General features: G+C 67.8%; 60 protein-coding genes (1 of these 60 running past the window's edge). 27 read left to right on the forward strand and 33 right to left on the reverse strand.

Annotation, left to right across the window (positions count from 1 at the left end):
- The 3 genes from FXN61_RS12015 to FXN61_RS12025 form a co-directional block, all read right to left on the reverse strand.
- Window positions 1–408 (reverse strand): protein kinase domain-containing protein (locus tag FXN61_RS12015; protein WP_376770634.1); only part of this gene is annotated, 408 nt, incomplete at its 3' end.
- A gap of 79 nt (window positions 409–487) precedes the next feature.
- Complete coding sequence (locus FXN61_RS12020; protein WP_167973257.1) at window positions 488–652, reverse strand: hypothetical protein; 165 nt, start codon at window positions 650–652, stop codon at window positions 488–490.
- A 309-nt stretch (window positions 653–961) separates the two neighbouring features.
- Window positions 962–2,035: a serine/threonine-protein kinase gene (locus tag FXN61_RS12025; RefSeq protein ID WP_312877679.1), complete on the reverse strand. Its 1,074-nt coding sequence runs from the start codon at window positions 2,033–2,035 to the stop codon at window positions 962–964.
- 241 nt (window positions 2,036–2,276) lie between these two features.
- Between FXN61_RS12025 and FXN61_RS12030 the strand changes: the two genes are divergently transcribed.
- The 3 genes from FXN61_RS12030 to FXN61_RS12040 are packed head-to-tail and all read left to right on the forward strand — an operon-like array spanning window position 2,277 to window position 7,412.
- A complete protein-coding gene (locus FXN61_RS12030) occupies window positions 2,277–4,253 on the forward strand; it encodes a maltotransferase domain-containing protein (RefSeq protein ID WP_167973259.1) in 1,977 nt (658 codons plus the stop codon).
- A 32-nt stretch (window positions 4,254–4,285) separates the two neighbouring features.
- Window positions 4,286–6,094 carry a maltose alpha-D-glucosyltransferase gene (gene treS / locus FXN61_RS12035; protein WP_167973261.1) on the forward strand — a complete coding sequence of 603 codons (1,809 nt, stop codon included), beginning with the start codon at window positions 4,286–4,288 and terminating at the stop codon, window positions 6,092–6,094.
- 7 nt (window positions 6,095–6,101) lie between these two features.
- A complete protein-coding gene (locus FXN61_RS12040) occupies window positions 6,102–7,412 on the forward strand; it encodes a maltokinase N-terminal cap-like domain-containing protein (protein ID WP_167973263.1) in 1,311 nt (436 codons plus the stop codon).
- Window positions 7,413–7,465: 53 nt separating this feature from the next.
- Here FXN61_RS12040 and FXN61_RS12045 read toward each other — a convergent pair whose 3' ends face one another.
- A complete protein-coding gene (locus FXN61_RS12045; protein WP_167973265.1) occupies window positions 7,466–8,671 on the reverse strand; it encodes an RNA-guided endonuclease InsQ/TnpB family protein in 1,206 nt (401 codons plus the stop codon).
- A gap of 56 nt (window positions 8,672–8,727) precedes the next feature.
- Here FXN61_RS12045 and glgB point away from each other — a divergent pair, with 56 nt between their 5' ends.
- From glgB to FXN61_RS51930, 3 genes are all read left to right on the forward strand, one after another.
- The gene (glgB, locus tag FXN61_RS12050; protein ID WP_167973267.1) at window positions 8,728–10,884 is read left to right on the forward strand and encodes a 1,4-alpha-glucan branching protein GlgB; all 2,157 of its coding nucleotides are present in this window, start codon (window positions 8,728–8,730) and stop codon (window positions 10,882–10,884) included.
- Window positions 10,885–11,004: 120 nt separating this feature from the next.
- Window positions 11,005–11,766, forward strand: coding sequence for a neutral zinc metallopeptidase (locus tag FXN61_RS51925; protein ID WP_246291330.1), 762 nt, complete (start codon window positions 11,005–11,007; stop codon window positions 11,764–11,766).
- A complete protein-coding gene (locus FXN61_RS51930) occupies window positions 11,763–12,521 on the forward strand; it encodes a hypothetical protein (protein ID WP_246291332.1) in 759 nt (252 codons plus the stop codon). The genes FXN61_RS51925 and FXN61_RS51930 overlap by 4 nt, the downstream gene beginning before the upstream one ends.
- Here the strand turns inward: FXN61_RS51930 and FXN61_RS12060 are convergent.
- The 3 genes from FXN61_RS12060 to FXN61_RS12070 are packed head-to-tail and all read right to left on the reverse strand — an operon-like array spanning window position 12,424 to window position 14,155.
- Complete coding sequence (locus FXN61_RS12060; RefSeq protein WP_167973269.1) at window positions 12,424–13,125, reverse strand: hypothetical protein; 702 nt, start codon at window positions 13,123–13,125, stop codon at window positions 12,424–12,426. The genes FXN61_RS51930 and FXN61_RS12060 overlap by 98 nt on opposite strands.
- A complete protein-coding gene (locus FXN61_RS12065) occupies window positions 13,122–13,574 on the reverse strand; it encodes a DUF6114 domain-containing protein (RefSeq protein WP_167973271.1) in 453 nt (150 codons plus the stop codon). Before FXN61_RS12065 ends, FXN61_RS12060 begins: the two co-directional genes overlap by 4 nt.
- Window positions 13,565–14,155: a DUF6230 family protein gene (locus FXN61_RS12070; protein WP_167973273.1), complete on the reverse strand. Its 591-nt coding sequence runs from the start codon at window positions 14,153–14,155 to the stop codon at window positions 13,565–13,567. The genes FXN61_RS12065 and FXN61_RS12070 overlap by 10 nt, the downstream gene beginning before the upstream one ends.
- 181 nt (window positions 14,156–14,336) lie before the next feature.
- On the opposite strand from FXN61_RS12070, the gene FXN61_RS12075 reads away from it, so the two are divergent.
- Complete coding sequence (locus tag FXN61_RS12075) at window positions 14,337–15,779, forward strand: neutral zinc metallopeptidase (protein ID WP_167973275.1); 1,443 nt, start codon at window positions 14,337–14,339, stop codon at window positions 15,777–15,779.
- A gap of 32 nt (window positions 15,780–15,811) precedes the next feature.
- On the forward strand, window positions 15,812–16,606 hold the full coding sequence (locus FXN61_RS12080) for a helix-turn-helix domain-containing GNAT family N-acetyltransferase (protein WP_167973277.1): 795 nt from the start codon (window positions 15,812–15,814) through the stop codon (window positions 16,604–16,606).
- 45 nt (window positions 16,607–16,651) lie between these two features.
- Here FXN61_RS12080 and FXN61_RS12085 read toward each other — a convergent pair whose 3' ends face one another.
- The gene (locus FXN61_RS12085; RefSeq protein WP_167973279.1) at window positions 16,652–17,440 is read right to left on the reverse strand and encodes an SDR family oxidoreductase; all 789 of its coding nucleotides are present in this window, start codon (window positions 17,438–17,440) and stop codon (window positions 16,652–16,654) included.
- Between the two features lie 113 nt (window positions 17,441–17,553).
- Here FXN61_RS12085 and FXN61_RS12090 point away from each other — a divergent pair, with 113 nt between their 5' ends.
- Entirely contained in the window at window positions 17,554–18,192 is a 639-nt protein-coding gene (locus FXN61_RS12090) for a TetR/AcrR family transcriptional regulator (protein WP_167973281.1), read from the forward strand.
- 132 nt (window positions 18,193–18,324) lie between these two features.
- On the opposite strand, the gene FXN61_RS12095 is transcribed toward FXN61_RS12090, so the two are convergent.
- The 7 genes from FXN61_RS12095 to FXN61_RS54230 form a co-directional block, all read right to left on the reverse strand.
- Window positions 18,325–18,726 carry a hypothetical protein gene (locus FXN61_RS12095; protein ID WP_167973283.1) on the reverse strand — a complete coding sequence of 134 codons (402 nt, stop codon included), beginning with the start codon at window positions 18,724–18,726 and terminating at the stop codon, window positions 18,325–18,327.
- 3 nt (window positions 18,727–18,729) lie between these two features.
- On the reverse strand, window positions 18,730–19,365 hold the full coding sequence (locus FXN61_RS12100) for a class I SAM-dependent methyltransferase (protein WP_167973285.1): 636 nt from the start codon (window positions 19,363–19,365) through the stop codon (window positions 18,730–18,732).
- 89 nt (window positions 19,366–19,454) lie between these two features.
- Entirely contained in the window at window positions 19,455–19,898 is a 444-nt protein-coding gene (locus FXN61_RS12105) for a glycine-rich domain-containing protein (RefSeq protein WP_167973287.1), read from the reverse strand.
- Between the two features lie 142 nt (window positions 19,899–20,040).
- A complete protein-coding gene (locus FXN61_RS12110; RefSeq protein ID WP_167973289.1) occupies window positions 20,041–20,298 on the reverse strand; it encodes a hypothetical protein in 258 nt (85 codons plus the stop codon).
- 26 nt (window positions 20,299–20,324) lie between these two features.
- Window positions 20,325–20,627, reverse strand: coding sequence for a hypothetical protein (locus tag FXN61_RS12115; protein WP_167973291.1), 303 nt, complete (start codon window positions 20,625–20,627; stop codon window positions 20,325–20,327).
- A gap of 33 nt (window positions 20,628–20,660) precedes the next feature.
- Window positions 20,661–20,909, reverse strand: coding sequence for a hypothetical protein (locus FXN61_RS12120; protein ID WP_167973293.1), 249 nt, complete (start codon window positions 20,907–20,909; stop codon window positions 20,661–20,663).
- Between the two features lie 11 nt (window positions 20,910–20,920).
- Window positions 20,921–21,049: a hypothetical protein gene (locus FXN61_RS54230; protein ID WP_281360422.1), complete on the reverse strand. Its 129-nt coding sequence runs from the start codon at window positions 21,047–21,049 to the stop codon at window positions 20,921–20,923.
- Window positions 21,050–21,095: 46 nt separating this feature from the next.
- Between FXN61_RS54230 and FXN61_RS57100 the strand changes: the two genes are divergently transcribed.
- From FXN61_RS57100 to FXN61_RS12140, 4 genes are all read left to right on the forward strand, one after another.
- Window positions 21,096–21,572 (forward strand): hypothetical protein, encoded by a 477-nt coding sequence (locus FXN61_RS57100; RefSeq protein WP_167973295.1) that lies wholly within the window; start codon window positions 21,096–21,098, stop codon window positions 21,570–21,572.
- A 120-nt stretch (window positions 21,573–21,692) separates the two neighbouring features.
- On the forward strand, window positions 21,693–22,940 hold the full coding sequence (locus tag FXN61_RS51935; RefSeq protein WP_312877680.1) for a helix-turn-helix transcriptional regulator: 1,248 nt from the start codon (window positions 21,693–21,695) through the stop codon (window positions 22,938–22,940).
- Window positions 22,937–23,074 (forward strand): hypothetical protein, encoded by a 138-nt coding sequence (locus FXN61_RS51940; protein ID WP_246291335.1) that lies wholly within the window; start codon window positions 22,937–22,939, stop codon window positions 23,072–23,074. Before FXN61_RS51935 ends, FXN61_RS51940 begins: the two co-directional genes overlap by 4 nt.
- Window positions 23,075–23,088: 14 nt before the next feature.
- Entirely contained in the window at window positions 23,089–23,451 is a 363-nt protein-coding gene (locus tag FXN61_RS12140) for a hypothetical protein (RefSeq protein WP_167973297.1), read from the forward strand.
- Window positions 23,452–24,020: 569 nt separating this feature from the next.
- On the opposite strand, the gene FXN61_RS12145 is transcribed toward FXN61_RS12140, so the two are convergent.
- From FXN61_RS12145 to FXN61_RS12160, 4 genes are read right to left on the reverse strand one after another with little or no spacing between them, the layout of a single operon-like run.
- On the reverse strand, window positions 24,021–24,986 hold the full coding sequence (locus FXN61_RS12145) for a tetratricopeptide repeat protein (RefSeq protein WP_376770633.1): 966 nt from the start codon (window positions 24,984–24,986) through the stop codon (window positions 24,021–24,023).
- On the reverse strand, window positions 24,983–25,804 hold the full coding sequence (locus FXN61_RS12150; protein ID WP_167973301.1) for an SCO6745 family protein: 822 nt from the start codon (window positions 25,802–25,804) through the stop codon (window positions 24,983–24,985). Before FXN61_RS12150 ends, FXN61_RS12145 begins: the two co-directional genes overlap by 4 nt.
- A 10-nt stretch (window positions 25,805–25,814) precedes the next feature.
- Entirely contained in the window at window positions 25,815–27,608 is a 1,794-nt protein-coding gene (locus FXN61_RS12155; RefSeq protein WP_223165405.1) for a sialidase family protein, read from the reverse strand.
- A gap of 55 nt (window positions 27,609–27,663) precedes the next feature.
- Entirely contained in the window at window positions 27,664–27,969 is a 306-nt protein-coding gene (locus tag FXN61_RS12160; protein ID WP_167973304.1) for an MTH1187 family thiamine-binding protein, read from the reverse strand.
- A 51-nt stretch (window positions 27,970–28,020) separates the two neighbouring features.
- Here FXN61_RS12160 and FXN61_RS12165 point away from each other — a divergent pair, with 51 nt between their 5' ends.
- Together FXN61_RS12165 and FXN61_RS55245 are read left to right on the forward strand one after the other, a co-directional pair.
- Complete coding sequence (locus FXN61_RS12165) at window positions 28,021–28,518, forward strand: MarR family winged helix-turn-helix transcriptional regulator (RefSeq protein WP_167973306.1); 498 nt, start codon at window positions 28,021–28,023, stop codon at window positions 28,516–28,518.
- A 40-nt stretch (window positions 28,519–28,558) separates the two neighbouring features.
- Window positions 28,559–29,602: a phosphotransferase family protein gene (locus FXN61_RS55245; protein ID WP_167973308.1), complete on the forward strand. Its 1,044-nt coding sequence runs from the start codon at window positions 28,559–28,561 to the stop codon at window positions 29,600–29,602.
- Here FXN61_RS55245 and FXN61_RS12175 read toward each other — a convergent pair.
- The 7 genes from FXN61_RS12175 to FXN61_RS12205 all read right to left on the reverse strand — a co-directional run bounded on the left by FXN61_RS12175 (window position 29,574) and on the right by FXN61_RS12205 (window position 38,881).
- A complete protein-coding gene (locus FXN61_RS12175; RefSeq protein WP_167973310.1) occupies window positions 29,574–29,897 on the reverse strand; it encodes a DUF3817 domain-containing protein in 324 nt (107 codons plus the stop codon). The genes FXN61_RS55245 and FXN61_RS12175 overlap by 29 nt on opposite strands.
- 50 nt (window positions 29,898–29,947) lie before the next feature.
- Complete coding sequence (locus FXN61_RS12180) at window positions 29,948–30,991, reverse strand: ABC transporter permease (RefSeq protein WP_167973312.1); 1,044 nt, start codon at window positions 30,989–30,991, stop codon at window positions 29,948–29,950.
- Window positions 30,988–31,899, reverse strand: coding sequence for an ABC transporter ATP-binding protein (locus tag FXN61_RS12185; protein ID WP_167973314.1), 912 nt, complete (start codon window positions 31,897–31,899; stop codon window positions 30,988–30,990). The genes FXN61_RS12180 and FXN61_RS12185 overlap by 4 nt, the downstream gene beginning before the upstream one ends.
- Window positions 31,900–31,975: 76 nt before the next feature.
- Window positions 31,976–32,770 carry a 3-methyl-L-tyrosine peroxygenase-related protein gene (locus FXN61_RS12190; RefSeq protein ID WP_167973316.1) on the reverse strand — a complete coding sequence of 265 codons (795 nt, stop codon included), beginning with the start codon at window positions 32,768–32,770 and terminating at the stop codon, window positions 31,976–31,978.
- Window positions 32,771–32,853: 83 nt separating this feature from the next.
- The gene (locus FXN61_RS12195) at window positions 32,854–35,100 is read right to left on the reverse strand and encodes a helix-turn-helix transcriptional regulator (protein ID WP_167973318.1); all 2,247 of its coding nucleotides are present in this window, start codon (window positions 35,098–35,100) and stop codon (window positions 32,854–32,856) included.
- A 28-nt stretch (window positions 35,101–35,128) separates the two neighbouring features.
- Window positions 35,129–37,336, reverse strand: a complete 2,208-nt coding sequence (locus FXN61_RS12200; protein ID WP_312877681.1) for a GH92 family glycosyl hydrolase — start codon at window positions 37,334–37,336, stop codon at window positions 35,129–35,131.
- Between the two features lie 90 nt (window positions 37,337–37,426).
- Window positions 37,427–38,881 (reverse strand): glycoside hydrolase family 47 protein, encoded by a 1,455-nt coding sequence (locus FXN61_RS12205; RefSeq protein ID WP_167973320.1) that lies wholly within the window; start codon window positions 38,879–38,881, stop codon window positions 37,427–37,429.
- A gap of 327 nt (window positions 38,882–39,208) precedes the next feature.
- On the opposite strand from FXN61_RS12205, the gene FXN61_RS12210 reads away from it, so the two are divergent.
- The 9 genes from FXN61_RS12210 (at window position 39,209) to FXN61_RS12245 (ending at window position 47,295) form a co-directional block, all read left to right on the forward strand.
- A complete protein-coding gene (locus FXN61_RS12210; protein WP_167973322.1) occupies window positions 39,209–40,192 on the forward strand; it encodes a LacI family DNA-binding transcriptional regulator in 984 nt (327 codons plus the stop codon).
- Window positions 40,189–41,220, forward strand: coding sequence for a class I mannose-6-phosphate isomerase (locus FXN61_RS12215; protein ID WP_312877682.1), 1,032 nt, complete (start codon window positions 40,189–40,191; stop codon window positions 41,218–41,220). Before FXN61_RS12210 ends, FXN61_RS12215 begins: the two co-directional genes overlap by 4 nt.
- The gene (locus FXN61_RS12220) at window positions 41,217–41,981 is read left to right on the forward strand and encodes an ATP-binding cassette domain-containing protein (protein ID WP_167973324.1); all 765 of its coding nucleotides are present in this window, start codon (window positions 41,217–41,219) and stop codon (window positions 41,979–41,981) included. The genes FXN61_RS12215 and FXN61_RS12220 overlap by 4 nt, the downstream gene beginning before the upstream one ends.
- Window positions 41,981–43,018, forward strand: coding sequence for an ABC transporter permease (locus FXN61_RS12225; protein ID WP_167973326.1), 1,038 nt, complete (start codon window positions 41,981–41,983; stop codon window positions 43,016–43,018). Before FXN61_RS12220 ends, FXN61_RS12225 begins: the two co-directional genes overlap by 1 nt.
- 17 nt (window positions 43,019–43,035) lie before the next feature.
- Complete coding sequence (locus tag FXN61_RS12230; RefSeq protein WP_167973328.1) at window positions 43,036–44,010, forward strand: ABC transporter substrate-binding protein; 975 nt, start codon at window positions 43,036–43,038, stop codon at window positions 44,008–44,010.
- Window positions 44,011–44,209: 199 nt separating this feature from the next.
- Entirely contained in the window at window positions 44,210–44,560 is a 351-nt protein-coding gene (locus FXN61_RS51950; RefSeq protein WP_246291337.1) for a hypothetical protein, read from the forward strand.
- 23 nt (window positions 44,561–44,583) lie between these two features.
- Window positions 44,584–45,744, forward strand: coding sequence for an alpha/beta hydrolase (locus FXN61_RS12235; RefSeq protein ID WP_312877683.1), 1,161 nt, complete (start codon window positions 44,584–44,586; stop codon window positions 45,742–45,744).
- Between the two features lie 14 nt (window positions 45,745–45,758).
- Window positions 45,759–46,862 (forward strand): alpha/beta fold hydrolase, encoded by a 1,104-nt coding sequence (locus tag FXN61_RS12240; RefSeq protein WP_167973330.1) that lies wholly within the window; start codon window positions 45,759–45,761, stop codon window positions 46,860–46,862.
- A gap of 52 nt (window positions 46,863–46,914) precedes the next feature.
- Window positions 46,915–47,295: an alpha/beta hydrolase gene (locus tag FXN61_RS12245; protein ID WP_167973332.1), complete on the forward strand. Its 381-nt coding sequence runs from the start codon at window positions 46,915–46,917 to the stop codon at window positions 47,293–47,295.
- Between the two features lie 55 nt (window positions 47,296–47,350).
- Here the strand turns inward: FXN61_RS12245 and FXN61_RS12250 are convergent, their stop codons facing one another.
- From FXN61_RS12250 to FXN61_RS12270, 5 genes are all read right to left on the reverse strand, one after another.
- A complete protein-coding gene (locus tag FXN61_RS12250) occupies window positions 47,351–48,004 on the reverse strand; it encodes a response regulator (RefSeq protein ID WP_167973334.1) in 654 nt (217 codons plus the stop codon).
- Complete coding sequence (locus FXN61_RS12255) at window positions 47,995–49,503, reverse strand: GAF domain-containing sensor histidine kinase (protein ID WP_167973336.1); 1,509 nt, start codon at window positions 49,501–49,503, stop codon at window positions 47,995–47,997. The genes FXN61_RS12250 and FXN61_RS12255 overlap by 10 nt, the downstream gene beginning before the upstream one ends.
- Before the next feature lie 137 nt (window positions 49,504–49,640).
- The gene (locus FXN61_RS12260; protein WP_167973338.1) at window positions 49,641–50,249 is read right to left on the reverse strand and encodes a hypothetical protein; all 609 of its coding nucleotides are present in this window, start codon (window positions 50,247–50,249) and stop codon (window positions 49,641–49,643) included.
- Window positions 50,246–51,196: a methylmalonyl Co-A mutase-associated GTPase MeaB gene (meaB, locus tag FXN61_RS12265; RefSeq protein WP_167973340.1), complete on the reverse strand. Its 951-nt coding sequence runs from the start codon at window positions 51,194–51,196 to the stop codon at window positions 50,246–50,248. Before meaB ends, FXN61_RS12260 begins: the two co-directional genes overlap by 4 nt.
- Window positions 51,197–51,373: 177 nt before the next feature.
- Entirely contained in the window at window positions 51,374–52,564 is a 1,191-nt protein-coding gene (locus tag FXN61_RS12270) for an acetyl-CoA C-acetyltransferase (protein ID WP_167973342.1), read from the reverse strand.
- 124 nt (window positions 52,565–52,688) lie between these two features.
- Between FXN61_RS12270 and mce the strand changes: the two genes are divergently transcribed.
- Entirely contained in the window at window positions 52,689–53,141 is a 453-nt protein-coding gene (mce, locus tag FXN61_RS12275) for a methylmalonyl-CoA epimerase (protein ID WP_167973344.1), read from the forward strand.
- Here the strand turns inward: mce and FXN61_RS12280 are convergent.
- Entirely contained in the window at window positions 53,098–53,682 is a 585-nt protein-coding gene (locus FXN61_RS12280) for a TetR/AcrR family transcriptional regulator (protein ID WP_167973346.1), read from the reverse strand. The two genes, mce and FXN61_RS12280, sit on opposite strands and share 44 nt — an antisense overlap.
- Before the next feature lie 52 nt (window positions 53,683–53,734).
- Window positions 53,735–54,094 carry an SPW repeat domain-containing protein gene (locus tag FXN61_RS12285; RefSeq protein WP_167973348.1) on the reverse strand — a complete coding sequence of 120 codons (360 nt, stop codon included), beginning with the start codon at window positions 54,092–54,094 and terminating at the stop codon, window positions 53,735–53,737.
- A gap of 163 nt (window positions 54,095–54,257) precedes the next feature.
- On the opposite strand from FXN61_RS12285, the gene ccrA reads away from it, so the two are divergent.
- Both ccrA and FXN61_RS12295 read left to right on the forward strand, forming a co-directional pair.
- A complete protein-coding gene (gene ccrA / locus FXN61_RS12290) occupies window positions 54,258–55,571 on the forward strand; it encodes a crotonyl-CoA carboxylase/reductase (RefSeq protein WP_167973350.1) in 1,314 nt (437 codons plus the stop codon).
- A 36-nt stretch (window positions 55,572–55,607) separates the two neighbouring features.
- A protein-coding gene (locus tag FXN61_RS12295; protein WP_167973352.1) for a coiled-coil domain-containing protein crosses the window boundary here: on the forward strand, window positions 55,608–56,057 show its 5' portion. 732 nt of this gene lie beyond the right edge of the window; only the first 450 of its 1,182 coding nucleotides appear in the window; the start codon lies at window positions 55,608–55,610; its stop codon lies beyond the right edge, outside the window.

Raw genomic sequence — 56,057 nt, forward strand, 5'->3', positions numbered from 1 at the left:
GTGCACGATCCCCGCCGCGTGGGCGGCGGCGAGCGCAGCCGCGACCTGCGCGCCGATCTTCGCGGCCTCCGCGGGCGGCAGCGTGCCGCGTTCGGCGAGCACGGCCGACAGGCTGCGGGACGGCAGGTACTCCATCACCAGGCACGGTTTGCCGTCCTCGATCACGACGTCGTGGACGCCGATCGCGTTCGGGTGGTGCAACCGGGCGGCGATCCTGCCCTCCCGCATCGCCCGCTGGCAGGCCGCGTCGACCTGGCCGGGCCGCAGGTCGGGCAGCAGCAGCTGCTTGATCGCGACCTCGCGGTGCAGCACTTCGTCGCGAGCGCGCCACACGATGCCCATCGCGCCACTGCCGAGCTGGTCGAGCAGGACGTAGCGTTCAGCAATCCGCGTCACGGCGTCGCAGATTACCTGCCGACGAACGTCGCCGGACCGCGTTCGGCCACGTGCTCCCGGCCGGATGCGGGCAACGTCGCGCGGGCGCCGGTCAGCGGTTCTCGGCGATGATCAACAGCTTGTCGCCCTTGCCCGAGATCGTGAGCGTGTGCTCCTCGGTCGTGGTGTTGGTCGTCTCCACCTCGGTCAGCTCCAGCGCCGTCGTGACGGTGAAGCTGTCGCCGTTGGCCTTGACCAGCGGGCTGCCCTTGACCACGACCTTGGAGTAGCCGCCCCAGTACTCCTTCTCGGCCGACGAGCTGGGCGCCTCGTTCGGGTCCCAGTCGTCGCGGGCGCCTCGACGTCCTTCGGCAGCTTCGCGTAGTGCTGCTTCACGAACAGCGTGACCTGGGCGGCCGTGAACTTGCTCGCGGGCGGCTTCGACGAAGGCGGCTGGCTCGGCTTGGTCTGCGTCGGCTTCTGGCTCGTCTGCGTGGGGGTGTTCGCGGTCGGGCTGTCGGCGGTGTTCGGCTTGGTCTGCGACGGCGCGGCCGGGCTCGAACTGCTGGGACCCGCCGCGCTGTTGTCACGGCGGTTGGCCTCGACGATCGCGTACGCGACGCCGGCGACCAGGAGCACCGCGAGGATCGAGGCGGCGATCGCGAGGCCGCGGTTCTTCTTCGGCTCGGGTTCGGGCTCGGGCTCCATCAACGGCACGGGCGGGCGGGTGCGCGGGCCCTGCGGCGGCATCGGGCGCGGACCCTGTGTGCCCGGTCCGTGACGCGGGCATCACGGCGGTGCCGGACGGTGGCGTCATCGGGCGCGGAGGGATCACCCCCGTGACCGGAACGGGCGAGCCGGACGCGATCGCCTTGAGCTCCTCCGCCGCCTGGGCCGCGGTCGGGCGCTGCGCAGGCTCGTTGGCGAGCAGGCGGATCAGCAACGGGGTGAGCGGGCCCGAGCGCATCGGCGGGCGGGTCTCGCCCCTCGCGACCTTGTACAGCAGGCCGAGGTCGTTGGTGCTCTTGCCGAACGGCGGCTCGCCCTCGGTCATCGCGTAGATCGTCGCGCCGAGCGAGAACACGTCCGAGGGCGGCGCGGGCTCGGCGCCGCGGGCCAGTTCCGGCGCGAGATACGCGGGCGTGCCGGCCAGCATGCCGGTCTTGGTGACGGCGACATCGCCCAAAGCACGCGAAATTCCGAAGTCGGTGATCTTGACGGCGCCGTCACGTCCAATGAGGACGTTGCCGGGCTTGATGTCGCGGTGCACGATGCCGGCGCCGTGGGCCGCGGCCAGCGCGGACGCCGCCAGCGAGCCGATCCGCGCGGCCTCCATCGGAGGCATCGGGCCGCGTTCCTCCAGGACCGCGGACAGGTTGCGGGACGGCAGGTACTCCATGACCAGACACGGTTTGCCGTTCTCGACCACGACGTCGTACACGGCGATCGCGTTCGGGTGCTGCAGGCGCGCGGCGATGCGCCCCTCCCGCATCGCGCGCTGGACGGCTTCGTGGAACTCGTTCGACTCGACGTCGTTGAGAAGCAGCTGCTTGACCGCGACGTCACGGTGCAGGAACTCGTCGCGTGCGCGCCACACGACGCCCATCGCACCCGCACCCAACTGGTCGAGCAGGACGTAGCGGTCGCCAAGCTTGTTCACGCGCGGGACGGTACCCGTTGCACCTTTGTAACGACGACGGTATGGGGGCAACGGTCCACTGTCGAGGAGGACGTGAAGTGCCACGTGGCTGCAAGAGACCCTGGACACGCACAGTGTTCAAGGTGTGCGATCGACACCGACGGGGTAGGGATCTAGGTGGGGTAACCCGCTGACAGGCCGCTTGATCGAGCAAGGCAGGATTGCGAGCTACGCGGAGCGACACGGCGGAAAGGCGCTGCCGATGAGTGGACGGCTCGGTATCGACGACGTATCCCCGGTGGTGTCGGCTGGTAGGTATCCAGCCAAAGCCGTTGTGGGAGAACACATTCCGGTCCAGGCGACAGTCTGGCGCGAGGGGCACGACAAGCTCGCGGCGACAGTCTCGTGGCGAGGACCGAACGACCGAGTTGCCCGCCAGACGAGAATGCACGAGGTCGGCATCGGCCTCGATCGCTGGGGCGCCACGATCGTTCCCGACCACCAGGGCGCGTGGACGTTCCGGATCGATGCGTGGAGTGACCCCTGGGGCACCTGGAACCACACCGTTGAGGTGAAGATCGCGGCGGGGCAAGGCCCCGGCGATCTCGCAAACGATCTTGAGATCGGCGCGCAACTACTCGATCGGGTGGCACGTCGCCCTGATCGGAGGCAAGAGCGAGCACTTCTCACGTCTGCGGCGGCAGCACTTCGCGACGAAGATCGGCCGCTCGCCGAACGGGTTGCGCCGGCTTTCGCGGGCGACGTCCAGAAGATCATGTTCGAGCACCCCGTGCGCGAGCTGATCACCAAGGGCAAGACGCACAAGATCTGGTGCGACCGCAAGAAGGCCGCGTACGGCTCCTGGTACGAGTTCTTCCCGCGCAGCACGGGCGGGATCGACGAGACCGGCCAGGCGGTGCACGGCACGTTCGCCACGGCCACCAAGGAGCTCGACCGGGTCGCGGCGATGGGCTTCGACGTCGTCTACTTCCCGCCCATCCACCCGATCGGGCGGGTGAACCGGAAGGGCCCCAACAACACGCTCGTCGCCGGCCCCGAGGACACCGGGTCGCCGTGGGCGATCGGCGCGGACGAGGGCGGGCACGACGCGATCCACCCGCAGCTCGGCACGATCGAGGACTTCGACGCGCTCGTCGAACGGGCGAAGGACCTCGGCCTCGAGGTCGCGCTCGACTTCGCACTGCAGTGCGCACCGGACCACCCGTGGGTGCACAAGCACCCGGAGTGGTTCACCACCCGGCCGGACGGCACGATCGCGTACGCGGAGAACCCGCCCAAGAAGTACCAGGACATCTACCCGGTCAACTTCGACCTCGACCCGCAGGGCCTCTACCACGAGGTGCTGCGCGTGGTCCTGTACTGGGCCGAGCACGGGGTGCGGATCTTCCGGGTCGACAACCCGCACACCAAGCCGCCGGACTTCTGGCAGTGGCTGATCTGGAAGGTCAAGGAGGTCTACCCGGACACGCTGTTCCTGTCCGAGGCCTTCACCCGTCCCGCGCGCCTGTACGGCCTCGCGAAGCTCGGCTTCACCCAGTCCTACACGTACTTCACGTGGCGGACGGGCAAGCAGGAGCTGATCGAGTTCGGCGAGGACCTCCGCGACCACTGGGACGAGGCGCGGCCGAACCTCTTCGTGAACACGCCGGACATCCTGCACGAGTCGCTGCAACACGGTGGTCCTGGAATGTTCGGGCTCCGTGCCGCGCTCGCGGCCACGCTCGCGCCGAGCTGGGGCGTGTACAGCGGCTACGAGCTGTTCGAGCACGAGGCCGTGAAGCCCGGCAGCGAGGAGTACCTCAACTCCGAGAAGTACCAGCTGCGGCCGCGCGACTACGCCCGTGCACTGGCGGACGGGCGATCGCTCGAACCGTGGCTGCGCAAGCTGAACCACATCCGCAAGGCGCACCCCGCACTCCAGCAGATGCGCACGCTGAAGTTCCAGCACATCGACAACGACGCCTTGCTCGCCTTCTCCAAGCGTGACCCGGAAACAGGTGACACGGTCGTGGTCGTCGTCAGCCTCGACCCGCACAACGCGCAGGAGGGGACGCTCTACCTCGACCTTCCCGACCTCGGCTTCGACTGGCACGAGCGCGTCATCGCGCACGACGAGGTCACCGGCGAGACCTGGGACTGGGGACAGGCCAACTACGTCCGCCTCGAACCGTGGCGTGCCACCGCGCACGTCGTGAGCCTGCAGCGCCGCTTCAGCTGACCAACCGCACAACCCCCGACGAGGTGGGAACCATGGTCGACGACTCCCGTCCCGACGCTGCACTCGGGTTGGAAGGAACACCGCACACCGGCGAGGCCCTCACCGACGACGGCTTCCTGATCGAACCGCAGGCGGAGGACTTCAAGTCGGCGAAGCCGGCCTTGGCGAACCCGAGCTGGTTCAAGGGCGCTGTCTTCTACGAGGTGCTCGTCCGGGCGTTCAGCGACTCCAACGGCGACGGGACGGGTGACCTCAGAGGGCTCGCCTCCCGGCTGGACTACCTGGAGTGGCTCGGCGTCGACTGCCTGTGGCTGCCGCCGTTCTACGCCTCTCCCCTGCGCGACGGCGGGTACGACATCAGCGACTTCCGCGCGGTGCTGCCGGAGTTCGGCACCGTCGAGGACTTCGTGTACCTGCTGGAGGAGGCGCACCGGCGCGGGATCCGGGTGATCACCGACCTGGTGCTCAACCACACGTCGGACGCGCACCCGTGGTTCCAGGAGTCACGGCAGAACCCCGACGGCCCGTACGGCGACTACTACGTGTGGAGCGACGACGACTCGCGCTACAGCGACGCGCGGATCATCTTCGTCGACACGGAGTCGTCGAACTGGACGTACGACCCGGTGCGCGGGCAGTTCTTCTGGCACCGCTTCTTCAGCCACCAGCCGGACCTCAACTACGAGAACCCGGAAGTGCAGGAGGCGATGCTCGACGTCCTGCGGTTCTGGCTCGACCTCGGCATCGACGGGTTCCGCCTCGACGCCGTGCCGTACCTCTTCGAAGAGGAGGGCACGAACTGCGAGAACCTGCCGCGCACGCACGAGTTCCTCAAGCGCTGCCGCAAGGTCGTCGACGACGAGTTCCCCGGCAGGGTGCTGCTGGCAGAGGCGAACCAGTGGCCGTCGGACGTGGTCGAGTACTTCGGTGACCCGGTGATCGGCGGCGACGAGTGCCACATGGCGTTCCACTTCCCGCTGATGCCGCGGATCTTCATGGCGGTCCGGCGCGAGTCGCGGTTCCCGATCTCGGAGATCCTGGCGCAGACGCCGGCCATCCCGGAGAACGCCCAGTGGGGCATCTTCCTGCGCAACCACGACGAGCTGACGCTCGAGATGGTGACGGACGAAGAGCGCGACTACATGTACTCCGAGTACGCCAAAGACCCGCGGATGAAGGCGAACATCGGCATCCGCCGCCGCCTGGCGCCGCTGCTGGAGAACGACCGCAACCAGCACGAACTGTTCACCGCGCTGCTGCTCTCGCTGCCCGGCTCGCCCGTCCTCTACTACGGCGACGAGATCGGCATGGGCGACAACATCTGGTTGCAGGACCGCGACGCCGTGCGCACGCCGATGCAGTGGACCCCTGACCGCAACGCGGGCTTTTCGTCGTGCGACCCCGGCCGGATCTACCTGCCGGTGATCATGGACCCGGTCTACGGCTACCAGGGCCTGAACGTCGAGGCGCAGCTCAACAACACGTCGTCGCTGCTCAACTGGACGCGGCGGATGATCGAGGTGCGCAAGCAGCACCACGCGTTCGCCGAGGGCGACTTCAGCGAGCTGGGCGGCTCGAACCCCAGCGTGCTCGCCTTCAAGCGGCTGTGGAAGCGGCCCGACGGGCGTGAGGACATCGTGCTCTGCGTGAACAACCTGTCACGCTTCCCGCAACCCGTCGAGCTGGACCTCTCCGAGCACCGCGACTACACGCCGCTGGAGCTCACCGGAGGTGTCAAATTCCCCTCGATCGGGGAACTCCCTTACCTGCTGACCCTTCCCGGTCACGGTTTCTACTGGTTCCAGCTGGTAGAGGCGGGCGACGACAGCGAGATGAGGTGAATCGCGCATGATCGATCCCGACGAGCTCGCCGACAAGCTGGTCACCACCCTGCCCGACGTTCTGCCCACGCTGCGCTGGTTCGGCGGCAAGGACCGCGCGATCAACGCCGTCCGTCCACTTCGGACGACCCAGCTGTCCGACGACATGGTCCACGTGATCGTCGACGTCGAGCAGCCTGGCCGCACCGAGGAGTACCAGCTGATCATCAGCGAACACTCCGACGGTTACGACGCCACGGCGGACCCCGATCGCAACGGCTTACTGCTGGAGAAGATCGCCGCCGGTGAACGCGTCGACGGCATCACGTTCGCCCACGAGCAGGGTGTCGAGCTGCGAACCTCGTTGCGCGGCAGGCCGATCGGCGTCGAGCAGTCCAACACGTCGCTGATCTACGGCCAGCAGTACATCCTGAAGATCTTCCGCAAGCTCGCGCGCGGCGAGAACCGCGACCTGGTGATGCACAGGGCGTTGCGGTCCGTCGGCTGCGAGCACATCGCGCTGCCGCTCGGGTCGATCTCGACCGAGCTGGACGGCGAACCGGTCACGCTCGCGATGCTGCAGGAGTTCCTGCCGGACGCGGTCGAGGGCTGGGACATGGCCAAGACCTCGGTGCGCGACCTCATGGCAGAGGCCGACCTGCACGCGGACGAGGTAGGCGGCGACTTCGCCGGCGAGGCGCAACGACTCGGGCACGCGGTGGCCAAGGTGCACGCCGACCTCGCCGAGGCGCTCGGGACGCGGATGGCCGACGACGACGCGATCACGCACGCCATCGTGGGCATGCAACAGCGCCTGGACACCGTGCTGGAGGCAGTGCCGGAACTGGGCCGCTACGAGGAGGCGTTGCGCGCCACGTTCGAGGACGCGCGCCGGCACATCGGGGCCATCCCGATCCAGCACATCCACGGCGACCTGCACCTGGGCCAGGTGCTGCGGACAGTGCACGGCTGGTTGCTGATCGACTTCGAGGGTGAGCCTGCGGCCACCGTCAAAGCCCGCAACGCGCTGAAGTCGCCGTTGCGGGACGTGGCGGGGATGCTGAGGTCGTTCGACTACGCGGCACGGCAGCTGCTCATCGGCCAGCCCGACGACGACCAGCTCGCCTACCGCGCGATGGAGTGGACGAAGCGCAACCGGGCGGCGTTCTGCGACGGGTACGCCGAGGTGGCGGCCGATCCGCGGGACAACGCGCATCTGCTGCGCGCGTTCGAGCTGGACAAAGCGGTCTACGAGGTCGCTTACGAGCACGCCAACAGGCCGGAGTGGTTGACGGTTCCGCTGTCGTCGATCGCCCGAATGACCAGCGGAGGAGATTGACTTCTCTCCGTCTGAAGGACGGAGATTCCCACCCGCCTTGCGGCGGGTAACCCTCACGGGCTACGCCTCGCGGCGCGGGATTCCTGTTTCACTGCCGATCGCGGAAGGGAGGGCCCTTGCCGTCTGACATCAGCTCCGCAGGCATCACCCGAGTCACCTCGGGCTACGGCTCGACCAGCCGCAAGGATGTTCTTGGCCGCGTTGAGGTCCCGGTCGTGCCGGGTGCGGCAGTCCGGACACGTCCAGTGCCGGGTGGCGAGCTTCAGCTCGGTGAGTGCGTACCCGCAAGCCGAGCAGGTCTTGCTGGACGGATACCAGCGATCGATCACAACCAGCGTGCGGCCCGCGCGGCGGCACTTGTACTCCAACTGCCGCCGGAACTCACCCCATCCCGCATCGGAGATGGCGCGGGCCAGATAGCGGTTGCGCACCATGTTCTTCACCGACAGATCTTCGATCGCGATGACGTCAGCCGAACGCACCAGCGTCGTGGTGGTGCGGTGCAAGAAGTCACGGCGGGCGTTGCGGACCTTGCGATGGGCGCGAGCAACCTTGATCTTCGCCTTGCTGCGGTTGCTGCTGCCGCGCTGGCAGCGCGCCAGTCTGCGCTGGTAGCGGGCCAGGTTGTGAGCCTTGCGTGCCAGGTTGCGCGGATTCGCGATTCGTTCACCGTCGCTCGTCACCAGGAAATCCGTCAGCCCGAGGTCAACGCCAACAACCTTTCCGATCGGCGCGGTCTGCGCAGGCGCGTCGGTGTCCACCGCGAAGGTCACGTACCAGCGACAGTCCGCCTCGCGGGAGACCACAACCATCGTTGGGTCCACTTCGGTCACATCTATGCCGAACGACCAAACGAAGCGCAGCGGTGCACTGGTTTTGGCCAGCATGAGTGTGCCGTCGCGCATGCGGAACGCCGAGCGGGTGTAGTGCGCACTCTGCCGCCCGGTGCGGGCCTTGAACCTAGGACGGCGAGCTCGTCCCGCGAAGAAGTTCTGAAACGCGGTGTGCTGGTGGCGCAGCGTCTGCTGCAACGGCACAGACGGCACCTCCGAGAGAAACGCGAGTTCCGCAGTGCGTTTCCACGCGGTCAGCGCGGAATCGGTCTGCCGATACGACGTGCGTGTGCCATTGGTGGAGTAGCGGTGGTTCCGCTCGCTCAAGGTCTTGTTCCACACCAGACGCACACACCCGAAGGTGCGGTTCAGCATCGCAGCCTGTTCGGGAGTCGGGTAAGCCCGGCATTTGTACGCCGTTCGCACGACACACAACGTACCGGGAGAAACACGATGAGTAAGACGCGGGACCGGAGGGCGCGATGAAGGCCGACCTGGACCGGCTCCTGTCAGGTGCGCACCACGACCCGCACTCGGTGCTGGGTGTACACACCGTCGGCGACCAGGTGATCGCACGGGCGCTGCGCCCAGGTGCGACATCGGTGGCGGTGTCGTGGGGCGACAAGCAGGTCGAGCTGCCGCGCATCGCCGACGCGCTCTTCGAGGGCGAGCTGCCGGAAGCGCCTGGCGACTACCGGCTCCTGGTGTCCTACGGCGACCACACGGTCGAGGTCGACGACCCGTACCGGTGGCTGCCGACGGTCGGCGAGCTGGACCTGCACCTGATCCGCGAGGGCAGGCACGAACGGCTCTGGGACGTGCTCGGCGCGCACGTCCGTTGCTACGAAACGCTTTCCGGTGACATCACCGGTGTCTCGTTCGCGGTGTGGGCTCCGAACGCGCGCGGTGTGCGCGTGACGGGTGACTTCGACGGCTGGGACGGGCGCGCGAACCCGTTGCGCTCCATGGGTTCCAGCGGTGTGTGGGAAGTGTTCCTGCCGAACGTTCCGGTGGGCTCGCGGTACAAGTTCCGCATTCTCGGCCAGGACGGCGCCTGGCACGAGAAGGCCGACCCGATGGCGTTCGCCACGGAGGTCCCGCCTCAGACGGCGTCGGTCGTCACCCGGTCCGAGTACCAGTGGCAGGACGCGGGGTGGGAGGCCCAGCGCGAGGCCACGCAGTGGGCGAACGTCCCGATGTCGATCTACGAGGTGCATCTCGGCTCGTGGAAGCCGGGTCTCGGGTACCGGGAACTGGCGACCGAGCTCGCGGACTACTGCGAGAACATGGGCTTCACGCACGTCGAGATGCTGCCCGTCGCCGAGCACCCGTTCGGCGGCTCGTGGGGCTACCAGGTCACCTCGTACTACGCGCCGACGTCGCGGTTCGGCTCGCCGGACGACTTCCGGTACTTCGTCGACACTCTGCACCAGCGCGGCATCGGCGTGCTGGTCGACTGGGTGCCGGCGCACTTCCCGAAGGACTCCTGGGCGCTCGCCAAGTTCGACGGAACGGCGCTGTACGAGCACGCCGACCCGAGGCGCGGTGAGCAGCTCGACTGGGGCACGTACGTCTTCGACTTCGGGCGCAACGAGGTCCGCAACTTCCTGGTCGCGAACGCGCTGTACTGGATCGAGGAGTTCCACCTCGACGGACTGCGCGTGGACGCCGTCGCGTCGATGCTCTACCTCGACTACTCCCGGCCGGAGGGCCAGTGGCTGCCGAACGAGTTCGGTGGCCGCGAGAACCTCGACGCGGTGCGGTTCCTGCAGGAGCTCAACGCGACCGTGTACCGGCGGCACCCCGGCGTGGTCATGATCGCCGAGGAGTCGACGGCGTGGCCGGGCGTGACGCGGCCGACGCACCTGGGCGGGCTCGGGTTCGGGTTCAAGTGGAACATGGGCTGGATGCACGACACGCTGCACTACCTGTCGCGTGAGCCGGTGCACCGGTCGTTCCACCACAACGAGATGACGTTCTCGCTGGTCTACGCGTGGAGCGAGAACTTCGTGCTGCCCCTCTCGCACGACGAGGTGGTGCACGGCAAGGGCTCGCTGTGGGGCCGGATGCCGGGCGACGACTGGAACAAGGCCGCCGGCGTGAGGTCGTTGCTGGCCTTCATGTGGGCGCATCCCGGCAAGCAGCTGCTGTTCATGGGCGGCGAGTTCGGGCAGCGGCAGGAGTGGTCGGAGTCGCGGTCGCTGGACTGGCACCTGGTCGAGCAGGAGCCGTTGCACCAGGGCATCCAGTCGTTGATGCGCGATCTGAACTCGGTGTACCGGACGGCAGCCGCGTTGTTCTCGCACGACGTGACGCCGGAAGGGTTTCAGTGGATCGACGCGAACGACTCCGGCGGGAACGTGCTGTCGTTCCTGCGCATCGGTGAGGACGGCTCGACGCTGGCCTGCGTGGCGAACTTCGCCGGGTCGCCGCACCACGACTACCGGGTCGGTCTGCCTTCTTCCGGCCGGTGGAAGGAGCTCGTGAACACCGATGCCTCGCACTACGGCGGTTCCGGGGTGGGCAACCTCGGTGGCGTCGAGGCCGAGGCAAAGCCGTGGCACGGGCGTCCGTACTCCGCTTTGCTGCAGCTACCGCCCTCGGGCGTGCTGTGGCTGGTTCCCGAGGAGAGCGACTGATCTCGATCGGCGGACTCCGGCCGGGTGAACCTGATCAGTCCGCCACACGTTGGCCTCTGTATGCGCCTGAGTTCGACGAGTAGGACGCCCCTGCAGCCGACCGGCAGGCACAATGGGTCCATGCGGCACCGGAGCATCGCGCTGATCGTCGCCATCGCCCTGCTCGCGGTGGGCTGCACCGCCGAGATCCCTGGGCGCCCCCGTGCCGCCAAGGTGGTGAAGAAGGAAGCCTCCACCGAGACCATCCAGGTGCGGGGCTCGGACAACGGTGCGATCGACAAGCTCGCCGCGACGGCTCTCACCGACATCGACGAGTTCTGGACGCAGTCGTTCCAGCAGACCTTCAACAAGCCGTGGAAGAAGCTGAGCGGCGGCTACTACTCGGTCGACACGGCCGACGCCACCGCGAAGCCGCCACCGTGCACCCAGAAGGCCGCGGACGTGGAGGGCAACGCCTTCTACTGCCCCGCCGCCGACGCCATCGCCTGGGACCGCGCGTCCCTGCTGCCGGTGCTGCAGGACCGCTTCGGCGAGGCCGCGGTGGTCGTCGTGCTCGCGCACGAGATCGGTCACGCGGTGCAGAACCGCATGGGCATCACGCCGGAGGCCGAGCGCCGCGAGCCCGAGAAGTACCCGACGATCCTCACCGAGGCCCAGGCCGACTGCTTCGCCGGCGCGTTCGTGCGCAACGTGACCGACGGCAAGTCCCAGCGCCTCGACATCGGCACGGACGCCCTGGACAAGGCCCTGGGCGCGCTGATCACGTTCCGCGACCCGGTGGGCACGTCGCCCGAGGACGAGCAGGCGCACGGCAGCGCGTTCGACCGCGTGGCGGCGTTCCAGGACGGCTACGAGCAGGGCACCAATTCTGCGCCGCGATGAGCGTGCAGAACCGCACCTTCACCCAGCGGGCCTTCACCAACGTCCGCGACCGCGCGACCGGCGGCAACCTGCCGTTCTCCGAGATGCTCGAGTCCGTCACGCCCGACCTCGACGGCTACTTCAAGGGCCTGGCCACGACCGCGGGCAAGACGTGGCCCTCGCCGCGCGCCGAGGCCGCCCAGGCCGAGCCGACCTGCTCCGGTGACCAGGGGCCCGTCGCGTACTGCCCGTCGGACAAGACGATCAAGATCGACACCAAGGACGAGCTGCCGGCCCTGCACAAGGAACTCGGGGACTACGCGACCGGCACGTTGATCGCCACGCGGTACGCGTTGGCCGAACTCGCCGTGCTGGGCAAGCCGACGGAGGGCGAGGGCGCCTCCGCGGCCGCCCTGTGCCTGGCCGGCGCGTACACGGGCTCCGTGTTCCAGCGGCAGGACGGGTTCGGGCTCTCGCCCGGCGACTTCGACGAGGCCGTGACCGTGCTGCTGCGCTTCGACTACGCGGCCCGTGACGCCAAGGGCGAGGACGCCGTGGATCCCGGGTTCCAGCGCGTGGCGCGGTTCCGGGAGGGCGTGTTCGAGGTCCGAAGAAGTGCGGCGTCTAGGCCTGGAGAAAACGGGCTGATGCCCGCACAAGCCTCTGGCTGTGCGGGCGTCAGCGCCTTTCGACCGGTGCCTGGTCCGACACGACCGAGATCCGCGCGCCCGGAATCTTCAGCGTGCCGCCGATCAGGTCCGTGTTCCGCACCGTGACCTCGGTGAAGGTCACGAACGGCACGTTCAGCGGTGGCGGATGAGCAGCCGTGTAGTCCACCGGGATCTTGATCCCGAGCAGGTCCAGGTTGCCCTTGAGCTGGACCGTGAACAGCTCGATCCGCCCTGGCGACACCGTGGACGTGCTCCCCGGCCGTGCCGCTGTGACCAGCTTCATCCCTGGCGCGATCTCCGCGCTCTGCACCAGGTCCTTGATCTTCATGTCGTTCGCCGTGAACTTCAGGACCTTGATGACCTTCCCGTTCAGCAACGCGTCGACGACACCGACGAAGTTGAGGCCGCCGAGGTCGAGCCGGGAGGCGGTCAAGGTCCACTCACGCCCTCCCGCCGCCACCGGGGCAGGGGCCGGTGGCGACGGTGGCGCCGACGTCGGAGGTGGCTCCGTGCTGGGCGGAAGGGTCGGCACGGACGATGACGACGGCGGTGGAGTGGCACTGCTGCTCGACACGGGCGGCGGCTCCGAACTGCTCGTCGGAGCCGGTGAGCTGCTGCTCGAAGGAGGCGGCGGCTCGGTGCTCGACGGCGGTTGCAACGCCAGCACCGCGACCACCGCGACCGCGGCCAGCGGCGGCGTTCGGATCATGTGGGCTGAACCCTCTGGGTCGGCTCCGGCTCGGGCTCGGTCTCCAGCTCGGCGCGGTGCTCGCGCTTCGCCTTCTTCGGCTGCTTGGGCTCGTTCGTCCACGCCACGGCGAGCGCGCCACCGAGCAGGCTGAAGATGGTGCCGAACAGGAAGCCGCCGAGGTTGGTCACGACGAGCGCGACCAGCGACAGCAGCACCGTGACGATGCCCGCCGCCAGCCGGAACTTGGGCTGCAGCCACAACGACACCGCACAGATCGCCAGCAACGCGCTGATCAGCAGCGAGGACACGCCGCCGATCGTCTGGATCGAGATGACCATGTCGCCGAGCTTCCCGCTGAAGAACGGCGGGAACAGGATGATGAGAGCGCCTACGGCCACGAACAGGCCGGCCCAGAAGGGCCGGCCACGTCGCCACGCGGTGAAGCCGCGCCAGACCCTCAGAAGCACTCTTGCTTCCCCTGGCGAATGGTCAGGTTCATGCCCTTGAACCTGATGGTCTGGGCCGTGGTGGACCAGGCGGTCTGCCTGAGCCCGGTGATCTTCGCCGAGTCGGCCTGCAGACCGAACGAGCCCGGCAGACCCCGGAGGTTCTCCGGTCCCTTGGTCACCTTGCTCGCGTCGATGCCGATGTCGGGAGCACCCAGCTCCAGGTCACCGGAGAGGTCGGTGAGGTTGACGACCAGGTTGTCGGCCGACATACCACCCACGCCGTCCGCGGTGATGCGCATCGTCACGTCACCGACGATCGGCATCTTGCCGACGAACACCGACTGGCAGAACTTGTTCAGCGTGGCGGTCTTGAAGCCGCTGACCGCAACGACGTTGACCTTCCCAGCGCCCGCGTCCACCCCACCGAACTGAACGAATCCCTTGCCGTCCAAGTAGTCGGCGGACACCTTGAAATCGTGGCCGGACACCGCGAACGAGGCGGCCAGCGCTCCCTGGGACATGCCCGTGAGGAGGGCACCAACACCCACGGCACCGATACCGAGCACCCCGACGAACCGTGCCCAGCGCGTTCTACCCATACCGCCAAACTCCTTCCACGCCGAAGGTCTGCGAGGGGGACTGTGCGCTCCGAAACATAGGCACGACAACGAAAACGAGTCCGTGCAGTCTTGAATTCACCCCGGAGGGTGAGGACTTTTCACGTTTGGCCCCTGGTGCTTGCGGCACGTGGCTGAACGGCTCTTAGTAGTGTTCGCCCTCATGGGGATCGGACGAATCGCCGTCGCGCTGGTCGCGACCGCTGCCTTGACCGCCTGCGCCTCCGTGGTCGAGGGCGAGCCGAAGGGCGAACGCCCCGACCCCACGAAGGTCGCGGGCCTGGAGATCTCCAACGGACCGTCAGGCCCCAAGCAGGGCGTGCCGGACGCGGACCTCAGCGTGGAGAACGGCGACGGCGGCGAGATGGACCGCCTCGCGATCAACACCCTCGCCGACGTCCAGGAGTTCTGGAAGGCCGAGATCCCCCGCTCGTTCGCCGGGAAGACCTTCGAGCCGGTGAAACGCTTCATCTCCTACGACTCCAACGGCAAGGGCGTCGAGGTCTGCAAGCTCAACACCACGGGAGTCGCGAACGCGTTCTACTGCGCGCTCGACGACAGCATCACGTGGGACCGCGGCGAGCTCCTCCCGATGCTGAAGGACTCCTTCGGCCCGATGGCCGTCGTGACGGTCCTCGCCCACGAGATGGGCCACGCCGTCCAGTACAAGCTCGGCCCGGCGTCCAACATCGGCCCCAACACGCCGTCGATCGTGAAGGAGCAGCAGGCCGACTGCTACACCGGCGTCTTCATGCGCTGGATCGCCGAGAACAAGTCCAAGCACTTCGAGCTCTCCACCGGCGAGGGCCTCAACCAGGTCCTGCAGACGATGTTCTTCATCCGCGACTCCGCCGGCACGTCCTTCGAAAAGCAGGGCGCCCACGGCAGCGCGTTCGACCGGGTCTCGTCCTTCCAGTTCGGCTTCACGCGCGGCGCCTCCAGGTGCGCCGAGATCAACGAGGCCGAGATCAACAAGCGCATCACCGAACGCCCCTTCGACCTGTCCGACAAGGACCAGGGCCAGGGCCGCGGCAACGCCCGCGTCGACCAGGACAAGTACCTCAAAGCCCTGGAAGAGTCGCTCCGCGACGCCTACAAGTCGAGCGGCGCCGCGTTCCCCGCCTTCGACAAGGGCGGCATCAAACCCTGCAACGACGCCCAAACCACGTCCCCCGCCTCCTACTGCCCCGCGGTGAACCAGCTCCAGCTGGACCTCCCGTCCCTGGTCAAGATCGGCACACCCCCGAAGAAGGGCAGCAAGGGCGGCATCGGCGACTTCGCGGCGTTCGCCGTGATCGCGTCACGTTTCAGCCTGTCCATCCAGCACGCCACCGGCTTCAAACTCGACGACGAGGCCGCGGGCCAACGCACCGCCTGCCTGACCGGAGCCTGGGCAGGCCTCACCAACCGCCCCGACGCCGCCGCCGGTCTGCGGTTGTCACCAGGCGACCTCGACGAGGCCGTGGCCGAGCTCCTGGCCGACGACAGCCTCATCGCCGCCGACGTGAACGGCAAAGCCGTCCCCTCCGGCTTCGCCAGGGTCGAAGCCTTCGGCGACGGCTTCTTCCGAGGCCTCTCGTTCTGCGTGAAGAAGTATTCGGTTTGATTCCTCCATCGACACTCGTCGATACTTGACCCGTGCTAACCGATGAAGCCGCGACCTACGCCTCGTGGTTCTCGACCCTGTCCGACCCGACCCGCGTCCGCCTGCTCCACCACGTGGCCTCAGCCCCTGGCGCGGTGACCGTCGGCGAGTTGACCGCACTGCTGGGCGTCAGCCAGTCCACCTGCTCCCACCACGTCCGCAAACTGGCCGAGGTCGGCTTCGTACATGTGCAACGCGAGGGCACAACCACCCTCGTCACCGTCAACCCAGCGTGCTGCACAGGCCTCCCCCACGCCGCCGACGCGGTGATGGGCGCCCTGACCACAGGATCGGTCCGCCCAGTCCCCGGCGTAGCGATGCGTGCGATGACCGCCGCCGACTGGCAGGACGTCCGCCGCATCTACGGCGAAGGCATCGCCTCAGGCAACGCGACCTTCGAAACCGAGGTCCCGTCCCGCCGAACCCTCGAGTCCAAGTGGCTGCCAGACCACCGCTGGATCGCCGTGGTGGACGGCTCCATCGCCGGCTGGGCCGCAGCCACCCCGGTTTCCGCGCGCGAGTGCTACTCCGGCGTCGTCGAGACATCGATCTACGTCGCCGACGCCTTCCAGGGACGCGGCGTGGGCAAAACGCTGCTGCACCACCAGGTCTCAGCCGCTGACGCCGACGGCATGTGGACGCTGCAAGCCGTCATCTTCCCGGAGAACCGGGCCAGCATCGCCCTGCACCACAAAGCAGGCTTCCGAACGGTGGGCGTGCGGGAGCGAATCGCCCAACACCACGGCGAATGGCGCGACACCGTCCTTTTGGAACGCCGCCGCCCGTAGAGATCACAGCGCCCACGACTGCACACTCCGTACTGCAATGTCAGCTCAAGCTGCGATCTCGGCTTCAGGTTGGAGTGCAGGGCCGAGCAGCAAGCCCCCGTCCATGACGAATTCCGAACCCGTGGCGAAAGATGCGTCCCGAGAGGTGATGAAGAGCAACAGTCGGGTGATGTCAGAGGGTTCGGCGACGCGGGGGATCGCAAAGGGGTCGGGCGAATAGAAGTCGGCGATGGCCGGCTGGCCTGCGACGGTGGGTTCGTTGATCAGCGGCGTGGAGACGACACCGGGGTGGATGGAGTTGACCCGGATGTTGTCCCGCCCCAGCTCCAGCGCGGCCGTCCTGGTCAGCCCGCGCACGGCCCACTTGCTGGCGGTGTAGGGGGCGTAAAGGGCCGTGCCGACGTGGGCCATGGTCGAAGCGATGTTGACGATGGTTCCGCCACCGCCCCTGCGCATCGACGGAGCCACGGCCCTGATGCCGAGGAACTGGCCGGTGACGTTGACGCTGAAGGTGTGCTCCCAGATGCGGAGTTCGGTGTGCTCGATGGGTGCCGCCGGGTTCTGGACTCCCGCGTTGTTCACCAGGATGGTGATCGGCCCGAAGTGGCCTTCGACTTCGCGCACCACCGCCGCCCAGTCGTCCTCGCTGGCGACGTCCAGGTGAACGGACAGAGCCCGATGACCGAGCTGAGCAGCGAGATCGCGGCCGGCGTCGTCGTCGCGGCCGGCAATGACGACGTTCGCCCCCTCGGCGTGGTAGCCCCGCACATGACTGCTGCCCATACCCCCGCTGCCGCCCGTGACGATGACGGTCTGGCCCTCAAAGCGTTCCATGATGCATCCTTCACCTTTAGTGGTGAGCCGAGTGACTCACCTCCTCTCTCAAGTATGAGCAGGACTAGAGGTGAGTCAAGTGACTCACCTCGCAGCGAGGCATACTGGGCGGCATGACAGCACAGCCTTCGGCGTACCACCGGCGCGTGGCAACGCAGAAGCGGACGTCGATCATCGAGGCGGCGACGAAGCTGTTCCTCGACTCCGGCTACGACGGCACCTCGCTGGCCCGCATCGCCGAGGCGGCCGGAGTGTCGAGGGCGACGCTGTTCAAGCAGTTCACCACCAAGGCGGCCCTGTTCGAGGCGATCGTCACCGAATACTGGAAGGTCGACGACGAGGAGGCGCCCCTCCCCGAGCCAGGGAACCTCCGCGCAGGGCTTGAGACCATCGGACGCCGATACGTGGCCCTTCTCACCCAACCCGGCATGGCCGCCCTCTTCCGCATCGTCATCGCCGAGGTACCGCGCTTCCCGGAGCTCGGCGAGACCCAGTTCAACCTCGGCAAGATGCCGTACTTCGAATCGGTCCGCCGCTACCTGGCAGCAGAAAACGCCACTGGTACAGCCCTGCTTGACGACGCTGACATGGCGGCGACCCAATTCCTCGGGATGATCTCCAACTACGTGTTCTGGCCGAGGATGCTGCTCGCACACTGGGAGCCCGACGACTCCGCAATCACCAACGCGGTCGACCAAGCGGTGCTGACCATGCTCGCCCGATACGGCGCGCCGGGGACACACGGCGTCTGAGACACCAGCGCCCCTAGAACTTCCACGTGAGGACCTCACGCGCTACCCGCCAACCTTGCAGCCGGTAGTACTGCACGAGTCCGATGTTGTCCCGGCCGATCGTCAACACCCCACGCCGGGTCCACTGCTCGACTACGCGGCCGCGTAGTCGAGCGCCCAGTAAGCGATCAGCATGCCGAGATTGATCCCGGAGAAGCTCGGGTCCGTGACAGTGGACTGCAGGAAGACGGACGGCTCGGCGATCTCGTTCTCGTGCCAGCCCAGATGCGGCAGCTCGAAGGTCGCGGTGGTCATGCCAACGATCTGATCGTCTTTGGTGAGCACGAAGACCGGCCAGTCAGTGTCGCCGATCTGCTCGGCCAGGACGTCAGCGTCCCGATCCCACGAACTCCACCTCATGCCGCGTTCCCGCATCCACGCTGCGCGTGAGCGGATCATCTTCGCGGCTGCGGGACGATCAGCCTCCGTCCCGAACCGCATCTCGAACATGCCCAGGCCCGTTCCGGAGGGGGAGTTCGTTTCCCTGGTGGCCAACACCTATGCGGCGCGCGCGTGTACGAGCACGGTTCCGAGCTTGCCAGGCTCGGGAGCGTCGATGGTCTCCGCCACGACCTCACTGAATCCTGCTGCGAAGAGTTGTTCGGTCCACTGGTGGACAGGAAGGTGTCGCTGCCAGATGACCTGGCCAGCTCTGTCCTCCTGTGGAGCGGCGGGCGTCTGCGAGAAGGCAAAGACACCGCCATCGCTCATCTTCTTGCGCACCAATGGAAAGAGTGCTTCCGGGTCGGTGAACCAGACCGCACCGAAGATCGAGTAGACAACGTCGAACGTCGTGCTCGTGTCGGCGAGAAAGTCGAGCGCGTCGGCGGTGAAGAACTCCAGGCCGCCGAGGTACCCCCAGGTCCGGCGGGCGAGGTCGGCGCGGCTGGGGGCGATGTCGATGCCCGTGCAGACCGCACCCAGGGTGGCGAGGTGGGCCAGGTTGGCCCCGGCGCCAGAGCCGAGTTCCAGCACCCTCTTGCCACGGAGGTCCCCGAGCACGGCCTCGTCGGGGCCGTGGTCGGGGTACTGGGTCCAGTTGAGCCACGTCGTCGTGCCGGCCGCGTTGACTGCGCGACGCGGCGTGTACTTCGCGGCGTACCGTTCCCAGATCTCTGCTCGGGGGCTGCTCACCAGTGATCCCTTCCTGTGGAGAGTCCCTCGTTCCGCGCCCAGGAGACACGGAACGAGGGACGGTATCAGCGGTTGTGCTCGGTGCGGCGTTACTTGCCGGGGCTGTCGTGGCAACCCGAGTAGCACTGGTTGCAGTCGACGGATTGCGCATTCCAGAGCTTGGAGTCGAGCGCGAACCCGGCCGCCCGGATGGCCTGGATCGTGCTGTTCAGCACGAGCGGCCCTTCCTCGCCGTCCTCGGGCAGGTGCGGGATGTGGTGGATGTAGCGGCCAGCGTTCTCCTCGCAGAAGGCGAAGTAGTTGGGCGTGTCGAGGGTGAAGCTGTGGACGCCCTTGTCGACAGCTGGCGTCGGCCCCATCGGGAGGTCCGGGTTCTTGCCCGCGACGACGAGGTAGGCGACGGTCTGGCCGAAGGTGCGCTCGGCCAGGTCACGGTCCATGGCGTGGTCGCGCATGATCAGCCGAACCTCGCGGTCCCACACCTCAGCCGACACACAGGTCCGCGGGTCGCGCAGGGTCACTGCAGTAGACATGCTGTTTCTCCTTATGTGGTGCGGTTTTCTCGGGCCGCGTTCATCCGCGGCTGTTCGATGTGCCGCACGGGGCACACCAGTCAGGGGCGCCACAGCCTCATGCGGAACCGCGGGCTGAAGCGTGAGAGCGGGGGATGGCCTGTCACCGCCGTCGTGCAACCGAGCCCGACGCGGCCAGGGCCCGTTTGGCGAGACACGCGGCGCAGACCTGGAGCGGGTCGAGGGGCTCGCCGGGAAGTTCGAAGTGGGGCTGGAAAGTCTTGTCGCACAAAGCTTCGACGTTGTTTCCCACTGCTGGAGTGGCGAGGTGCGTGTCGTGGTCTGCTGTGGTGGCGAGATACCAGCGCATGCTGATCTCCAGCTGGTCGGTGGCGTCGATGAGGAACCAGGCGGAGGGCACGGCCCAATACGCGCGCCCTCCGCGCTCTAGGGGGCAGCCGACGTCGCGTCCGCGTGGTGGTTGGCGGCGATCAAGTGCTCGTGGGCGACCACCCAGACCGAGCAGGGGAAGAGGCGGCCGCGGCGCCAGCCAGAGCATCGGGTGCACCGGCCTCGCTCATCGGGCTCGTGCAGGGCGAGCAGCGCTCGCCAGGCGATCGAAAGCCTGGCCAGCTCGGTTTCGGCCAGTGCTGCGAGCGACGTGGTGTCGCCGTCGGCGATGAGCATCTCCAGGTAGTCCAGACGCTCATAGATGCCGCAGCGAAGGGCGCCGGCCAGAACCTCGTCCATCGGGCTTCTCCTTGTCATGCCAGGGCGGATTCTTCAGGGGGCGGGCGGCCAGACCTGCGGATGCAGGTCCAGCGGCACGAACGGACCGATAGCGACGCCGCTGTCCTGGACGTGACGTGCCGCCTGGTCAAACGGTGCGCAGGGCCAGGAGCGCGCCGGGCAGAGCGGGCACACCATCGGCCGGTCTGCTGGTGGCAGGTGCGCGGCCAGTGTGTTGAGCGCGTCGACCAGGAGTCCGGCGGGACTTTCCACGGCGACGACTACGGCGACAATGTCCCGCAACGCGCCCATGGCTAGGCGGCGACCACAAGGCCGTTCGCGATGCTGACTCGCGGAAGCCGCCGCCGCCCGCCGAGCAGGTCGGCGACGAGGTCGTCGTAGCCCACGGCCAGTTCGCTGACGTGATGCAGCGCTTCCCGCACCTGTTCTCTTTCCTGCCAAGGGGGTTGCGGTGTCGAGCAGGTGCCAGTGCGTCCAGGCAGCGGCGAGGCGTTTGACCAGCTGGCCAAACGTTTCGGTGTGCACAGCCGCCGCGCGGTTGTCGGCGATGGCGAGCACAGCCCACATGTCGACTCGGTCGACCAGGACTGCGCAGACGGCGTCGGCGGAGTTGACCACCCTGTGTGCTGCGGCCACCTGGTGGTCGTTGGCAAACGGGTCGCATGCGCTGCGGTGCGCCTCTGCGCGCAGCCGGTGCTGCTGAGCGAGCGCGGCGGCTGCGGCGAGTACCGGGTGGATGTGCTCGCTGGTCGGCGTGAACACGCAGGCGCGGGTGACCGCTGCGGCGCGCGGGATGTCGGAAACTACGGAGGGTGTGTCGGCGCCACCGGTCTCGCCGGGCTGATCGTCCTCTGGGGCGATCGTCGGGGTATCCATGCTGGTCATCGCGGCTCCCTCAGCTATTTTGGGATCTGGGTCACGTCGCAACCTGTACACAACCGGTGACCAGATGTGAGAACCACGACAGCGACACGGCAGGATCACGACATCCACACGACACCGTGTGGCCTGGCCAGCGGAAACTCGACCGAATGAAGGTCGGCGCGAACGGCATGGGGAGGCGTAGTGACGGCGAACGAGCAGCACCCCATTGCGGTGCGCCGTCTCCAGCTCGACTTCACTCAAGAGGGTCTGGCTGACGAAGTCGACGTCGACCCCCGCACCGTTCAGCGGTGGGAAGCGGGCGAGTGCAAGCCGCAGCCGTGGACGCGGCCGAAGCTGACAAAGGTGTTGCGGGTCACTAGAGAGCAACTCGACGCGATGGTCGACTGGGCGCCCGGTGGTGCGCGTGCGCTCGATGTCGCGGCAGACTGGGAGACGGCACCCGGAACGAGCGTGGCGTTCAGGGAGCAGGCTCCGAGCGGCCAGCTTGAACCAGCAGGTCGCGGCCGGAGTCTCTATGACCCTGAGCTGGCACCAGGTCCCCGCCGCCGGCCGGATCCCCCGGAGATTGACGACATGCACCGTCGCGAAGCGCTACGCATGGCCAGCATGGTCGCGGCCATGCTCGCTCTGCGCCCCACCTCCGACGACAGCCCCGCCGACGCCGACTTCGACGTCACCGACTACACGCGGTTCAACGCCGCCCTCTGGACGGTCTACGCCAGCGCTGCCTCGAAAGGCGAGGTGCTTCCCCTCGTCCGCACGCAACTCGGCATCCTGACCGCCGAGCTGGAGCGCGGCCACAGCCTCGCCGTCACGCAACAGATCGCCGCGGCAGCCAGCGATCTCTACCAGCTCAAGGGTGAGATCCACTTCGACGGCAACGACTACACCCTCGCCGCAGACAGCTACGACCTCGCCGCGCGGAACGGCGAAGCCGCCGGCGACTTCGACCTGTGGGCCTGCGCGATGATCCGGCACTCGTTCCTGTCGGTCTACGAGCGCCGCTTCGACAACGCGGCACCGATGCTGGAGCTCGCCGCTGGACTCGCCCGCCGCGGCGACAGCGACCTCTCGACTCGGTACTGGGTCGCGGCGGTCCAGGCCGAGGCCTTCGCCGGCCTGGGTGACGTAGCTGCCTGCCAGCGCGCCTTGGACACGGCCGAAGAAGTTCACGACATGACCGGAACTATCCACAATGGAGGGTGGCTTCGATTCGACGGCTCGCGGCTGGCCGAGCAGCGCGGCAGCTGCTACGCCACGCTGGGACAACACCACTTGGCTGAGGCGGAGCTGACGAAAGCGCTGCGGCACAAGCTTCCCTGCGCCGCCGCGCCAGCGTGCACGCCGACCTGGCGATCATCGGCGCTCTCCGACGCGACCGAGATCAAGTCATCGCCCACGCGCACACCGCCATGGCCGACGCCGTGACCACGAGCTCCGACTACATCCGCCGCAAGCTCGGTGGCCTTCAACGTCACCTCGTGCCGCTGCTCGGCGACAAGCAGGTGCAACAGCTCAGCGGCGAGATCAAGGCGCTGGCACCAGCGCCCACCGCTCGATAGGACAGGAGAACCACGTGCAGGACGACCGCGGCCGCGTGTTCCGTGAGGCCTGGATCGCAGGCGTCACCAAGTACCACCCCGGCACGCCCAAGGACAGCTACATCACGCCCTGGGACGCTACGCCGGAGTGGGAGAAGGCCAGCGCGACCGCGGTCTACGACAAGGTGGTGGCCTTCATCGAGGCTGGCGGCGGCACCGCCAACTTGAGCCGCGAGCAGAAGGGCCGGTACGTCGCGGCCTGCTGGATCGTGCAGATCTACCGGACCGTCGCCGACCCCAAGCCCAGTCACGTCCCCGAGTGGAACGACATGCCTGAGTGGTGGCAGCAGACCGACTGCGACATCTTCGAGGCGATCGAACAACACATCGCGCAGTAGTCGCCGAGTCAGCTCCCGGCGACCGTCGCCGGACACGTCTAACGGCACCGTTACGGACTCACGTCGTGGCGTTGGGACGAGGTCGAGCTACCAAGGCTCAACACCTGCCACAGCTGGTCGGCACAGATCAGCGATGCCGAAGGCGAGAAGAAGTCCCACACACAAGGTCCAGGTGGTGGCTCCCCCGTCTAGCGCTCCTGAGCTTTTGCCGCGCACAGGGAGGGGTGTCAAACGGACACGCTTTTCGTCCGTTTGACACCCCTCCCTGTGCGCGGCTGACTCCGGCGCGCTAGACGGGGGAGCCACCACCAACGCAACCAACAAAGCAACAGCACCCCGCCAAAAGCAACCGGCGTGCCATCAACCCGCGAGCGGCGTTGGAGGGCTCTTTTGGGAGTGTCGGGAGTCTGAGGGCAGAGCCCTCAGCCCACGCACGCACCCTCAACAACACGCACGCAGCCCAACCACCTACGAACAACAAACCGCCAGCCGCCACCACCGCAACCGGGGGACGACCTACAAAACCGGCGCGACCTCAGCAGGCGACCTACGCAACCCGCACAAAACCCTCAGTACAACGCAGAAGCCAGGTTCCGCCGAGCCGCAGCAACCCGAGCATCATCGGCCGGGAACAACTCGAACAGCCCCACAAGATGCTGCCGAACCCGATCCCGATCATCCCCGTAAACCCGCCGAACCGTGTCGACCAGCCGCCGGAACGCCTCTTCAACCTGCTGCAACGCCACCTGAGCATCAGCCGCGGCCAACTGGGCGTCGATGTCGTCAGGAGCCTCATCAGCCTTGGAGATCACCGTTGGGTCGACACCCTCGGCCCGCTCAGCGAACCGAGCCTGCGCCAGCCCTTCCTTGGCCAGCTCATTCCCAGGCTCAGCAGCCAGGATCTGCGAGTAGTACCCCTGAGCAGCCGCGTAGTCGCCACGCTCGAACGCCTCCTCGGCGGCGACGATCCGCGGGTCCTCGACGATCTCCTCCTCGACCGGCGCCCCGGCCCGAGCCTCACCGGCGCGAATCCCCGGCAGCCGATCACGCAGGGCGTCCAGCAACCGGGCGATCCACTGCGAAAGCTCGGCATCCTCGATCGGCCCGGCAAAGGCGTCGATCGGCTGACCAGCGGCAACAGCCACGGTGGTCGGCACGGACTGCACGCCGAACGCCTGCCCGATGCGCGGCGCCTGTTCCAGGTCGACCCGCGCCAGGATCCACGAACCGCCGGACGCCGAAGCAAAACGGGTCAGCGACGCGGCGAGTTGCTGCGACTCGGGGCTGTAGGAGGCGCCCAGAAGCACCACCACGGGCACCTGCATGGACTGCTCGACCACAGCCTGGAACGAGGCCTCGGTGACGTCCACGATCCACGGCGCAGAGCCGTTCTCGCCACCACCAGAAGCGGCAGCGGGCGGACCGGCGGCGGACTGACGGGCGGCATCGGCTCGCGCCTTCAGGGCACCGAGATCGACGGCGCCCGAGAGCGCGGCGGACAGTGCGGCGGTCTTGCGAGGATCAGGCCTTGTCACGTGTTCCATCCTGGCACGGCTAGTTCCCGGACCGGGTCCAGGGCCATCGGGTTGACGCGCATCGCCTCGTTGGCCGAAGCGATACGTAGAGCGAGCGGTGTCATCAGCTCGATGAACCGCGACGTACGACCAGCGCCCAACGCCTCCCACGGAGCAATCGCGGCCTGATCGGTCGCGCGTTCCACCGCGGGGAGGTCGCCCGGCAGATCGCAGGCTTCCCACTCCTCGACGGTCCAACCACGCGCGGTTCGCATGTATGCCGGATCGAGCGAATGTTCACGGGCGTAGAGCGCAAGCGCTTGGCACGGGCCCACGCCATGAGCGACCAAGGCCGCCACGTGACCGTCACCTCGGGCCTCGCGCAAGATCGTGCAGGCGTGCCACAGCACCAGGTGTGGCTCGGTGGGCCACGGCAAAGCACGGTTCGCGGCCGCGAGCGGACGTCCGGCCAGGGGAGCCGCCAGAGCCGCGGACCGGGCCAAAGCCGCCGCCTCGGCGATCTCCGGCGTGTCCACCGAGCCCAGCATCCGTCGCAACGCCCCGTCCACGCCTTCCAACCGCACCCGCAGGAACTCGGCAGGCGAGGCGACCGCCCACGCGTCCGGCAGAGCGCGGGAAACCATGCGCGGGGCGAAGTTGTAGAAGACAGCCGTCACCAGCTCCGGTGACGCGGCGCCCAACGGGGCGGCGCGCATGCCGAAGTAGCCCATCCAGCCGCCCTTGCAGCCCAGTGCGTCGGTCGCCGCGCGGGATTCGGGCGTGAAGTACGTGACGTCGTGGTAGGGCTCGAACCTCAACCACAGCTGCCTCGCGTCCACGCCCGACACGCTAACCCAGTGAACGCCGGTGCACGGATCCGCTCACCGTGCCGGCGTAGAGCGTTCGGCCATCCGAGGAGACGAGCAGCGCCTCGACACCACGCTCCACGTCCGGGCCGCCGAACACGGTCCACGAACGGCCGCCGTTCAACGACCGCAGCACGCCCTTGCTGGATCCCTCGAACGCGATCGAGCCCAGGTACAGCACACCGTTGGGCGCGATGGCGATCGTGGACAGCTGCTCGGAAGACACCGCGGGCACCTCGGCGAACGAAACACCGTCGAACGACACGAACACCGAGTTCTGCCCGACCGCCACGACGTGCCTCGGATCGCGCGGATCCACCAGCACGGAGTTCATCCGTCCCGGCAGCACCTGCTTCAGCGAGACACCGGCGTCCGTCGACCGGTAGAGACCGCCGGCGTCCGCGAGCCAGATGCCACCGGGATCAGCGGCGATGGTCTTGATCCCGCGCAACGGAGCGTGCACCCGCTGCACGAACGACAGCCCGCCGTCGAAAGACACGTAAAACGCGTTGATCAGGTACGCGCCCATGTAGACCCGGCCAGGCACGAGAGGGTCGAACACCAGGGAACGCGTGTTGCCCGGCATGTCCGACGTCGTCACCCACGTCCGGCCGCCGTCGAGCGACCGCTCCACGAAGATCGCGTCCTGTGACCCGCGATAGGCGTTCCTGCCCCGCAGCACGACCCCGTCACGCGCGGCCAGCGCCCCGATCCGGTTGCCGATCGCGGGCGGCGCGGTCCCGTCGAAGTCCCACTCCTGCGAGGCCACCGGCAGATCGGTCCGGAAGGACCCCTGCATCGTCCCGGCGATGATCGACCGCCCCGACACGGCCAAGGACAGCACGTGCGCCCCTGGCACCCCGACCCGCTTGAAGTGCTCGTGATCAGCCGTCGCGTAGACGCCGCCGGACGCGTAGACCCACTGCCAGTCCGGCAGGTCGGAGAAGCTGCCGATCTCGGTGTAGACGTCGACCTTCTCCACCGCGTCGGTCCGCTTCCACGTAGCACCCATGTCTGCGCTGATGAAGTGGCCGTCGAGCGTCTGCACCTGGATCCAGCCGTTGGCCGTGATCGCGCCGTACAAGATCCACGACGACGTCCACGGGCCCGTCACCGCACGCCAGGTAGCGCCGCGGTCGGCAGACAGGTGCACCCCACCGCTGAACTTCCGCGCCACCACGACGTCACCACGCGAGGTGATCTTGTCGGCAGGCACCTCGAACGCCGACCACTTCCCCGCTCGCAGCACGTGCACGACCCCGCCGGCCGCGACGACGAGATCCGAGCCCACGACGTGCACGTCCTCGGCACCAGCGGGCGAGCCGGGCAGCAACGACCACTCCAGCCCGCCGACGCCGCGATACACCCCCTCGGACGAAGCCGCGTAGGAGAAGCCACCCCCGAACGCGACGTCCTGCACCTCGGACGGCGTCCGCAAAGCGACGGAGAAGGACATTCCGCCGTCAACGGACCGCAGCACAGTGCCGGCGCCTCCACCGCCCTCGTAGCCGGCCACGAGCACGGTGTCCGGCCGCGACGGATCGGCGGCCAGGCCGTTCCCCCGCATCTCCGGGAACAACCGCCCCTGCCGCCAGCTGCGGCCGCGGTCGTCGGACCGGAACACCTGCTGCCCCGCGCCCGGCAGCACGTAGGCGGTGTTCTTGGCGAACGCCAGGTACCCGCCCGCACCGTTCGGGCCGATGTTCTCCCACCTGGTGGACGGCCCTGCATGCGCTGACGGCACGACCGCCAGCAGCGCGGCCAGCAGGGTGATCACGACTCTCACGAGATGCGCCTCCGCTCGACTCCACACGGTCAGCGGCGGAGCTCGATCATGGCGTGTCGGAGAGGTGCTCCTCAACCCTTCGCACCTTGGTGCGCAGCTGCTCGGTGTGGCCGGGCCGGATGTCTGCCTTGAGCACGAGCGAGACGCGCGGAGCGCTGGCCTGCACCGCCTCCGTCGCGCGCTTGACCACGTCCATCACCTCGTCCCATTCTCCCTCGATCAAGGTGAACATCGCGTTCGTCTCATTGGGCAGGCCCGACTCCCGCACGATCCGCACGGCCTCGGCAACGGCCTTGGCGACGCTTCCCGACGAGTCCGATGCGGACGGAGCAACGCTGAACGCGACAAGCACACGTGCCTCCTGATGATCCAACGGTTGTACTGGCTGGTAGCTTCGGTGCCCATGACACCGCTGCCGTTCGATCCGATCGCCCGCGCGGCCGAGCTGTGGGACGACCGGGTGGGTCCGTCCGCGTCGATGGCCGCCGTTACGAGCGTCATGCGTGTCCAGCAAATCATCCAGTCCGCCGTGGACGCAGCCCTCAAGCCGCACGGACTCACGTTCGCGCGCTACGAGGCTTTGGTGCTCCTGTACTTCTCCCGCAAGGGCGCGCTGCCGATGCGGGTGATGGGCGAGCGCCTGCAGCTGCACCCCACGAGCGTGACCAACATCGTCGACCGGCTGGAGAGCGACGGCCTGGTCCGCCGCACCCCGCACCCGACCGACCGCCGCACGACCCTGGTGGAGATCACCGACACGGGCCTGAAGCGCCGTGAGGACGCGACCGCGGCGGTCGTCGCCGTCAACCTGGGCTTGAAGGGCCTCACGGACCGGCAGACCGAGCAGCTCACCGACCTGCTCGCCAAGGTCCGCAGGGCGAGCGGCGACTTCGAAGATTAATTCGTTTGGCGCGGACGCACGTCTGTGGCGTCATGGGCACGTGACGGAACGGTCGATCATCGCGTTGGTCAGCACCCCCAGCGGGTTCGCGGGCCGCACGAACGCGCTCCCGATGCCCTCGTCGGACTGGTACCACGTCGAGCCCGTCAACGAGGCGCTCGAAGCACTGCTCGGCGTGCCCACGAGCGTGCTGAGGCTGATCTCCGTCGAGAACGGCCAGTCACCCAGCGGCGGCCTGGTCACCTATCACGTCGAGGCGTACGGCGAGCCTGACCGCACCAAGCTCCACCCGGCGGAAGAACCCGAACCGGACGCCCCGCTGAGGCTTCCGTACGCGCGCATGGGCGGACCGGCCGAGCTGATCGCGTGGGCCGACACCGAGATCGAACGCACGGGCCCTGCCGTTCAGGTCCGCACGTGGAACCTCTCGACCGTGCACCGGCTGCCCACCAGCGACGGACCGGTGTGGCTGAAGGCCATCCCGCCGTTCTTCGCCGACGAGGGCTCGGTGATCGAGATGGTCGCCGCGCACGATCCCACGCTGGTTCCGGAAGTCATCGCCTCAGCGCCGCAGCGAGTCCTGCTCGGCGACGCACCGGGCGACAAGTGCTGGCCGATCACGCCCGAGCACGTCGACCTGATCCTGCCGCGCTGGGTGGCCGTGCAGAACGCGCTGGCCGGCGCGCCGCAGATCCGGGCGACCACTGTTCCGATGCCGTCGTTCGGACTGCCGGACACGCTCACGCACGGCGACTTCCACCCCGGCAACTGGCGGGCCGGCGGCAAGATCATCGACTGGTCGGACGCCGTGTGGGGGCACGCGGCGCTCGACGCGTGCCGGCTGCTGGAGTACAGCCCGCCCGAGATCCGCGACCACGTTCGCGAGGTGTGGTGCGAGGCGTGGCTCAGCCTCCGCCCGGACAGCCGTCCACTCGAAGCGCTCGACGTCGCCCGCCGCGCGTCACGCCTGCACAACGCGGTGAAGTACCAGGAGTTCCTGGACAACATCGAGCAGTCAGAGCGGATCTACCACGAGGGCGATCCGCAGGGCGAGCTCAGAGCTGTTCGGGAGCTGGTTCGCTGAGACGGCCGGTCTTCGCGGCCCAGCGCTCGAAGATCACCGTGCCGAACGGCGGGATGCTCGACAGCAGGCCGAGCACCAGCGTGCGGGCGTCCCACTTCAGCGGCTCCTTCGCCATCAGCGTGACGAGGATGAAGCCGACGAAGATGACGCCGTGGATCGGGCCGAAGATCTTGACGCCGATCTCGTTCTGCACGACGACGTACTTGAAGAACATCCCGAGCAGGAGGCCCGCCCAGGAGATCGCCTCGGCGAGGGCGAAGATGCGGAACCGTCCAACCACGCTGGAGAACGTCATGGCTCCCCATCATGAACCGTGACGGGGAGCACAACGCACCTGGGGGTGTCCTATTCCTCCCATTTGAAGACGCGGGAGGCGATGAACCCGACCACGAGGGCGAACCCGACCAGGATGGCCGACGGCATCAGCAGCGCCTCGATCCCCTTGCCCCGCACCAGTACGTCGAGCATGCCGTCGTTCATGTGCCGCAACGGGAAGATCTTCGACACGGTCTGCAGCCACGCCGGCGCCTGATCGACGGGGAAGAACGTGCCGGACAGGAACGCCATCGGCAGCACGACGATGTTCGCCGCCGCTGAAGCGGCCTCCTCCGTCTTGGCGAACGCGCCGACCAGCATGCCGAGTGCGAAGAACGCGATGGTTCCCAGCAGCAGCAACGGAATCGCGAGCCACCACGACCCTGACAGCTTCAGCCCGAACAGCGGCAGCATCGCGATGCCGACGAAGGTCGCGCCCTGCACCAGCGCGACTCCCGCGCTGACCAGCAACCGCGACGACAGCACGGAAGTCGCCGAGACCGGTGCGAGCCGGATGCGCCGCAGCACCTGCTTGCGCCGCCACGACACCAGCGTCAGCGCGGCACCGAACACCGCGGACACCGCCACGCCCCAGGACAGGATGCCGGGCGTCAGGTACTGGATCGGCTTGAGGGAGGCGTCCTCGACCTTCTCCGAGGCGAACGTGAACCGAGGCGGCTGACCGGTCGCGGCGAGGTTCGCCTTGTCCACGAACCCGTTCACGATCCCGAGCACGGTCGCCGACTTGACCTGATCGCTCTGCGCGAAGCGCACGTCGAGCTGCTGCCCGCGGATGATCAGGGCAGCGGGCAGGTCGCCGTCCTTGACCTTCTGCACCGCGGCGTTCTCGTCGCTGTACGACTCCAGCTCCAGCGCACCGCTCTCCCGCAGAGCGCTGACGATCGGACCGTCACCGACGACCGCGATCCTGGTCTTGTCGGCGCCGACGTCGCGCAGGATCAGGCCGAATATGACGAGGAACATCAACGGGAACAGGAAGGTGAAGAACAGCGTCACCTTGTCCCGGATGAACCCCTTGAACATCGCGAGCGAGAGCGTCTTGAACGCGGTCATGCGCGGTACTCCCGACCGGTCAGGTTGAGGAACACGTCTTCGAGGGTGGCCGTGCGGACCTGAAGGCCGTCCAGCGCGCCACGTTCGGCCAGCGCGGACAGCACGGGGGCGGGGCGGCGCGTGGAGAGCGTCAGCGACACCTCGTTCTCGTGGGCTTCCTCGACACCGTCCAGTGCGGAGGCGTCCACGATGGACAGCACGCCCTTCTGCAACGTCACGTGGGTAGGCGCGTCCAGTCCGCGCACCAGCACCGCGGGTGTGTCGAGTGCGAGGATCCTGCCCTCGTCCATGATGGCAACGCGGTCGCAGAGGATCTCGGCCTCGTCGATGTAGTGCGTGGTGTAGACGATGGTCTTGCCGCGCTCCTGGATCGCACGCAGCACGTCCCAGAGGTTGCGGCGCGCCTGCGGGTCGAGCGCCGCGGTCGGTTCGTCCAGGAACACGATGTCCGGGTCGTGCACGAGCGCGCACGCGATCGAGAGCCGTTGCCGCTGACCGCCGGAGAGCTTGTTCTCCTGCTCGTTCGCCTTGTCCGCCAGCCCGACGAGTTCGAGCATGTCCGCGGCCGTTCCCTTGCTCACGCCGTAAAGCGCGCCGAACGTCTGCAGCTGCTCCTTCGCGGTCAGCTTCTCGAAGAACGACGACGCCTGCAGCTGCACGCCGATGCGCGGCAGCAGCTTCACGTTGCGCGGCCACGGACTCTCGCCGAGCAGCCGCACCTCGCCGCTGTCGGGCTTGCGCAGCCCCTCGATGATCTCGAGCGTGGTCGTCTTCCCGGCGCCGTTGGGCCCGAGGATGCCGAAGAACTCACCTTCGGCCACGGTGAACGAGACCCCGTCCACCGCCTTCAGCTCGCCGTAGCTCTTGCGGACGTCCCGCACCACGACCGCCGACCGTTCCTCTGTCATGGCCGAACGTTAAGTCAGCGCGTCTCAAATCGTGGGCTGGAACGACGAAAGTCGGCGCCAAGTCGAGACGAAGGAGCTAGCCGCCGGAGACCAGCAGCGGACACGCCGTGTAGACGTCGTTGAGCCGCCTCAGGGCTGCGGCGAACTGCTCGAACCTGGCGCGCGGCACGGCCGCGCGCACCTCGCTGATCACCTGCCAGAGATACCGGTGCTCGGAGGTCTCCATGATCGGTGACGGCGGGTCGGCCCTGACGTCGCAGGCGAACGCGAGCGCCACCGCCGCGGCACGCAGGCACGCGGTCGCGAGCGTCACGCAGTCCTCGACCAGGGTGCGGTCGTCCTCGGCGCGCACCACTCCGCTGACCGCGAACCGGACGGCCTGCATCAGCGCGAAGTACAGGCGCTGGCCGGCCTGGGTCCGTTCGTGCGGCAGGTGCTCGGTACCGGGGCCGGGGGTCACGACCGTCATGCCGACCTGAGGGCGGCGCAGCACGTGGTCGAACAGTGCGGTCGGCGCCCAGAGCAGCGTGCGCCACGAGTCCTCGGTGATCGAGGTGCCCGTCCTGGCCGCGTTCTCCAGCACGTCGAGGTAGGCGATCAGGATGCTGGACAGGAACACACCACCGCGGTCGCCGCCGACCCGCACGATGCCGAAGCGCTCGTCGTGACCGGCGTCGTGGACGCCGTGGCCCGGCTTCCACTCGATCACGTCGCTGCTCGCGAGCACCACGCGGGCGAGCCGCTGGTGCACGGGCGGCGCGGAGAGCACCGTGTCGTCCAGCCCCATCTGGACGAGCATGGACGCGGCGTGCTGGAGCGACTCGCGCCGCTGCGGCACGAGGTCGGGGTGCAGCAGCCGGAACGGTTCCACGTCGCCCCCTCCCCTCGGTTGGTTGTACTCACAATGAACTGCGGGGAGCGTGAAGTCATCCGGATGGACCGCAGCGTTACGTCTCAGTTGGACTGGGCCCAGGCCACCAGTTGGGCGCGAGACGAGAGATTCAACACCGCTTTCACGTTGTGCACGTGGGATTCCACGGTGCGGTGGGAGATCCCGAGCTTCGCCGCCACCTGAACGTTCGTCATGCCCTGCGCCACCAGCTCGACGACCATGCGCTGCCGGTCGCTGAGCACCTCGTCCTGCACGATCTCCTTGTCCAGCGCGGTTTCCAGGGCGTGACGAACGTCCATCGCCCGGCCGGCGTTCAGGGCCCTGGCGAAAGCCGCGCGGGGCAAGGCTTCCCGTGCGAGGTCCAGTGCGGCGGCCATCTTCCCCTGCCACCACGGTTCCGGCGGAACAACCCAGCTCGTGCGCATCTGCTGACACGCGGCCAGAAGACGCACGCCGAGCTCGTGCCGCCCGGACAACATGGCGACCAGACCCCTGCCCTCGACCGACTCCAGCACAGCGCGCGGCAGGGTCGCCGACAGCCGCGCGCTCTCAGCGAACCGCGCGCCGGCCGTAGTCAAATCCTCTCGTTCCAACGCGATGCAACCCGACGTGTGCACTGCAGCGGCCACAACGTCCTGCCGCGCATGCACTCTCAGCACCGGCAACGCGCCTTCCACCAGGACGGCGGCCGCGTCGGCGTCGCCCTGGGCGAGCAGCCTCCAGCCGAGGTTCTGGCTCGACACAGCGACACTCACGTCGTTGCCGTTGCGTACGCCGTGCTGGATCGATTGGCGCAGCGCCCATGCGGTGTTCGGCACATCGCCCGCTCCTTCGTGAGCGCTCGCCAACGTGCGGAACAGCCGGCACATGATCAGTTCCTGCCCGCCGATCTCCGCGGTCTCGATCGCCTCCATCGCGTACTTCACCGCTTCGTCGTGCCGTTCTTCTTGACCCGCCAGAAGTGACGCGTACTCCAGCGCGAGGATGCGGTAGCGGGCGTCGGCGGACGACTGGTGCAGCACCTGCATCAGCACAGCGCCCGCCTCGGTGAAGTAGCCGCGGTCGAAGCACACCCTCAGCAACATCGTGGCGAGCATCAGCCGGCGTTCGTCCTGCGACACCACCAGATGGGCGAACGCGTACGCCACGTTGTCGTACTCCTGATGCAGCGCCTTCACCTGCTCCGTCGCGAGGATCGACGACGTGACGCCGGGTTCGCCCTTTTCGCACAGCCACTCGATGATGCGTTCGGCCATCACCTCGTACTCGCCCTGCTCCCGCAGGCGTTCCTCTGCGTAGAGACGGATCGACTCGAGCATCCGGAAGCGGCCGTCGTTCCCCCGCACCACCAACGACTTCGCCTGCAACGCCGTGAGCAGGCCGATCACCGCTCCGCCGTGCAGCACCTGGACGATCTCCAGCCCGAACCCGCCCGGTAGCAGCGCGAGCCGGCGGAACAGCTCCTTCTCGCACGTGGTCAGCAAGTCGTGGCTCCACGCGATGGCCGCGCGCAGGCTCTGGTGCCGCGCCTGCTCGCCGGCGTCGCTGAGCAGGTCGAGCCGGTGGTCGAGGCGGTTCGCGAGCTCGTGCAGCGGCACCGATCCGGAGAGCTTCGCGGCCAGTTCCACCGCGAGCGGCACACCGTCCAGCCGCGTGCAGATCGCCGCGATCGCGTCCTGGTCGCCCGGCGCTCCGGCACGTTCGGCGAAGAGCCGGACAGCGTCGTCCTCCATGCCGTGCAGCGGGAAGACGGCCTCACCGACGGCTCTCAGCGCCTCGCGGCTGGTCGCGAGGACCTGCAGGTTCGGACAGCGCGACAGGACCGCGTCCACGACGTCGCAACATTCCTCGACCAGATGCTCGCAGTTGTCGACGAGCAGCAAGATTCGACGATTGCTCAGCTCAGCGAGCAACGTAGTCCGCAACGCGACACCCGCGTGCTGGTACACCCCAACGGCTTCGGCGAACGCCTGCACCACCTGGTCGGACCGGCTCAGCTTGCCCAGCTCGACGGTGCGCACCTCGACCCGTTTGGTGCGCCTGGCCAGTTCTACCGCGAGCCGCGTCTTCCCGACCCCTGCCGACCCCACGAGCGTGAGCATCCTGTGCTTGCGCAGCAACGAAAGCAGCTCCGCCAGCTCGCTCTCCCTGCCGACGAACGCGTCGTCGTAACCGGGCAGCTCGGTGACCACAGTGGACGTACCGGCGGAACGCCGGCGGTAGGCACGCTGACGGCACGCGTTGGAGCAGTATCGCGCCCGCGACGGCATGGGCGCGAACTCCGTGCCACAGTTCGCGCAGGTGCCCATCGCACGAGCCTACGACCGTTTTGGCGTCTCAATTGGAAAGTGTGTGGAGGTCAACCTCCAGCGTGGTCCCCGAACGCAGCTGCGCGAGCTCGATCCGATCCTTGGTCCTGGCGAGCCAGCCGCTCCGAGTTCGCTGCACCACCTGCGTCTTCGTGACGTCGGCGTCCTCCGCCTTGATCACGATGTCCTTGCCGTTCTCCAGGTGGACCACGGCACGCCGGAATCGGGGAGCGTGCGGCACGAACTCGCCGGTTCCCGGCACCACCGGGTACATCCCGAGCGCGCTGAACACGTACCAGGCCGACATCGTGCCGAGGTCGTCGTTGCCCGTGACACCGGCCGGCCCGTTGACGAACAGCGTCTGCGCGGCTCTCACGACCACCGACGTCTTCTCCGGCTTGCCGATGAGCGCGTACATCCACGGCGCGTGCAGGTCTGGCTCGTTGTTCGGGTTGTACCTGAACTGGTTGTAGTAGTCGTACGGCCCGACGACCCACTTCTCGCGGACTGCTCTCGCCGGATCGATGAGGAGGTCGGGGTAGGCGAAGAAGTCGTCGAGCCGCGCCTCTGCCGCCGCCTTGCCGCCCAGCGCCGTGATCAGACCGGGCACGTCCTGCTGCACGAGCCACTGGTACTGCCAGGCCGTGCCCTCGTGGAACCCTTCCGGCCCCTGCGGCGTGAACGGGGTGAGCCACGCGCCGTTCTGCAGCTTGGGCCGCGGGAAGCCGGTGAAGCCGCGGTCGGTGACGCTGTGGTCCCAGAGGGTGCGGTGGTTGAGGCCGCGCTTGTGGAGCCGTTCCGCGTCCTCTTCGTGGCCGAGCTCTTCGGCCATGATCGCGAGGGTGGCGTCGGCCAGCGCGTACTCGAGGGTCGCCGACGCGCCGTGGTGCGGATCGGTGTCCTGCCCCTTCTTCGGGAAGCGCTTGTCGTACTGGACGAAGCCGTTGGCGAGGTAGTTCGGGTTGCCGGACCGGCCCTGGAAGCGGGAACTCTCTGGCGGGATGCCGTCGGCGTTCTGGAGCAACGCCCGGTAAGCCTGCTCCTCGAAACCCTTGAGGTGTCCGAACCGCCACAGGTCGACCAGGAACGGCGTGACCGGGTCGCCGGTCATGCAGTTCGTCTCCTGGTTCGCGAACGCCCAGCGCGGGAGCCAGCCACCCTGTTCGTGAATCGCCAGAACGCTTCTGGCGATGTCCCTGCTGCGGGTGGTGCGGATCAGCGCGAGGAGCTGGTTGTGCGCCCGGTAGGTGTCCCAGAGCGAGAAGTACTCGTAGTACGTCCAGTCCTCGGCGTGGTGGATCCGGTTGTCGAAGCCCCGGTACCTGCCGTCGACGTCGCTGCCGGTCAGCGGCTGCAGCAGCACGTGGTACAGCGCGGTGTAGAAGACCGCCCGCTCGTCCCAGTCCTCCGTCTCGATCTCGACGCAGCAGAGCTCTCGGCGCCAGGCGTCCTGAGCCTCGTTGCGGAGGTCGTCGAAGGTTTTGCCGCTGGTTTCCTCCTGCAGGTTGTTCGTCGCACCCTGTCCGTCCACTTGAGACAGAGCGGTGCACGCCGTGACCGGTCCTGGGTCGAACGTCACCCAGGCGCCTCGGAGGCCGGCGCCGCCGGCGGACTCCCGTTGGCCCGGCTTGGATCCGGACGGACCCCACGTGCCGAACTCCCGGAACGGACGGTCGAACCTGGTGGTGAAGCAGGTGATGTACGGGCGGCCGCCGCAGAACGCCTGTGTCTCCACGGTTCCGGTGATGGTGCGGTCGTCGACGACCTTGACGGAGGAGGCGAACACCGGCTCCTTGTCGTTGGCCTGGCCGACGTTGACCAGAAGCGTGCCGTTGTTACCGCTGGGGAACGTGTACCGCTCGACGCCGGCACGCGTGGTCGCGGTGCACTCGACGGTGATGTCACGATCCAGCTTGACCTTGTAGTAGCCCGGCTTGCCGATCTCGCCCTCGTGCGAGTACCTGGCGCCGTAACGCTTGTGGTCGAAGCTCGTCGGCAGCTGGGTGACCGGCAGGATCGGCACGAGACCGCCCTGCTCCCAGCACCCCGCGCCGGAGAGGAAGAAGTGGCCGAAACCGCGGATCACCGCGTCGTCGTAGCGATAACCGGCGTAGTGGGAGCCGACCGGGCTGGAATGCGCCTTGCCGAACGGCATGGACGCGCCGGGGAAGGTGTTGCCCTCGTCCTTTGTGCCGATGAACGTGTTGACCGACTCAATGGGATCCAGTGCGTCCACCCGTCTCAGCGTAGTGCCACGTTCACGAAAAGACCGGGCCTGAGCGCCGCCGCCGCCAAGTTGCGGCGCTCAGACCCGGAGTCCGCAGGCCTACTTCCGCGCGCCGAGGAAGATGTTCCCCTCGGTCGACAGGTAGTGGCTGGTGTAGTCGAACCGCCGCGCGTCACCGAAGATCAGCCAGTAGTACTTGAGCTGCTCAGACCACCAGTACCCGGGACAGAAGTCGCCCTTCGCCCCTGTCGTGACGTCGGTCAGGATGGTGTAGCCGTAGTTCGTGCGGGACGTCCGTTTCATCTCCCGGTAGTGCCGGTGGGCACGCTCGCGGTAGACCTCGTCGTGCGTGGCGAGCCACAGGAAAAACGCCCCATCGGCGTACTCGGGCCGAAGCTGGTTACCGACCGAAGTCGGCCGCAATGAGGTGTAGTTGATGCCCTCGGGCAGCACGCCGTAGCGGTCCTGAACGGCCGTCCAGGAGTTGTGGTAGGCCCGGCCGCGCGCGAGGTCTCCGCTCTCGGCGAGCAGGCCGCTGAAGAACGCCGCCAGCTCGCTCTGGGTCCGCGTGTCCCTGCGGCCCGTGAAGGCGTCGACCTGGGCGAACCAGAGGCGTCCACCCACCACGTCCGTCTGGTGCCTCAGGATCGCGCGCAGCAGCACGTCCCACCAGCGCTTGAGATCGCGGTCCCCGAAGAGGCGCCAGCCGTCCCACAGGTACTCGTAGTACGAGTCGGCGGGTGGGCCGATCGTGGCGTAACGGTTGCGCCAGGCGCCGGTCTCGGCGTGCACGTCCCACGGCAGCAGGTCATATGCCGTCCGCTTGTCGAACGTGACTTGGAAGGCCTTCTTGGCCGCGTTGTAGTACTTGCGGTCGCCGGTCCACTTCGAGAGCGAGCCGAACTCCGTGATGTAGGTACCGGTTTCGGCGAGGTTCGTCTCCGGCGACGACACCGCGCCCGTGCGCAGATTGACGTAGCGGTAAGGAATTCCGGTCGGCGACTTGGTGAATGCGACCAGCAGGCGGTCGCCAAGGTCCCGTGCCAGCGCCAGCAAAGCGCTGTCACCGCTCACGTGGTAGGCGGAGAGCAGGCCGCCGAGCATGCGGATGTTGGTCTCGAACACCTGGAACGGGGCGTTCACATCGAAGTTCAGGTTCGCCTTGACCCAGCGGACGCCCTCAGCGAACTCGGCGTCGAGTTCCATGAGCCACAACGTGTCCAGCGCTTCGACGACGGTCAGGCCCATCGGGTGGCCGGGCACGAAGAACTCCTCGTGACCGCCGGACACCGGCTTGATCTGGTCGTGGCCGAACGCACGTTCCACATAGGACCGCCAGGCCCAGCGTGTTTCGTTGCGCACGTCTTCGGCGACGGCACGCCAGCCGCCGGGTGGTGGTGCCAAAGCCGTGGCACCAACGGAAGGAACATCCGCGGCTGCGGTGCCCGGTGGCGGCGCGGACGGTGAAGGTTGAGCGGCAGCAACACCGGGCACACCGGCCAAGCCGGCGGCACCGAGGAGGCTGAGAACGCTTCGGCGTGGCAGGTCACGCATGGCCGATCTCTCCTCTCCGCGATTTCACCGAATCCATCGAGAAGGAGTGACCGACTTCCCGGCGAAATCGCCGCCGCGCCGGAGGCGCGGCAATCCAACACTGACAACGCTGTCTGTCATCAGATCCTTGCGGAGCGCACACGGTGGTGGTCAAGACCATTTCGTCCACTTGTCCTGTTCCAGACACCATCCGGCGAAATGAAGAGCCCCTTGACCGGTTCCGGAACGGTTGACAAGGGCGTAAAGGCGAGGTGAGATACGGCCACTATGACAACGTTGTCCCCCAGCGGACCGGTGGCCGGTCAGCGAAAGGTCCGTCGCGCGACGATGAACGACGTCGCGCGGCTGGCGGGCGTCAGCATCAAGACCGTCTCCCGCGTGGTCAACGACGAGCCGGGCGTGCACCCGTCCACCGCCGAGCGCGTGCTGGCGGCCATCGACCAGCTCGGGTTCCGGCGGAACCTGAGTGCCCGCAACCTTCGCCGCGGCTCGTCCACCGGCACGATCGGGCTGGTGCTGGAGGACGTCGGCAACCCGTTCTACTCCGGCGTGACCCGCGCTGTCGAGGAAATCGCGCGACTCAGAGGCAGACAGGTGATCTCGGGGTCGTCGGACGAGGACCCCGGCCGCGAACGCGAGCTGGCGCTGGAGTTCTGCTCGCGGCGCGTCGACGGGCTGCTGATCGTGCCAGCCGGGCTGCAGCACAGCTATCTGGTGCCGGAGATGCGCGCGGGCACGCCCGTCGTGTTCCTGGACCGGCCTGCGGGCGACGTCGTGGCCGACACCGTGCTGGTGGACAACATCGGCGGCACCGTCGAGGCGGTCACCCACCTCGCCGCGCACGGGCACCGCCGCATCGCGTTCCTCGGGGACGCGCCGGACATCTTCACCGCCAACGAGCGCCTGCGCGGCTACCGCGAGGGCTGTGTGCGCGCGGGCATCGGGTACCACGAAGAACTCGTGGCGATGGGGCCGCACGACGAGAACAGCGTGGCGACCACGTTGAAACGGCTGCAAACCATGCGCGAGCCCGCGACGGCGGTCGTGGCAGGCAACAACCGCATCACCGTGCACATCCTGCGCTCGCTCGCGGGGGTCGCGGAACGGCCCGCTCTGGTGGGCTTCGACGACTTCGAGCTCGCCGACCTGCTGTCGCCGCCGGTGACCGTGATCGCGCACGACGCGAGCGCGCTCGGCAAGGCCGCAACCGACCTGTTGTTCGCCAGACTGGACGGCGACAACTCACCACCGCGCCGCGTCGTGCTGCCGGTGCGCTTGGTGCCACGAGGATCCGGGGAGGTCCACGCGTGAGTTCTGGTGTGCTCCACCAGCCTGTCAACCTGCCGGCGAACCAGCCGAAGCAGTTCTACCGCGGCGGCGAGGCGATCGCGGCGTTGCGTGGTGGCACGAGCGGCGACTTCGGCCCGGAGGACTGGGTGGCGTCGACGACGACGCTCTACGGACGCAGTGACGCCGGGTTGACAACGTTGCCGAACGGCCTGCTGCTGCGCGACGCCGTGAAGGCGGACCCGACAGGATGGCTCGGCACCGACCACGCGGCGAAGTTCGGCGCGGACACGGCGTTGCTGGTGAAGCTGCTCGACGCCGGCCAGCGCCTGCCGGTGCACTGCCACCCGTCGAACACCTTTGCTTCCTCACACCTGAACTGCCGCCACGGCAAGACGGAGGCGTGGATCGTCGTCGGCACGTCCGGCGCGGACCCGACCGTCTACATCGGATTCCGCGATGACGTTCCCGCCGAGACCGTCGCCGACTGGGTCGCCACGCAGAACACCGCGGCGATGCTCGACGCGCTGAACCCCGTCGGCGTCCGGCCCGGCGACACGGTCTTCGTGCCCGCCGGTGTGCCGCACGCGATCGGCGAGGGCGTCTTCATCGTGGAACTGCAGCAGCCCACGGACTTCTCGGTGACGCTGGAGTGGCAGGGCTTCTTGCCCAACGCCGACGTCGGTCACCTCGGCCTCGGCTACGACGTCGCGCTGGACTGCGTCGACCGGCACGGCTGGAGCGGGCGGCTCGAGGAGCTGGTGCGCCAGACGTCGGACAAGTGGGCGCCGTCGGTCGATCTGCTCGGCCACGACGCAGACCCGTTCTTCCAGGCCGACCGCCTGCACGTGGAGGGTTCCCTCCTGCTGGAGCCGTCGTTCGCCGTGCTGGTGGTGCTGGAGGGTTCCGGCCAGCTCGGTGAGCTGGAGGTGCACAAGGGCAGCACCGTCGTCGTGCCGCACGCGGCCGGCGAGCTGGGGCTGACCGGTGACCTGGTGGCGATCCGCTGCCGACCGCCCGTACTGTCCACAGTAGAGGATGTTGTGCCATGAGCGAGCCCTTGCTCGAGGCTCGTGACCTCGTCAAGCACTACGGCACCGTGGAAGCCCTCCGCGGCGCCTCGTTCAGCGCCTACCCCGGCGAGGTCGTGTCGCTGATCGGCGACAACGGCGCGGGCAAGTCCACCCTGGTGAAGTGCCTGTCCGGGGTGGAGCAGCCGACCAGCGGAACCCTGCTGTTCGACGGCAAGCCCCTCACGCTGAGCTCCCCCAACGACGCCCGCGACCGGGGCATCGAGACCGTGTTCCAGGACCTCGCGGTCGCGCCGGACCTCGACCCTGCCGCGAACATGTACCTGGGCAGGGAGATCCTCAAGCCCGGCGTCCTCGGCTGGCTGGGCGTGCTCGACAAGAAGAAGATGCGCCGGCAGGCGGCCGAGCACTTCAGCAGGTTCGGCGCGACACTGCAAAGCATCGACGTGCCGATCGCGGCGCTGTCCGGTGGCCAGCGCCAGTCCGTCGCGGTCGCTCGTTCGGTGGCGTGGGCGTCGAAGCTCGTGTTCATGGACGAGCCGACCGCCGCACTCGGCGTGGTGCAACGGGAACGCGTGCTTGAGGTGATCAAGCGGGTGCGCGACGAGGGCATCGCCGTGGTGCTGATCTCGCACAACATGCCAGAGGTGCTGTCGGTCTCCGACCGCGTCGAGGTGCTGCGCCTCGGCCGTCGCGTGGCCCGTTTCCAAGCCGCGGACACCACTGTGGAAGAACTCGTCGGCGCGATGACCGGCGCACTGTCGCATGAGGACGTTGCGTGATGACCGATACGAAGACAACGTTGTCCAATGATCTGTCCACCGAGCAGCGCACCCCGCTCCTGAAGCGGCTGACCGGCGCGAACACGCTGTGGATCGGCCTGGTCCTGCTGGTACTGGTCGCCGTGTTCGGCGCGATTCGCCCCGACGCGATCTTCCAGGTGACCACGCTGCAGTTCCTGCTCGCGGAAACCGCCGTGCTGCTGGTGCTCTCGGTCGGCATGACGTTCGTGATCATCACGTCCGGCATCGACCTGTCCGTGGGGTCAGTGCTGGTGTTCGCGAGCGTCTCGTCCGCGATGGCGATGAACGCGGTGTCCGGTGGCGACGCGACGAACGCGGGCTGGGGCGTGATCGCGTTCGGCCTGCTGGTCGCCGTGGTCAGCGGCGCGGTGTGGGGTCTGCTCAACGGCCTGTTGATCTCGCGTGCGAAGATCCCGGCGCTGATCGTGACCCTGGGTTCGTTCGGCGCGGCGCAGGGCGCGGCCCTGTTGCTGAACAACGGTTCCAACGTGTCCGGCATCCCGGACAGGCTGAACCGCACCTTCGGTTCCGGCACGTGGTTCGGCATCCCGAACATCGTGATCGTGGCCGCGGTCGTCACCGCCCTCGGCGCGCTGCTCCTGACGACCACGCGCTTCGGCCGCTACACCTACGCGGTCGGTTCGAACGAGGAGGCGGCCAGGCGCGTCGGCGTCTCGGTGCGCGGCCACCTGACGAAGGTGTATCTGCTCGCGGGCACCCTCGCGGGCCTCGCGGGCTTCATGGGCAACGCGTTCTTCCGCGTCGCGGTCGTCACCGGCCACGAGACGGACAACCTGAACGCGATCGCCGCCGTCGTCCTGGGTGGCACCAGCATCTTCGGCGGCATGGGTTCGGTGCTGGGCACGGTGTTCGGCGTGTTCATCCCGGCGGTGTTGGAGAAGGGCCTCGTGATCATCGGGGTCAAGGAGTTCTGGCAGCCGATCGCCGTGGCGATCGTGCTGGTGGCCGCCGTGTGGCTGGACCAGACACGGCGGCGGGCGCGCAACCAACGTTAGGGAAAGGTGCTGGACCAATGAAGATCCGCTCCGCAGTGGCTGTCTCAGCCGCTTTCCTGCTCGCCGCGTGTGGCGGAGGCGGGCAGATTGGTGACTCGGGTTCGGGCAACTCGGCCGCGAACAAGAAGCTGGTGCTGATCCCCGGCATCACGGCGGAACCGTTCTACATCTCGATGCAGTGCGGCTTCCAGGACGCGGCGAAGGCCGCGGGCTACGAGTTCGACACGCAGGCACCGGCCAAGTTCGACGCGGCCCAGCAGACCCCGATCGTCACGGGCATCCTGGCCTCCAAGCCCGCGGCCGTGCTCATCGCACCGACCGACGACAAGGCCATGGCCGGCCCGATGAAGCAGCTCAAGGACGCGGGCATCAAGGTCGTCGAGGTCGACACCAAGCTCCAGGACACCTCGATCGCGTCGTCCACCATCTCGTCCAACAACGAGCAGGGCGGCAAGCTGGCCGCCGAGACGATCAACAAGCTCGCTGGCGGCAAGACCGGCTCGGTGCTGGTGTTGAACACCAAGGCCGGCACGTCCACCACCGACGCCCGCGCCAAGGGCTTCGAGGACGAGATCAAGAAGTACTCGAACCTCAAGTACATCGGACAGCAGTACACCGACAACGAGCCCGCGACCGCGGCCTCGAAGGTGACCGCGACGCTGGCCGCGAACCCGGATCTGATCGGCGTGTTCGCGACCAACCTGAACACGGGTGAGGGCGCGGCGACCGGTCTGCGCAACGCCGGCAAGACGGGTGCGGTGAGCCTGGTCGGGTTCGACGCCTCGCCGAAGCAGGTGCAGGACCTGCAGGCGGGCACCGTGCAGGCGCTGATCGCGCAGGACCCGGCGACGATCGGCAAGCAGGGTGTCGAGCAGGCTCTCGCCGCCATCGACGGCAAGGAGACGAAGCGGAACATCGAGACCGACCTGGTCGCGATCACGAAGGACGACGCGGAGAAGAACTCGAAGTACTTCTACAAGCAGTCCTGCTGAGCTCTGCCTTCACAGGGCCGCCCTCTGGTTCAGAGGGCGGCCCTGCTGCGTTCAATGACGAACGTCATCAGGGTTTGGCCGGGTTGGCGTAAGACCAGAGTTGTAAGCGGTTGCCACCCTTAGGCCGATGTCCCCGCACCCCGAACACGATGAGCTGGGGTGCCGGCCGGGCTCGGCCGGCAGGAGGGGGAACAACCGAATGCACCGCAGAATACTGGCGGCGGCACTGGCCGTCGCCACCTCGGCGAGCCTGCTGTTCATCCCGCAGGCCCAGGCGAACTCGACGTTCGCCGCGCAGGACATCAAGTGGCAGAAGTGCTTCGACACACCACCACCTGGGTTCCCGCCGGGCTCGGAACGGCTGGAGTGCGGCAGCTTCACCACGCCGATGGACTGGAACAACCCCGGAAACGGCAAGACCATCACCATCGCGGTCAGCCGGCTCACGCCCAAGAACGGCACGGCGAAGTCCACCGTCTTCACCAATCCGGGCGCCCCGGTGGTGCGGGACGCACGCTGCCGCTGCTCTACCTCGAGCGGCCGAAGCTGAGCGAGAACGCTGAGATCATCGGCATCGACCCGCGCGGCACCGGGGCGAGCAGCAACGTCACGTGCGGGCTGTTCCAGCCGCTCGTCTCGACGGATCCGCGCGACCGCAGCAAGGCCAACCTCGACCTGCTCTACGACAGCATGCGGCTGCAGGCCCAGTTCTGCCAGACGAAGTCGGGCGAGCTCGGCAAGCACATCACCACCGAGCAGACGGTGAAGGACCTCGACCTGCTCCGCCAGATCCTGGGCAAGAAGAAGGTCAGCTGGCTCGGCTACTCCGGCGGCAGCTGGATGGGCGCCTACTACGCCACCTACTTCCCCAAGACGCTCGACCGGATCGTGCTCGACTCCAACGCCGAGTTCACCGGGCCGTGGCAGCCGGTGTTCGACGACTGGGGCATGGGCTTCGAGCGCCGGTTCCGCGTCGACTTCCTGCCGTGGGTCGCGAAGTACGACCACGTCTACCACCTCGGCAAGACCGGCGAAGAGGTCCGTCAGGCCTACGAACGGACCCGCGCGAAGCTCGCCGAGCAGCCCGTGACGCTGCCGGAGGGCACGTACTACCCGGTCACGCTGGACATGATCATCCGAAGCGGGCTGTACAGCAAGGACATGTTCGACGCCACCGCGCGCACGCTCGCCCAGCTGGCCGGTACGGCAGCGCGGACGCTGGGCGCGCAGGCGAGCTACCCGGATGCCGAGTTCGGCACGCTGTACTCGATCATCTGCAACGACACGCCGTTCCGGGGCGACCGGAAGTACCTGGAGCGCGACGCGGTCCGGGACGGTGCGAAGTGGCCGCTGTTCGGCTACTACCAGATCATGGGTCCCTGCGCGTTCTGGGACCGGCCGAACGTGAACCTCAAGCAGCTCACCGGAATCGGCGTCGCGCCGACGTTGATGGTGCAGTCGGTCCGCGACGCGGCGACGCCGCTCGAGGGTGCGCAGCGAGCGCACAAGAACTTCAAGAACTCCGTCCTGCTCACCGTCGAGAACGAGGGTGACCACGGCATCTACGGGTTCGACAACTCGTGCGTGAACGACATCGTCGAGCGTTACCTCGTCGACGGCGTCACGCCCGCGAAAGACCTGACGTGCCAAGGGGTTCCGCTCCCCGCTCCCGGAGGGACCGCGGGCAACCCGCTCGCGAAGGCACGTCAGCTGGCCACCCAGCTCGGTTGGTAGAAGGGGGAACTTCGATGCGCCGACAGCAGATCGCGGCAGCGCTGGCCGTCGCCACGGCAACGTCATTGCTCATCGCACCACAGGCACAGGCTCACAGCGGCCTGGCCGACCAGGAAATCAAGTGGCAGAGGTGTTTCGACCCGGTACCTCCCGGCCTCCCGCCCGGCGCGGAACACCTGGAGTGCGGCAGCTTCACCGCTCCGATGGACTGGAACAACCCGAACAACGGCAAGACCATCACCATCGCGGTCAGCCGGACGATTCCCCAGAGCGGCAAGGCGAAGACCACGATCTTCACCAACCCCGGAGGGCCGGGTGGTGCGGGTCGCACGCTGCCGCTGGTCTACCTGAACCGGCCGAAGCTCAGCGAGAACGCCGAGATCGTCGGCATCGACGTGCGCGGAACGGGCGCCAGCAGCAACGTCACGTGCGGGCTGTTCGACACGCTCGGCTCGACAGACCCTCGCGACCGCAGCAAGGCCAACCTGGACCTGCTCTACAGCGGTATGGAGCTGCAGGCCAAGTTCTGCCAGACCAAGTCCGGCGAGTTCGGCAGGTACGTGACGACCGACCAGACCGTGAAGGACCTGGACCTGCTCCGCCAGGTGCTCGGGCGCAAGAAGGTCGACTGGCTCGGCTACTCCGGCGGCAGCTGGATGGGCGCCTACTACGCCACGTACTTCCCGAAGACGCTCGACAAGATCGTGCTGGACTCCAACGTCGAGTTCACCGGCCCGTGGCAGCCGGTGTTCGGCAACTTCGGCATGGGCTTCGAGCGACGATTTCGCGTCGACTTCGCGCCGTGGGTCGCCAAGTACGACAACGTCTACCACCTCGGCAAAACCGGTGAGGAGGTGCGGCAGGCCTACGAGCGGACGCGTGCGAAGCTCGCCGAGCAGCCCGTCACGCTGCCGGACGGCACCTACTACCCGGTCACGCTGGACATCGTGCTCATCCAGGGCCAGTACAGCAAGCACTCCTTCGACGCCGCCGCGCGCAAGCTGGCGGAGCTGGCCGGTGCGGTGCCCGCGCAGCTGAACGCGCAGGCGAGCTACCCGGACGCGGGGCTCGCCACGCGGCACGCGATCCTGTGCAACGACACACCGTTTCCGCGGTGACCAGAAGTACCTGGAGCGCGACGCCGCCCAGGACGGCGCCAAGTGGCCGCTGATGGGCTACTACCAGATCATGGGCCCCTGCGCCTTCTGGGACCGCCCGAATGTGAACCTCAAGCGCCCCAACGGTATTGGCGTCACGCCGACGCTGATGGTGCAGTCCGAACGCGATGCGCCGACGCCGATCGAGGGTGCGCGCAAGGCGCACGCCGGGTTCGCGGGCTCGAGGATGCTGACCGTGAAGGACGAGGGTGACCACGGCATCTACGGGTTCGACAACTCGTGCGTGAACGACATCGTCGAGCGTTACCTCGTCGACCGCGTGACACCGTCGCGCGACCTGTCCTGCCCCGGCGTGCCGCTGCCCGAACCGGGTGAGCAGCAGGCCGGTCCGCTGGAGCAGGCGCGGAAGCTGGCGGTTCAGCTCGGCTGGTAAGAAGTCCACCCCGGACGTGCAGTGGCGCTTGTCAGGTGCCGCTGCACGTCCTGGTTCAGAAAGCGCCGGGATGGGTGCGTCTGCGCCGGGCCGCGTAGACGCCCGCCTCGGTGCGGCGGTCGAAGCCGAGCTTGTGCAACAACGACGACACGTAGTTCTTCACGGTCTTCTCGGCGAGGAACAGCCGGTTCGCGATCTGCCGGTTCGTCATGCCCTCGGCGATGAGGTCGAGGATCCGGCGTTCCTGCGGGCTCAACGCGGCATAGCGCGGGTCTTCCTCGGGTCCGCCCCTGAGTCGTTGCAGGACGGTCGCGGTGACGCCGGCGTGCAACAACGATCCGCCAGAGGCGAGCGAGCGGACCGCGGCCACGAGATCGTTGCCGGAGACCTCTTTCAGCATGTAACCGGACGCGCCGGCCATGATCGCGCCGAACAACGCCTCGTCGTCCGAATAGGACGTGAGCATCAGGCACGCGGGCGGCGGCTGCACCAGACTCCTGATCTCCCTGCACACCGTGACGCCGTCGCCGTCGGGCAGCCGCACGTCGATGATCGCCACGTCGGGCTTGAGCCGCGGCGCCTGGGCGACCGCCGCCGTCGCGCAGTCCGCCTGCCCCACGACGTTGATGTCGTCCGCCTGCGCCAGCAACTGCACCAGCCCGCGCCGCACGATCTCGTGGTCGTCCACCAACATCACCGCTATCGCCATCTCGCCTCCTGCAGCACCAGCGGAACGAACCAGATGATGCTCACGCCCGCACCGGGGATCGAGTCCACCACGCAGTCGCCGTGGTGGCGCCGCGCACGAGCCGCCATGTTGGCGAGTCCACCGGCGTGATGGGGCACGCCACCGGAATCGTCAGCCAACGGCAAGCCTCTGCCGTCGTCCTTCACAACCAGCTCCAGGCGGGTCATCGTGCGGTTGACGCTCACGGCGACAGCCACGTGCATAGCTCTCGCGTGACGCACAACATTCGTTAGCGCTTCTCGGAGGGTGGCCAGCAGATCAGGCCTGAGTTGGTCGGGCACGACCGTGTCCAGCGGCCCTTCCAACGACACGTTCGGCTCGAAACCCAGCAGCCGCGCGGACTCGTACACCGCGTTGAGCAGCTGCCCGCGCAGGCTCGTGCTCCCGGACGGAGGCTCCTGCAGGGAGAAGATGGTCCTGCGAATCTCGCGGATCGTGTGGTCGACCTCCTCGACGAACCCGCTGATCCGTTCGGTGAGCTGGGGGTTGGTGCTCATCCCCGTCAGTCCCTGCAACCCGAGCCCGAGCCCGAACAGCCGCTGGATGACCAGGTCGTGCAGATCGCGCGCGATGCGGTCGCGTTCCTCCAGCACCGCCAGCCGCTCGGTGTCGCCCTGGGCGCGGGTGAACTCGAGAACCAGCGCGGCCTGCGCGGCGAACGCCTCGATGAGCTCGGGGTCGTCGAAGCTCGGCTCCCCCACCGGCCTGGCCACGATCACCACGCCGATCGTGCGGTCCCCCACCGCCAGCGGCACGACAGCGCACGGTCCCGGCACCGTCGGCACCGTGCCCTCGTCGTGGCACTCGGCCTCGCCCGACTCGTAGACCCGGTAGCTCACCGTGCCTTCCCTCGGCACCCGCATGCCCTCTGCGTCGTAGCTACCGCCGTCGGTCACCTCGATGACGAGGTCGCCGTTGTGATCAGGCAGCACGACCGCGGCGAAGTTCGCGTGGGCAGTCCTGCGGGCCGTTTTCGCGACCAGGTAGAGCGCCTCACGGCCTTTCGTGCCCATCAGCAGTTTGGTCGTCACCACGGCGGCGGCGCGCAGCCACACCTCACGCTTGCGCGTCTTCTCGTAGCGGTCGATGTGCTCGATGGCCGAACCGGCGGCCGTGGCCAACGCCGTGAGGACGTCGCGGTCCCGGTCGGTGAACTCGGCCTTGCCTGCCAGGAAGAGGTTGCCGAAGGTCTCGTCGTGGACCTTGATGGTCGCGCCGAGGAAGTCCGCTACGCCGATCGAGCGCGGGTCACCTGACGTGATGTGCGCCTGGCCGTCCTGGGCGGTGAACTCCAGGAGCTCGCGGTGGCCGTTGACCACGGCCAATGCGCCGTAGGGGGCCTCGATCAGATCGCAGGCGGACTCGACCACGTGGCGGAGCAGATCAGGGAGGGTGTCGTCTTCGGCGAATGACAGCACCACGTCCAGCACTCGCTGTTCTGTGCTCACATCGCCGCCCACGGCTTCTCACCCCTTGGGGGGATAGAAGTGACACCGTACGAACGACTGAGCGTAACTCCCCTGAGTAGTCAAAGGGGAGCCCATCAGTGCAAACGAGGAAAAGAGGAACTACTCAGAGTAGAGACCTCCGCCTGCGTTCAGTGGAGACCGACGCTGAATCCCTCGTCAATCACCCCACGGTAGATCTGCGGCGCGAACGTCCGCAGCCCGTGGTCGATCGGCCCGATGAACCCCGCCGAGTCCCCGAGCGGCAGCCGGTAGCCGTTCTGCACGCGGTGGAACTCCCACAGCGGCTCCATCGTCGGGTGCGCCGGCCTGAACTGCTGGGGATCGCGCGGGTGCAGGTCGACGCGGACGAGCGTGCGCCTGACCAGGGCGTCCGCGAGCTGCACCGCACGTTCCTGAGTGCGTGAGATCGAGATCGCGCCCAGCTCGTGCCAGCCGACGGCCCACGGCATGCCCTGCGGGTCGTCCAGGCGGATGCCCTGCTGCTCGATGATCAGCTTGCGCGGGCGGGAGATGGTCTTCCACTTCACCACGGCCATCACACCGATGCCCGTGAACGCGATGCCGATGACGGCCGCGATGCTCCCGCCGACCGGCTCACCGTCGATGAACGCGGTGACCGCGCCTATCAGGGCGAGGATGCCCAGGACGCCGGCGACAGAGCCGCCGAGCAGGACTTTGCGGGTGTCACTCTTGCCGAGGTCGATGACAACAGGTGGAGGTGCTCCCCAAGCGGTCATGGCCGCAGGTTACCGCTGATCAGCTGCTCCGCCGCCGCGAACGGGTCCAGCTCACCCTCGACGACGCGCTTGGCCAGCTGGTCGACCGGACCGAACCGCGTTCGCACGCGTTCGACGGCGATCGCCTCGATCTCGGCGCCCGCACGACGCAAACGCCTCTCGAGAAGCTCCCCGTGCGCCGTCATCCACTCCTGGTGCTCGGCGATGGCCTCGACGACGCGGTCCAGGCCTTCCATGCGCGCGGCCACGGTTTTCACAACCGGCGGGCGCCACAGCGGGCCGTCCCGGTCACGGCGGCCCAGGGAGATCATGTACTTGAGGTCGCGCGCGGTCTGGTCGGCGCCGTCGCGGTCCGCCTTGTTGACCACGAACACGTCCGCGATCTCCAGGATGCCCGCCTTCGCGGCCTGGATGCCGTCGCCCATGCCCGGCGCGAGCAGGACCAGGGTCGTGTCGGCCAGAGCGACGATCTCGACCTCGGACTGACCGACGCCGACCGTTTCCACGAGGATCACGTCGAAACCGGCGGCGTCGAGCACGCGCAACGCCTGCGGGGTGGCCCAGGACAGGCCGCCGAGGTGCCCGCGCGTGGCCATGGAGCGGATGAAGACACCGGGGTCGGTCGCGTGGTCGCCCATCCGCACCCGGTCGCCCAGCAGGGCGCCGCCGGAGAACGGACTGGACGGGTCGACGGCGATCACCGCGACCTTCTTGCCCTGCTCGCGGTAAGCGCGCACCAGAGCGTTCGTGGAGGTCGACTTGCCCACGCCTGGAGCGCCGGTGATGCCGACGACCTGGGCGTTCCCCGTGTGAGGAGCGAGCGCCGCAGCCACCTCGGGCAGCGCCGAGCTCGCCTGCTCCACCAGGGAGATCAGCCTGGCGACCGCGCGCGGTTCGCCGTCACGCGCGCGGTCGACCAGTCCTGCTACGTCAACAGCTTTGGCCACGGCCAAAGACCTTAGTGCGCTGACCACAATCCTCACCGGCCGCTTTCGGCGCTCAGCGGGGCACCTCGCGGCGCCGGCCCCCGCCCCCCATATGTCCGATATGAGGGGCGGGGGCCGGCACCGCGATGCACCCACCTGACCGGCGAAATCGACCGGCGAGGGTTGGTGGTCAACGCACTAGGCCTTAGCGGGCACGCGGATGATCAGAGCGTCGCCCTGACCACCACCACCGCACAGCGCCGCGGCACCCACGCCGCCGCCACGCCTCTGCAGCTCGAGAGCGAGGTGCAGCGCGATGCGGGCGCCGGACATGCCGATCGGGTGGCCGAGCGCGATGGCACCGCCGTTGACGTTGACCTTGTCCTCGGACACTCCGAGCTGACGGGCCGACACGATGCCGACCGCCGCGAACGCCTCGTTGATCTCGAACAGGTCGAGGTCGGCGGGCTCGATGCCCTCCTTGGCGCAGGCGGCCTTGATGGCGTTGGACGGCTGCTCGTGCAGCGAGGCGTCGGGGCCGGCGACGACGCCGTGCGCGCCGATCTCCGCGATCCACTCCAGGCCCAGTTCCTCGGCCTTGGCCTTGCTCATCACGACGACGGCAGCGGCACCGTCGGAGATCTGCGACGCCGAACCCGCGGTGATGGTGCCGTCCGCGGCGAACGCGGGACGCAGCTTGCCGAGCGACTCCGCGGTCGTGTCGGCACGCACGCCCTCGTCCGTGCTGAACAGGATCGGGTCGCCCTTGCGCTGCGGGATGGCGACCGGCGCGATCTCGGCCTCGAAGACACCGTTCCCGGCGGCCTTCGCGGCGAGCTGGTGCGAACGCGCGGAGAACGCGTCCTGCTCCTCGCGCGTGACGTCGTAGCGGGCGTTGTACTTCTCCGTGGAGACGCCCATCGCGACCTGGTCGAACGCGCAGAACAGGCCGTCGTGCGCCATGTGGTCCTGCAGCTGCACGTCGCCGTACTTGAACCCGCCGCGTGACTTGGGCAGCAGGTGCGGCGCCTGGGTCATCGACTCCTGGCCACCGGCCACGACGATGTCGAACTCACCCGCGCGGATGAGCTGGTCGGCGAGCGCGATGGCGTCGATGCCGGACAGGCACACCTTGTTGATGGTCAGCGCGGGCACGCTCATCGGAATGCCCGCGGCGACCGCGGCCTGGCGCGCGGGAATCTGGCCGGCGCCCGCGGTGAGCACCTGACCCATGATCACGTACTGCACCTGCTCTGGAGCCACGCCCGCGCGTTCCAGTGCCGCCTTGATCGCGACGCCACCCAGCTGGGCGCCGGAGAAATCCTTGAGCGATCCGAGCAGTCGACCCATCGGGGTGCGCGCCCCGGCGACGATGACGGAACCGGACACAGCTGCCTCCATGGAAGAGCGAACGGTCGTTAACTAAGCACCATACCTGTGGCTACTGGGCGGTAATCGTGTGAGACCACGCACAGGGGCACCTGCACCGATCAGGTAGTTACGCTTGCCCGCTATGAACGCAGAACTCGCTCGATTCGTGACCGCGGTCGACCATGTGGGCATCGCGGTGCCCGACCTCGACGTGGCCATCGCGTTCTACCGCGAGAACTTCGGCCTCGAAGTGGCCCACGAAGAGGTGAACGAGGAGCAGGGCGTGCGCGAGGCGATGCTGCACGCGCCCGGCGACCACGACGGCACCGCGATCCAGCTGCTGGCCCCGCTGAACGAGGACTCGACGATCGCCAAGTTCATCGGTCGTTCCGGCCCCGGCCTGCAGCAGCTCGCCTACCGGGTGTCCGATGTGGACGTCGCGGCGGACGCGCTGCGGGCGAAGGGCCTGCGCCTGCTCTACGACAAGCCGAAGCGCGGCACGTCGAACAGTCGCGTCAACTTCGTGCACCCCAAAGACGCGGGTGGCGTGCTCATTGAACTGGTCGAACCTGCGGCTGGCGAAGCAGCGCACTAGCCACGAACGTGAGTTCCTTGTCGATCGGGTCCTCCTCGTCGCTGTGCCGAGCCACGGAGTGCCGGTAGCTCACGGCCAGCGCGAGGAGCGCCGCGGCGGCCTCGACGTCCTTGATCGCCACCGCTGCCCCTCCCGCGGCGAGGATGACCTGCTTGATCTGCGTCGCGACGTTGTCGTAGCGCGCCTGCATCGCGTCGCGGACCGCCGAATGCGTATCCGCTTCACGCCACAGCAGGTGCGACAGCAGAGGTGAGGCGTTCAAGCGCGCGTCGAGTGCCGCGACGAGACGCCTGAGCGACTCGGCGATGTCTCCGGCCACCACGATCCTGCGGTGGTCGACCGTGCTGTCCGGCAGCCGCGCGACCAGTGCGGCCAGCAGGTCCTTCTTGCGGTTGAAGTAGTAGTGCACCAGGCCTTTGGGCACGCCCGCGCGTTCGGCGATGCGCGAGGTCGGGGTGGCGTCGAAGCCGGAGTCGGCGAACAGCTCCTCGGCCGCGGCCAGGATGCGCTCCTTGGCCGAATCCTCCACGCGGTCCTCCATGACACGGGGATGTGGGCCCAAGAACGCTCCTGGGCCCACGGTCTTTCTCTGATCAGTGCGGCTGAGCTGCGGCCGAGTGTGCCTTGTTCGCCGCCGGCATCGCCAGCGCGCCCGCGGCAACCGTGAGAACGCCACCGATCCAGGAGACCCACGAGGCCTCCATCATGCCGGTGTAGCTCATCACCCACGGCGAGATGAACAGCAGTGCTCCGAGCACCATCTGCACGTACTCCCCGTAGATCATCGCGGGCATGGCGAGGTCGACGAGTCCGTCGATCGCGATGAGCGCGCCGAGCACGATCATCGTCCACATGGCCGCGTTCGAGGTTTCGACGACGAGCGGAGACAGCAGCACCAGAACACCGATCGCAACCTCGGCCCAGTCCTGCCACCTGGTCCACGGCTTGGTCATTACCTCCACCTCCTCCTTCTCGGACACCGTCCATGCTCCGCTTGGTTGGCCGCCCGGTCAAGAAACTTCAGTGGAATCCCTCACAGGCGTGATTCTGGATCGTTTACTGGCCGGTAACCTCCGGCAACCTGCGACGATCCCTCACTAGGGAAGGAATGCCGCCGTGCAGAAGATCCTTGACGCGATTCTGGCCGACGAGCTGGACGCGATCGGTTCCTTGGACGTTCCGGAGAGCTATCGGGGCGTGACCGTGCACGCGGACGAGGCCGACATGTTCTCCGGCCTCGAGACGAGGGACAAGGACCCTCGCAAGTCGCTGCACGTCGACGAGGTCGCCACGCCCGAGCTCGGGCCCGGCGAGGCGCTGGTCGCCGTCATGGCCTCCGCGATCAACTACAACACCGTCTGGACGTCGATCTTCGAGCCGGTGTCCACGTTCGGCTTCCTGAAGAAGCTGGGCGGCCGCCACGACCTGCCGTACCACGTCGTGGGTTCGGACCTGGCCGGCGTCGTGGTGCGCACCGGTCCTGGCGTCACCGCGTGGAAGCCGGGCGACCGGGTGGTCGCGCACTGTCTGGACGTGCCGCTGGAGGCGCCGGACGGCCACAACGACACGATGCTCGACCCGCAGCAGCGGATCTGGGGCTTCGAGACGAACTTCGGTGGTCTCGCGGACCTCGCGCTGGTGAAGTCGAACCAGCTGATGCCGATGCCGAAGCACCTCACGTGGGAGGAGGCCGCCTCTCCCGGTCTGGTCAACTCGACCGCGTACCGGCAGCTGGTGTCCACCAACGGCGCGAACATGAAGCAGGGCGACACGGTCCTGATCTGGGGTGCGTCCGGCGGTCTGGGTTCGTACGCGACGCAGTTCGCGTTGAACGGTGGCGCGACGCCGATCTGCGTCGTCTCCTCACCGGAGAAGGCGGAGATCGTCCGGTCGATGGGCGCGGAGCTGATCATCGACAGGTCCGCGGAGGGCTACAAGTTCTGGAAGAACGAGCACGAGCAGGATCCGCGCGAGTGGAAGCGGTTCGGCGCGAAGATCCGCGAGCTCACCGGTGGCGAGGACCCGGACATCGTGTTCGAGCACCCCGGCCGTGAGACGTTCGGCGCGTCGGTCTTCGTGGCGCGCAAGGGCGGCAAGATCGTGACGTGTGCGTCGACCTCCGGGTACATGCACCAGTACGACAACCGCTACCTGTGGATGAACCTGAAGAGCATCATCTCCTCGCACTTCGCGAACTACCGCGAGGCGTGGGAGGCGAACCGCTTGATCGCCAAGGGAAAGATCCACCCGACAGTGTCCAAGGTGTACTCAATGGACGAAACGGGCCAGGCTGCGCACGACGTGCACCGCAACGCGCACCAGGGCAAGGTCGGCGTGCTCTGCCTTGCCCCGGAAGAGGGTCTTGGTGTTCTCGATCACGAGATGCGCGCACGGCACCTCACGGCTATCAATCGATTCCGGGGTGTGTGACCTTCCGGGGTTACCCGAACGGGTAGCGTGAGGGGCATGGGCCTCGCCGACGACCGTGACCTCGTCCCACTGGGATCCGGCTTCGACATCGTCAAGCGCGGTTATGACCGCGCCCAGGTCGAGGATCATCTCGAACGCCTCGACTCGGACCTGCGGCTGCTCGCCGCGGACCGCGATGCCGCCGTGTCCCAGACGTCCGATCTGGCTCGCCAGCTGGAAGCCGCGCGCTCGGAGATGACCGAGCTGCGCAACCAGGTGGAGCGCCTGTCACTGCCGCCGACGACGCTGGAGGGGCTCTCCGAGCGCCTCCAGCGCATGCTGCGGCTGGCCCAGGACGAGGCCAACGAGATCAAGGCCCGTGCCGAAGCGGAGAGCGGGCACATCCGCGTCAAGGCGGAAGCCGACGCGGGTGTGCTGCGCCAGCGCTACGAGAAGCTCATCGCCGAGCTGGACGAGCGCCGTGCCGCCATGGAGGCCGAGCACAAG

The organism is Lentzea indica (assembly GCF_012184385.1).
Taxonomy (GTDB): Bacteria; Actinomycetota; Actinomycetes; order Mycobacteriales; family Pseudonocardiaceae; genus Lentzea; species Lentzea indica.

Excerpts from the sequence above, each read along its gene's own strand:
- FXN61_RS51925 (WP_246291330.1), top strand. The coding sequence starts at position 11,005 with ATGCGGCACCGGAGCATCGCGCTGATCGTCGCCATCGCCCTGCTCGCG.
- FXN61_RS12260 (WP_167973338.1), bottom strand. The coding sequence starts at position 50,249 with ATGACCGCTTGGGGAGCACCTCCACCTGTTGTCATCGACCTCGGCAAG.
- FXN61_RS12060 (WP_167973269.1), bottom strand. The coding sequence starts at position 13,125 with ATGATCCGAACGCCGCCGCTGGCCGCGGTCGCGGTGGTCGCGGTGCTG.
- FXN61_RS12105 (WP_167973287.1), bottom strand. The coding sequence starts at position 19,898 with ATGTCTACTGCAGTGACCCTGCGCGACCCGCGGACCTGTGTGTCGGCT.
- FXN61_RS12030 (WP_167973259.1), top strand. The coding sequence starts at position 2,277 with ATGAGTGGACGGCTCGGTATCGACGACGTATCCCCGGTGGTGTCGGCT.
- FXN61_RS12040 (WP_167973263.1), top strand. The coding sequence starts at position 6,102 with ATGATCGATCCCGACGAGCTCGCCGACAAGCTGGTCACCACCCTGCCC.
- glgB (WP_167973267.1), top strand. The coding sequence starts at position 8,728 with ATGAAGGCCGACCTGGACCGGCTCCTGTCAGGTGCGCACCACGACCCG.
- FXN61_RS12195 (WP_167973318.1), bottom strand. The coding sequence starts at position 35,100 with ATGGGCACCTGCGCGAACTGTGGCACGGAGTTCGCGCCCATGCCGTCG.
- FXN61_RS12280 (WP_167973346.1), bottom strand. The coding sequence starts at position 53,682 with ATGGAGGACCGCGTGGAGGATTCGGCCAAGGAGCGCATCCTGGCCGCG.
- FXN61_RS51930 (WP_246291332.1), top strand. The coding sequence starts at position 11,763 with ATGAGCGTGCAGAACCGCACCTTCACCCAGCGGGCCTTCACCAACGTC.
- FXN61_RS12210 (WP_167973322.1), top strand. The coding sequence starts at position 39,209 with ATGAACGACGTCGCGCGGCTGGCGGGCGTCAGCATCAAGACCGTCTCC.
- FXN61_RS12085 (WP_167973279.1), bottom strand. The coding sequence starts at position 17,440 with ATGGAACGCTTTGAGGGCCAGACCGTCATCGTCACGGGCGGCAGCGGG.
- FXN61_RS12185 (WP_167973314.1), bottom strand. The coding sequence starts at position 31,899 with ATGACAGAGGAACGGTCGGCGGTCGTGGTGCGGGACGTCCGCAAGAGC.
- mce (WP_167973344.1), top strand. The coding sequence starts at position 52,689 with ATGAACGCAGAACTCGCTCGATTCGTGACCGCGGTCGACCATGTGGGC.
- FXN61_RS12220 (WP_167973324.1), top strand. The coding sequence starts at position 41,217 with ATGAGCGAGCCCTTGCTCGAGGCTCGTGACCTCGTCAAGCACTACGGC.
- FXN61_RS51950 (WP_246291337.1), top strand. The coding sequence starts at position 44,210 with ATGCACCGCAGAATACTGGCGGCGGCACTGGCCGTCGCCACCTCGGCG.
- FXN61_RS12285 (WP_167973348.1), bottom strand. The coding sequence starts at position 54,094 with ATGACCAAGCCGTGGACCAGGTGGCAGGACTGGGCCGAGGTTGCGATC.
- FXN61_RS12115 (WP_167973291.1), bottom strand. The coding sequence starts at position 20,627 with ATGGACGAGGTTCTGGCCGGCGCCCTTCGCTGCGGCATCTATGAGCGT.
- FXN61_RS12180 (WP_167973312.1), bottom strand. The coding sequence starts at position 30,991 with ATGACCGCGTTCAAGACGCTCTCGCTCGCGATGTTCAAGGGGTTCATC.
- FXN61_RS12230 (WP_167973328.1), top strand. The coding sequence starts at position 43,036 with ATGAAGATCCGCTCCGCAGTGGCTGTCTCAGCCGCTTTCCTGCTCGCC.
- FXN61_RS12205 (WP_167973320.1), bottom strand. The coding sequence starts at position 38,881 with ATGCGTGACCTGCCACGCCGAAGCGTTCTCAGCCTCCTCGGTGCCGCC.
- FXN61_RS12240 (WP_167973330.1), top strand. The coding sequence starts at position 45,759 with ATGCGCCGACAGCAGATCGCGGCAGCGCTGGCCGTCGCCACGGCAACG.
- FXN61_RS12165 (WP_167973306.1), top strand. The coding sequence starts at position 28,021 with ATGACACCGCTGCCGTTCGATCCGATCGCCCGCGCGGCCGAGCTGTGG.
- treS (WP_167973261.1), top strand. The coding sequence starts at position 4,286 with ATGGTCGACGACTCCCGTCCCGACGCTGCACTCGGGTTGGAAGGAACA.
- FXN61_RS12245 (WP_167973332.1), top strand. The coding sequence starts at position 46,915 with ATGGGCTACTACCAGATCATGGGCCCCTGCGCCTTCTGGGACCGCCCG.
- FXN61_RS12175 (WP_167973310.1), bottom strand. The coding sequence starts at position 29,897 with ATGACGTTCTCCAGCGTGGTTGGACGGTTCCGCATCTTCGCCCTCGCC.
- FXN61_RS12090 (WP_167973281.1), top strand. The coding sequence starts at position 17,554 with ATGACAGCACAGCCTTCGGCGTACCACCGGCGCGTGGCAACGCAGAAG.
- FXN61_RS12250 (WP_167973334.1), bottom strand. The coding sequence starts at position 48,004 with ATGGCGATAGCGGTGATGTTGGTGGACGACCACGAGATCGTGCGGCGC.
- FXN61_RS12070 (WP_167973273.1), bottom strand. The coding sequence starts at position 14,155 with ATGGGTAGAACGCGCTGGGCACGGTTCGTCGGGGTGCTCGGTATCGGT.
- FXN61_RS12225 (WP_167973326.1), top strand. The coding sequence starts at position 41,981 with ATGACCGATACGAAGACAACGTTGTCCAATGATCTGTCCACCGAGCAG.
- FXN61_RS12075 (WP_167973275.1), top strand. The coding sequence starts at position 14,337 with ATGGGGATCGGACGAATCGCCGTCGCGCTGGTCGCGACCGCTGCCTTG.